Source organism: Anabaena subtropica FACHB-260, assembly GCF_014697105.1.
Lineage (GTDB): Bacteria > Cyanobacteriota > Cyanobacteriia > Cyanobacteriales > Nostocaceae > Trichormus > Trichormus subtropicus.
On record NZ_JACJRF010000013.1, the window covers coordinates 57,672 to 115,342 of the forward strand.

50 protein-coding genes and 1 tRNA gene (2 of these 51 cut by a window edge) are annotated in these 57,671 nt (G+C 40.9%); 26 read left to right on the forward strand and 25 right to left on the reverse strand.

Annotated features, from left to right (window positions below):
• Positions 1-1,253, forward strand: partial view of a ferrous iron transporter B gene (gene feoB / locus H6G18_RS09985; RefSeq protein ID WP_190406944.1) — the 3' portion only. The gene continues 757 nt to the left of window position 1, outside the view; 1,253 of the gene's 2,010 nt are visible here — the last part of the coding sequence; its start codon lies off the left edge, out of view; its stop codon occupies positions 1,251-1,253.
• A 158-nt stretch (positions 1,254-1,411) separates the two neighbouring features.
• Here the strand turns inward: feoB and H6G18_RS09990 are convergent, their stop codons facing one another.
• The 10 genes from H6G18_RS09990 to H6G18_RS10035 form a co-directional block, all read right to left on the reverse strand.
• Positions 1,412-2,146 carry a carbonic anhydrase gene (locus H6G18_RS09990; RefSeq protein ID WP_190406945.1) on the reverse strand — a complete coding sequence of 245 codons (735 nt, stop codon included), beginning with the start codon at positions 2,144-2,146 and terminating at the stop codon, positions 1,412-1,414.
• 602 nt (positions 2,147-2,748) lie between these two features.
• Positions 2,749-3,480: a carbonic anhydrase gene (locus tag H6G18_RS09995; protein ID WP_190406946.1), complete on the reverse strand. Its 732-nt coding sequence runs from the start codon at positions 3,478-3,480 to the stop codon at positions 2,749-2,751.
• 134 nt (positions 3,481-3,614) lie between these two features.
• Complete coding sequence (locus H6G18_RS10000) at positions 3,615-4,355, reverse strand: ABC transporter ATP-binding protein (protein ID WP_190406947.1); 741 nt, start codon at positions 4,353-4,355, stop codon at positions 3,615-3,617.
• Between the two features lie 81 nt (positions 4,356-4,436).
• Positions 4,437-5,222: a PEP-CTERM sorting domain-containing protein gene (locus H6G18_RS10005; protein WP_190406948.1), complete on the reverse strand. Its 786-nt coding sequence runs from the start codon at positions 5,220-5,222 to the stop codon at positions 4,437-4,439.
• A gap of 243 nt (positions 5,223-5,465) precedes the next feature.
• Positions 5,466-5,690, reverse strand: a complete 225-nt coding sequence (locus H6G18_RS10010) for an indolepyruvate ferredoxin oxidoreductase subunit alpha (protein ID WP_190406949.1) — start codon at positions 5,688-5,690, stop codon at positions 5,466-5,468.
• A gap of 78 nt (positions 5,691-5,768) precedes the next feature.
• Entirely contained in the window at positions 5,769-6,983 is a 1,215-nt protein-coding gene (locus H6G18_RS10015; RefSeq protein WP_190406950.1) for an ATP phosphoribosyltransferase regulatory subunit, read from the reverse strand.
• A complete protein-coding gene (locus H6G18_RS10020) occupies positions 6,983-7,933 on the reverse strand; it encodes a J domain-containing protein (RefSeq protein WP_190406951.1) in 951 nt (316 codons plus the stop codon). Before H6G18_RS10020 ends, H6G18_RS10015 begins: the two co-directional genes overlap by 1 nt.
• A gap of 241 nt (positions 7,934-8,174) precedes the next feature.
• On the reverse strand, positions 8,175-8,987 hold the full coding sequence (locus H6G18_RS10025) for an inositol monophosphatase family protein (protein WP_190406952.1): 813 nt from the start codon (positions 8,985-8,987) through the stop codon (positions 8,175-8,177).
• 81 nt (positions 8,988-9,068) lie between these two features.
• Positions 9,069-9,650 (reverse strand): thermonuclease family protein, encoded by a 582-nt coding sequence (locus tag H6G18_RS10030; protein ID WP_242040260.1) that lies wholly within the window; start codon positions 9,648-9,650, stop codon positions 9,069-9,071.
• A 25-nt stretch (positions 9,651-9,675) separates the two neighbouring features.
• Positions 9,676-10,044 carry a 2Fe-2S iron-sulfur cluster-binding protein gene (locus H6G18_RS10035; RefSeq protein WP_190406953.1) on the reverse strand — a complete coding sequence of 123 codons (369 nt, stop codon included), beginning with the start codon at positions 10,042-10,044 and terminating at the stop codon, positions 9,676-9,678.
• A gap of 106 nt (positions 10,045-10,150) precedes the next feature.
• On the opposite strand from H6G18_RS10035, the gene H6G18_RS10040 reads away from it, so the two are divergent.
• From H6G18_RS10040 to H6G18_RS10050, 3 genes are all read left to right on the forward strand, one after another.
• Positions 10,151-10,237 (forward strand) — tRNA-Ser (locus H6G18_RS10040).
• A 764-nt stretch (positions 10,238-11,001) separates the two neighbouring features.
• Complete coding sequence (miaE, locus tag H6G18_RS10045; protein WP_190406954.1) at positions 11,002-11,589, forward strand: tRNA-(ms[2]io[6]A)-hydroxylase; 588 nt, start codon at positions 11,002-11,004, stop codon at positions 11,587-11,589.
• A 17-nt stretch (positions 11,590-11,606) separates the two neighbouring features.
• Positions 11,607-12,014 carry a VOC family protein gene (locus H6G18_RS10050; RefSeq protein ID WP_190406955.1) on the forward strand — a complete coding sequence of 136 codons (408 nt, stop codon included), beginning with the start codon at positions 11,607-11,609 and terminating at the stop codon, positions 12,012-12,014.
• Positions 12,015-12,098: 84 nt separating this feature from the next.
• On the opposite strand, the gene H6G18_RS10055 is transcribed toward H6G18_RS10050, so the two are convergent.
• From H6G18_RS10055 to H6G18_RS10065, 3 genes are all read right to left on the reverse strand, one after another.
• Positions 12,099-14,972, reverse strand: coding sequence for a M16 family metallopeptidase (locus H6G18_RS10055; protein WP_190406956.1), 2,874 nt, complete (start codon positions 14,970-14,972; stop codon positions 12,099-12,101).
• A 116-nt stretch (positions 14,973-15,088) separates the two neighbouring features.
• Positions 15,089-15,517 (reverse strand): VOC family protein, encoded by a 429-nt coding sequence (locus H6G18_RS10060; RefSeq protein WP_190406957.1) that lies wholly within the window; start codon positions 15,515-15,517, stop codon positions 15,089-15,091.
• Positions 15,518-15,597: 80 nt separating this feature from the next.
• The gene (locus tag H6G18_RS10065; protein WP_449224088.1) at positions 15,598-16,107 is read right to left on the reverse strand and encodes a TIGR02652 family protein; all 510 of its coding nucleotides are present in this window, start codon (positions 16,105-16,107) and stop codon (positions 15,598-15,600) included.
• Between the two features lie 241 nt (positions 16,108-16,348).
• Here H6G18_RS10065 and H6G18_RS10070 point away from each other — a divergent pair, with 241 nt between their 5' ends.
• The 3 genes from H6G18_RS10070 to H6G18_RS10080 all read left to right on the forward strand — a co-directional run bounded on the left by H6G18_RS10070 (position 16,349) and on the right by H6G18_RS10080 (position 18,906).
• The gene (locus H6G18_RS10070; protein WP_190406959.1) at positions 16,349-16,879 is read left to right on the forward strand and encodes a gamma carbonic anhydrase family protein; all 531 of its coding nucleotides are present in this window, start codon (positions 16,349-16,351) and stop codon (positions 16,877-16,879) included.
• A gap of 330 nt (positions 16,880-17,209) precedes the next feature.
• Entirely contained in the window at positions 17,210-17,338 is a 129-nt protein-coding gene (locus tag H6G18_RS10075) for a photosystem II protein Y (protein WP_190406960.1), read from the forward strand.
• Between the two features lie 314 nt (positions 17,339-17,652).
• The gene (locus tag H6G18_RS10080; RefSeq protein WP_190406961.1) at positions 17,653-18,906 is read left to right on the forward strand and encodes a bifunctional folylpolyglutamate synthase/dihydrofolate synthase; all 1,254 of its coding nucleotides are present in this window, start codon (positions 17,653-17,655) and stop codon (positions 18,904-18,906) included.
• Positions 18,907-18,970: 64 nt separating this feature from the next.
• Here H6G18_RS10080 and H6G18_RS10085 read toward each other — a convergent pair whose 3' ends face one another.
• A complete protein-coding gene (locus H6G18_RS10085) occupies positions 18,971-20,269 on the reverse strand; it encodes an ABC transporter substrate-binding protein (RefSeq protein WP_190406962.1) in 1,299 nt (432 codons plus the stop codon).
• A 228-nt stretch (positions 20,270-20,497) separates the two neighbouring features.
• Between H6G18_RS10085 and pilM the strand changes: the two genes are divergently transcribed.
• The 4 genes from pilM (at position 20,498) to H6G18_RS10105 (ending at position 25,949) form a co-directional block, all read left to right on the forward strand.
• Positions 20,498-21,604, forward strand: a complete 1,107-nt coding sequence (gene pilM, locus H6G18_RS10090) for a type IV pilus assembly protein PilM (protein ID WP_190406963.1) — start codon at positions 20,498-20,500, stop codon at positions 21,602-21,604.
• A 132-nt stretch (positions 21,605-21,736) separates the two neighbouring features.
• On the forward strand, positions 21,737-22,498 hold the full coding sequence (locus H6G18_RS10095) for a PilN domain-containing protein (protein WP_190406964.1): 762 nt from the start codon (positions 21,737-21,739) through the stop codon (positions 22,496-22,498).
• A complete protein-coding gene (locus H6G18_RS10100; RefSeq protein WP_190406965.1) occupies positions 22,495-23,256 on the forward strand; it encodes a pilus assembly protein PilO in 762 nt (253 codons plus the stop codon). Before H6G18_RS10095 ends, H6G18_RS10100 begins: the two co-directional genes overlap by 4 nt.
• A gap of 218 nt (positions 23,257-23,474) precedes the next feature.
• The gene (locus H6G18_RS10105) at positions 23,475-25,949 is read left to right on the forward strand and encodes an AMIN domain-containing protein (RefSeq protein WP_190406966.1); all 2,475 of its coding nucleotides are present in this window, start codon (positions 23,475-23,477) and stop codon (positions 25,947-25,949) included.
• Between the two features lie 392 nt (positions 25,950-26,341).
• Here the strand turns inward: H6G18_RS10105 and H6G18_RS10110 are convergent, their stop codons facing one another.
• The gene (locus tag H6G18_RS10110; RefSeq protein WP_190406967.1) at positions 26,342-26,938 is read right to left on the reverse strand and encodes a glyoxalase-like domain protein; all 597 of its coding nucleotides are present in this window, start codon (positions 26,936-26,938) and stop codon (positions 26,342-26,344) included.
• Between the two features lie 198 nt (positions 26,939-27,136).
• On the opposite strand from H6G18_RS10110, the gene H6G18_RS10115 reads away from it, so the two are divergent.
• On the forward strand, positions 27,137-27,766 hold the full coding sequence (locus tag H6G18_RS10115; protein ID WP_190406968.1) for a sigma-70 family RNA polymerase sigma factor: 630 nt from the start codon (positions 27,137-27,139) through the stop codon (positions 27,764-27,766).
• 185 nt (positions 27,767-27,951) lie between these two features.
• The gene (locus H6G18_RS10120) at positions 27,952-29,025 is read left to right on the forward strand and encodes a tetratricopeptide repeat protein (RefSeq protein WP_190406969.1); all 1,074 of its coding nucleotides are present in this window, start codon (positions 27,952-27,954) and stop codon (positions 29,023-29,025) included.
• Positions 29,026-29,029: 4 nt separating this feature from the next.
• Here H6G18_RS10120 and H6G18_RS10125 read toward each other — a convergent pair whose 3' ends face one another.
• From H6G18_RS10125 to H6G18_RS10135, 3 genes are all read right to left on the reverse strand, one after another.
• Positions 29,030-29,863, reverse strand: a complete 834-nt coding sequence (locus H6G18_RS10125; RefSeq protein ID WP_190406970.1) for a hypothetical protein — start codon at positions 29,861-29,863, stop codon at positions 29,030-29,032.
• Between the two features lie 401 nt (positions 29,864-30,264).
• A complete protein-coding gene (locus H6G18_RS10130) occupies positions 30,265-30,744 on the reverse strand; it encodes a DUF2267 domain-containing protein (protein WP_190406971.1) in 480 nt (159 codons plus the stop codon).
• Between the two features lie 173 nt (positions 30,745-30,917).
• The gene (locus tag H6G18_RS10135; RefSeq protein WP_190406972.1) at positions 30,918-32,345 is read right to left on the reverse strand and encodes a sensor histidine kinase; all 1,428 of its coding nucleotides are present in this window, start codon (positions 32,343-32,345) and stop codon (positions 30,918-30,920) included.
• Between the two features lie 539 nt (positions 32,346-32,884).
• Here H6G18_RS10135 and H6G18_RS10140 point away from each other — a divergent pair.
• The 7 genes from H6G18_RS10140 (at position 32,885) to H6G18_RS10170 (ending at position 43,644) form a co-directional block, all read left to right on the forward strand.
• A complete protein-coding gene (locus H6G18_RS10140) occupies positions 32,885-34,456 on the forward strand; it encodes a calcium-binding protein (protein ID WP_190406973.1) in 1,572 nt (523 codons plus the stop codon).
• Positions 34,457-35,152: 696 nt separating this feature from the next.
• Positions 35,153-35,743, forward strand: coding sequence for a hypothetical protein (locus tag H6G18_RS10145; protein WP_190406974.1), 591 nt, complete (start codon positions 35,153-35,155; stop codon positions 35,741-35,743).
• Between the two features lie 291 nt (positions 35,744-36,034).
• On the forward strand, positions 36,035-36,580 hold the full coding sequence (locus tag H6G18_RS10150) for a hypothetical protein (RefSeq protein ID WP_190406975.1): 546 nt from the start codon (positions 36,035-36,037) through the stop codon (positions 36,578-36,580).
• 80 nt (positions 36,581-36,660) lie between these two features.
• Entirely contained in the window at positions 36,661-37,575 is a 915-nt protein-coding gene (locus tag H6G18_RS10155) for a fimbrial biogenesis chaperone (protein ID WP_242040261.1), read from the forward strand.
• 117 nt (positions 37,576-37,692) lie between these two features.
• Positions 37,693-40,638: a carboxypeptidase regulatory-like domain-containing protein gene (locus H6G18_RS10160; protein ID WP_190406977.1), complete on the forward strand. Its 2,946-nt coding sequence runs from the start codon at positions 37,693-37,695 to the stop codon at positions 40,636-40,638.
• Positions 40,639-40,863: 225 nt separating this feature from the next.
• Positions 40,864-43,074 carry a polyphosphate kinase 1 gene (gene ppk1, locus H6G18_RS10165; protein WP_190406978.1) on the forward strand — a complete coding sequence of 737 codons (2,211 nt, stop codon included), beginning with the start codon at positions 40,864-40,866 and terminating at the stop codon, positions 43,072-43,074.
• A 153-nt stretch (positions 43,075-43,227) separates the two neighbouring features.
• Positions 43,228-43,644, forward strand: a complete 417-nt coding sequence (locus H6G18_RS10170; protein ID WP_190406979.1) for a response regulator — start codon at positions 43,228-43,230, stop codon at positions 43,642-43,644.
• Positions 43,645-43,783: 139 nt separating this feature from the next.
• Here H6G18_RS10170 and H6G18_RS10175 read toward each other — a convergent pair whose 3' ends face one another.
• Complete coding sequence (locus H6G18_RS10175; protein WP_190406980.1) at positions 43,784-43,966, reverse strand: hypothetical protein; 183 nt, start codon at positions 43,964-43,966, stop codon at positions 43,784-43,786.
• 390 nt (positions 43,967-44,356) lie between these two features.
• On the opposite strand from H6G18_RS10175, the gene H6G18_RS10180 reads away from it, so the two are divergent.
• A complete protein-coding gene (locus H6G18_RS10180; RefSeq protein WP_190406981.1) occupies positions 44,357-44,926 on the forward strand; it encodes a DUF2854 domain-containing protein in 570 nt (189 codons plus the stop codon).
• A 35-nt stretch (positions 44,927-44,961) separates the two neighbouring features.
• Here the strand turns inward: H6G18_RS10180 and H6G18_RS10185 are convergent, their stop codons facing one another.
• Positions 44,962-45,222 (reverse strand): chlororespiratory reduction protein 7, encoded by a 261-nt coding sequence (locus tag H6G18_RS10185; RefSeq protein WP_190406982.1) that lies wholly within the window; start codon positions 45,220-45,222, stop codon positions 44,962-44,964.
• Positions 45,223-46,206: 984 nt separating this feature from the next.
• On the opposite strand from H6G18_RS10185, the gene H6G18_RS10190 reads away from it, so the two are divergent.
• On the forward strand, positions 46,207-47,238 hold the full coding sequence (locus H6G18_RS10190; RefSeq protein WP_190406983.1) for a response regulator: 1,032 nt from the start codon (positions 46,207-46,209) through the stop codon (positions 47,236-47,238).
• Positions 47,239-47,301: 63 nt separating this feature from the next.
• Here H6G18_RS10190 and H6G18_RS10195 read toward each other — a convergent pair whose 3' ends face one another.
• On the reverse strand, positions 47,302-48,507 hold the full coding sequence (locus tag H6G18_RS10195) for a histidine kinase (protein WP_190406984.1): 1,206 nt from the start codon (positions 48,505-48,507) through the stop codon (positions 47,302-47,304).
• 124 nt (positions 48,508-48,631) lie between these two features.
• On the opposite strand from H6G18_RS10195, the gene H6G18_RS10200 reads away from it, so the two are divergent.
• The 3 genes from H6G18_RS10200 to H6G18_RS10210 all read left to right on the forward strand — a co-directional run bounded on the left by H6G18_RS10200 (position 48,632) and on the right by H6G18_RS10210 (position 52,450).
• Complete coding sequence (locus H6G18_RS10200) at positions 48,632-50,155, forward strand: hypothetical protein (protein ID WP_190406985.1); 1,524 nt, start codon at positions 48,632-48,634, stop codon at positions 50,153-50,155.
• A gap of 8 nt (positions 50,156-50,163) precedes the next feature.
• Positions 50,164-51,012 carry an LPS biosynthesis glycosyltransferase gene (locus tag H6G18_RS10205; protein ID WP_190406986.1) on the forward strand — a complete coding sequence of 283 codons (849 nt, stop codon included), beginning with the start codon at positions 50,164-50,166 and terminating at the stop codon, positions 51,010-51,012.
• 106 nt (positions 51,013-51,118) lie between these two features.
• The gene (locus H6G18_RS10210) at positions 51,119-52,450 is read left to right on the forward strand and encodes an S-layer homology domain-containing protein (protein ID WP_190406987.1); all 1,332 of its coding nucleotides are present in this window, start codon (positions 51,119-51,121) and stop codon (positions 52,448-52,450) included.
• Between the two features lie 145 nt (positions 52,451-52,595).
• On the opposite strand, the gene H6G18_RS10215 is transcribed toward H6G18_RS10210, so the two are convergent.
• The 4 genes from H6G18_RS10215 to H6G18_RS10230 all read right to left on the reverse strand — a co-directional run bounded on the left by H6G18_RS10215 (position 52,596) and on the right by H6G18_RS10230 (position 57,347).
• On the reverse strand, positions 52,596-53,414 hold the full coding sequence (locus H6G18_RS10215; RefSeq protein ID WP_190406988.1) for an ABC transporter ATP-binding protein: 819 nt from the start codon (positions 53,412-53,414) through the stop codon (positions 52,596-52,598).
• Positions 53,415-53,432: 18 nt separating this feature from the next.
• Complete coding sequence (locus H6G18_RS10220; protein ID WP_190406989.1) at positions 53,433-54,473, reverse strand: FecCD family ABC transporter permease; 1,041 nt, start codon at positions 54,471-54,473, stop codon at positions 53,433-53,435.
• On the reverse strand, positions 54,470-55,501 hold the full coding sequence (locus tag H6G18_RS10225) for a FecCD family ABC transporter permease (protein ID WP_190406990.1): 1,032 nt from the start codon (positions 55,499-55,501) through the stop codon (positions 54,470-54,472). Before H6G18_RS10225 ends, H6G18_RS10220 begins: the two co-directional genes overlap by 4 nt.
• A gap of 442 nt (positions 55,502-55,943) precedes the next feature.
• Positions 55,944-57,347, reverse strand: a complete 1,404-nt coding sequence (locus H6G18_RS10230; RefSeq protein ID WP_190406991.1) for an amidohydrolase — start codon at positions 57,345-57,347, stop codon at positions 55,944-55,946.
• 82 nt (positions 57,348-57,429) lie between these two features.
• On the opposite strand from H6G18_RS10230, the gene H6G18_RS10235 reads away from it, so the two are divergent.
• Positions 57,430-57,671: the start of a cysteine hydrolase family protein gene (locus H6G18_RS10235; RefSeq protein ID WP_190406992.1), read on the forward strand. It continues 553 nt past the right edge of the window; the window shows 242 of its 795 coding nt (coding positions 1-242); its start codon is at positions 57,430-57,432; the stop codon falls past the right edge of the window.

The following is a 57,671-nucleotide window of genomic DNA, read 5'->3' on the forward strand; positions in this document are numbered from 1 at the left end:
TCGTCTGGCTGATAGGGTTGCCATTACAAGATGTAGCTGATAGCATCACAAGCTGGTTACAGCAAGCGGCTATTGTTCCTCTAACTGCCAATTTACCAGAATTTTGGCGGGGCTTTTTAGTCGATGGGATGTATGGTGGATTAGCTACAGTAGCATCGTTCATTCCTCTGGTGGTGACTTTCTTCTTTATGATGGCGATTGTCGAAGATAGTGGCTATTTTTCCAGAGCAGCCTATATGATGGATGCCTTGATGTATCATTTCGGGCTGGATGGTCGTAGCTTTGTGTTGCTAATTATGGGGTTTGGTTGTAATATACCAGCCATTATGGGAACAAGAGTAATGCGATCGCAGGCTTTACGCTTACTCACTATTTTCATTATTCCCTTTGCTCTGTGTTCCGCACGGTTGACTGTATTTGTATTCATCATTGATGCCCTATTTGACCGCACTTGGGGGCCATTGGTGTTATTCTCGCTATACCTGTTCAGCTTTGTTGTAGCGCTGCTAACAGGATTGCTCATGAAAGGGCAGTTTCAAAACCAAGAACCATTTGTCATTGAACTCCCTCCCTACCGCTTTCCCACACTCAAGCAAGTATTTTTACGGGGATGGGGAGAGTTAAAGCAATTTTTGCAACGTGCCACAGGATTTATTACAGCCGGAGTAGCTGGTGTTTGGCTGTTAAGTAATTTACCTCAAGGTACAGCCAACTCGATTAGTAGTATGGGGGAAATGCTCATCGCTATTCCGATTCTACTGGGTATGGTTACGGGTGCAAATGCAGTCAAAGCTTTTATACAGCGTGCTGGTGGATGGATTGCAATTAGTGTATTAGCTATTTGGTTACTCAACAATTTACCCGGAGGTGACAATGTAAGCTACGCCACACGCATTGGTGAGTTTTTCTCACCTGTGTTGAATGCGGCTGGTATTCCCAAAGAGTTGACCATCGCTTTACTTTTCGGGTTTATTGCCAAGGAGATTTTAGTAGGTTCTCTAGCAAGCATTTACCATCTTGCTGATACCAACGCTGTGCAAGCAACTATCGCTCAGACAATTTCACCAATTCAAGCCTATAGTTTCATGCTGTTTTGCTTGCTCTACACTCCTTGTTTAGCTACAGTTGCAACTATCCGCAGCGAATCAAAAAGTATCAAGTTTACTTTGATATCTGTTGCTTATGGATTAACGTTGGCATGGGTTGTAAGTGTTTTGTTTTATCAGGGAGCAAGGTTATTAGGGCTGAGTTAGGAGCCTGAGAACTGCCAATATTTGCAGATTGGGAAATTTCATGCAACACGTTTGGAATACTACACAAACAGCGATTTTTGCTCATTTAGTTTAGAAATATTAATAAGGTGGAGATATTTACCTTGTTAATATTTCTAATTAAAAAAAACATTTTTAATTTAAGCCAAGAAACTCACCTCACCACTAGCTAAATCATAATTACCACCAGCGATTTTTAGTTTACCTTCTTTGAGCAAACCTCTTAAAATAGTCGAACTTTCTGCCAATTGTTCTGCCTGATACTGCACATTAGCAATAACAGAATTTGCTTCTAAATTACCAGTTTTATTTCTTACCCTTTCTACCGCCGGTTTGATTTCTTCCACAAAAACACCAATTCTTCCAGGTAGAGGATCACCTTTAGCTGCTGCTATAACAGCACCACATCTTGCATGACCTAAAACTACAATTAGTTGGGCGCCTAACACAGATGTAGCAAACTCTAGGCTACCTATAGCAGTTGGACTAGCAACATTACCAGCAACCCTAACAACAAATAAATCCCCAAGTCCTTGATCAAAAACAATTTCCGCAGGTACTCTGGAATCTGCACAACCAAGTATGGCTGCAAATGGATATTGCCCAACAGCAGTTTCTTGTAAACGCAATCTTGTTTGGTTAGGGTTAAGGCGCTTATCATCTACGAACCGCTTATTTCCTTCAGTTAACCTAGCTAAAGCAGCTTGTGGATTAACTGGTTGAGGTTTTTCTTTAGTATTTGATGGAGATTGAGCAACAGCAATTTCTTCTTGCCACAGTAAACTACCCACAGCACTAGCGCCAATACCAGCACCACCTATACCTGCTAATTTTAAAAAATTTCGTCGCCCAACAAATCCATTAATTCGACTCATGATATACTAACGCTCCTCAACAAAATTTAACTGAGTTGCCGTGAAAATAACTCATGAAATTAATACCCCAAGGCACTATTGAATTGATTGATAGATACAGGACTCTTAGGGTAGTAAAAAACTTAAAAGGTATTGCAACTTAGTGATATAAATCTTTGTCATTAGTTGGAATATACCAAAATTATGTCTAGCATTGGAATAAATCTATCATTGGATAAAACTATGGTTATACAATATTTTTCTCTATGAATAGCGATCGCTAGTAACCATAAGCTGTAATTGAAGATAAATTACGCCTAATGTGAATTAGGAATAATGACTCACCACTCATCACTCATTACTCATCACTCATCACTCATTACTCATTATTCATTACTCATCACTCACCACTCAATACGGTTCGGTTAACAGAGTTATCTGTTGAGGCGAGCAGGGGGTGCAGGGGGAGAATAGAAGCAGGGGAAGAGAAATTGCTTAATAATAACTCTCTTCCCTCCCCTGCCTCCCCTGCACCCCCTGCTTATCCGAACCGTATTGACTCACCACTCATCACTCATCACTCATTACTCATTACTCATTACTCATTACTCATTACTCATAAATTATGAAATAATAGAAACTTTCCCTGTATCTATATCGTAAGAAGCCCCGACAATTTTGAGTGTACCCTTTTTAATTAACTCCGCCAAAATAGTTGATTTTTGTTGTAGTTTTTCAGCTTGGTATTTAATGTTTGCAATCATTGCTGCCTCATTAATATCTTTAGATGTTGATTGTAGTTTTGCTAAAGCTGGTTTAATGCCTTCCACAACATAGCTAATCCTACCCGGCAGTGGTTCATTTTTTATACTTGCTTCCACAGCACCACATCTTCTATGTCCTAAAACCACAATTAACCGTGTATCGAGTACAGATGTAGCATATTCCAAGCTACCTATCGCCATATCACTAGCAACATTTCCAGCAACTCGCACCACGAATAAATCCCCAAGTCCTTGATCAAAGACAATTTCCGCAGGTACTCTAGAATCTGCACAGCCTAATATAGCTGCAAAAGGATACTGTGCTTTGGCAATTGATTGCAAGCGTTTCTGTGATTGATTAGGATATCTTGGTTTTCTAGTGACAAATCTTTGATTGCCATCTAGTAAAAGTTTTAAAGCTTGTTGTGAATTTACTGGATTCAGCTTGATTGATATATCATCAGCAATAGCTTGTTCTTCTTTACTTACAGTCACACTACCAACACAAGAAGTAACTGCAACAGCCAAGCTTCCCGCGCCTGCTAACCCTAAGAAATTACGACGGCCAATAAATCCATTGATTCGACTCATTAATCTACCTAACAACAGTTTTGCCGTTGCCAGAAAGATACCAAACTTAACAAAGGCAAAAGAGTACCTCTGCACACCCTTTAAGAGTTATTTAATTATTAGTCAATAGTCATTAAGTTCTCTTCTCCCCTTCCCTAATGTTTCCCTGCGCCTAAGTACAGTTCGGCTACTTTGGGGTCATGTAATAACTCTTGTCCAGGGCCAGATATGGCATCACGTCCCGATTCTAGTACATAACCACGGTCTGCCATTTCTAAAGCTTTGCGGGCATTTTGTTCGACTAGGACAATGGCTGTCCCCCCTTGGTTGACTTGTTTAATCTGCTCAAATACTTGTGTTACCAAGATTGGGGATAAGGCGGCTGAAGGTTCATCTAACACCAGCAAACTGGGTTCTAACATTAAGGCTTTCCCCATCGCCAGCATTTGGCGTTCTCCACCGGAGAGAGTACCGGCGCGTTGACGACGGCGATCGCTTAATCTAGGAAACATGGCAAATATTTTGTCTTTCAATGGTTGGATGGCATCATTGCGGATAAATGCCCCCATTTCTAAATTTTCTTCCACACTCAGGGAAGGAAAGACGTTAGCAATTTGCGGCACGTAACACATTCCCAGGCGGACGATTTGATTTGATTTGAGTCCAGCAATATTCTTGTTTTTGAAAGTAATTGAGCCTGTGTGGGGTGTCAAAAGTCCAAAAATGGTTTTTGCTAATGTAGACTTACCCGCGCCATTGGGGCCAATTACTGTCACCAATTCTCCTGGCTCAACTCGAAAATTGACCCCTTGCAAGATATCAACATCTTTAATGTATCCTGCATGGACGTTTTGAGCTTCTAGTAGAGGAGCAAAATTTTCTGCTGAACCTGACATAAAATCCTTAATTCTAAAAACTATAAAACATAGGTATTTAACCTATGTTTCTGAAAAAACTCAATTATAATTTATCCGAAATTATGTGATTTTATTCTTTTTCTTAATACGTGTTGTTAAATAGAGTCCCATTAAAGACAAAGCACCTAAGCTAGTAGGTTCTGGAACAGTAGTTGCGCTACCGATCGCAACCACCCTACCTCTTGCTTGTTCACCATTATTACCTACTTCTCCAATGTAAATATATAATGGGCTGGCTGTTGAGACTCTTTCGGTAAGTTTAAATATAATTTCACCACCATCACCTAAACTCAGAAAGCCTTTAGCTTCTTCATTAGTTATGGCATTGGCATCAAAACTACCCAGTGTAGCAATATCGTTATCAACGATACCATCTTTACTACCAAATAAATCGTCGCCTACAAAATAGTGGGCGTAGTCCACGAAAATTGAATCACCAGGATCACGCTTGCTTCCTGCCAAGAAAATAGTTCCTTCTGCGGTAAAATCAAATACATTCAACCCAGGAATTGTTTTCACATCTTCGGCATTTATAATCAACCTATCACTGATTTTGATTGCATCTAAATCAAAACCACTAAACTTACCCGGAGCGCCTCCTCTGAGACCAATGATGTCACTGACACTAATTGCAGTAATATCAAAGCCAACGCCTGAGAGATTAGCTCTATAGATAGCAGTTCCGGCGTTATTTAATAGATTTTTATTAATTATTCCTTCTAAAGGTGTAAAAGAAAGCTCGAAGGTGGCAGCTGTGGCACTTTGTGGTGATAGCAAGCTAATAGCTGCACAAGACAAACTTAATATGCAGAATTGAACATTAGGTAAGATACTTAGCCTTTTCATGAGTTCTGTTATCATTATATTGTTATGTACGGATTTATACTACTTTTGTTTAAAAAGTAGTCTAGTTAATACTTACTCTTGAGTGACTAGATAGTTTTTAATTTTCACAATAAATTTAGCAATATTTTATATTTTTTTGGTATCTAATTTAGAATTCTGTACATTTACATAAAAAAACAGGCAATCTACAACTTTGTTAGATGCCTGTTTGCTTAAGTATGTTCCCTGAGTACGTAATTGAAATTACGGAGTTTTCTGCAAATCGGGTCTTTCTTCCGGTATTATCGCCTTTTCTACTGGGCATACTTGTAGACAGATGCCACAATCAATACAAGTGGAAAAATCAATCCAGTACCAATCTGTTCCTTTGACATTTTTACCAGGGCCTTCATGAATACAAGCCACTGGACAAGCATCTACGCAGTCGGCAACGCCTTCACAGACATCAGTAACAATAGTGTGTGGCATATTCTCGATTCCCTCTCTTTTTGGACATTGGATATTGGTCAATAGTCATTAGTTTGATTGTGACTATGGACTCTGAACTTACTGACCCACCTTTTCAATTATTGGTGATCCGTCGGCTTTGATCCAAGCGATTTGGGCAATATTGCGATCGCGGGCATATTGTTTAATAGCTGCTGCATCTTGGTTACCCAAGTCTATTTCTACTCTAACTAAAGCAGCAGATTCACGTAGTTTCTGAGCATAGGCAAAAGCTGCGCCATTAGCTGTTGGCTTTTCTGGTACAACTAACCAATCACTGGCTGGGGTTTCCTGTGGTAATTGCTGAGTGGACAAAAGAACTTGATATAAGTCTTCGATATTCAGAACAAACCCAATCCCCGGAATATTTTCTCCTTGGGGATGATATAGCCCTAAAAGCTGGTCGTAGCGACCGCCACGCCCTAATACTCTAGCTTGTGACTGACTACGGCTGACAATTTCAAAGACAATGCCAGTGTAGTAGTCTATGGTTTGAATTAAGCTAAGGTCGAGAACTATGGGAAATTTACCCTCAGATTCTAATAGTTCTACTAAGGATTTGAGGTTATTTACTGCCTCTTGCTGTTCCGCATCTAAACCTAAGCTACTGACTTTCTGCAAAACATCGGCGCTGTTTCCTCGCAAATCCAGCATGATTCTGGCACGTTCGCGCAGTTCGTCAGTTAAGGGGAGAGTATCTATTGTAATGCGGTCAAGATGAGCGATCGCACTACGAACTTTAGCACGTAAATTTACCGGGAAAGCATTTAAAAGCGATCGCGTGATTCCTGCTTCGCCTAAAATTAAATGCCAATCCTGTAAACCTAGTGCAGCCAAGCAATTGCCCACCAATAGCAATACTTCTGCATTCGCCAATAGTCCACCGACACCCAACAACTCAACGCCAGCTTGATAAAACTCTTGCTGGCGATTATGTCTATTTTCCCAAATACGACGAAAGACGTTGGCATTGTAATACAGGCGTTGCGGGTAACGCAGATTTTCCATGCGCGTAACAACAGCACGAGCAATAGAAGCTGTCAACTCTGGACGCAACCCTAATTCTTCATCTTCGGAATTTTGCAGTTGAATCACCATTTGACGTTGAATTGCTTCACCCGCCATCAACGCATCCATGCGTTCCAGGGTTGAGGTGATAATTCTGTGATAACCCCAACGGTGAAACACTTGTTGTAACTTATCTTCAATCCAGCGTTTTTGAGCCACATCTAAGGGCAATAAATCTCTGGCTCCCGCTGCTGGTTGATACACCATTATTTTTTCTTCCCACCAAACAAACCACCAAATAGACCACCTCCAGATTTATCTGGCTGTTTATTGCCAGTGCTGGAAGGTGAATTGGCATTAGGACTACTAGATTGTTGACCTAAGGCCTTATCTATTTTAGGTTTCCATGTCAACGCTGTTTGATCTTTGGGGTCTAATTTTAGTGCATTATCAAAATGAATTTTGGCCATTTTCAGCTTATTTTGCTTCAAATAGACAAAAGCCAGCGAACTATGACCACGGCTACTCTTTGGTGCTATCTTCAGCGCGTCTTTTAACTCTACTTCAGCTGAGGCAAATTGATTTTTGTCAATCAAACTTTGAGCGCGACGGAGATAATTTTCTACATTTGCATCTTCTTTGGGTGGTTCTGGTGAGGGTGGTGCAGATGTGGCGTTTGGGGGTGGGGGTGTGGAGTTAACTATAGGTTTAGCTGCTGGTGGCGGTGCAGCTAAAGCTTTACCAGCAGTCCGCATGAGGTACACTAAATTCAACTCACTGATTTGGGAAATGGCGGGAATCACCTCTTTGAGAGAGTTGTATTGAGTTTCGGCAATTTTAGCGATCGCACTTTTATAAAGATGATCAATATTTGGAGCTGATGCTAGCTGTTTGGCTAAATCAGTATTCAGTTCTATGGAAGCTGATTCTTGCACCAGACGCTTACCCATTTGCGACAAAACTATCATGTACTCTGAGCGAGTTCTTTCGGCTGATAGTGTCTCATAAGCTGGATTAACCAATTTAGATAATAATTCGCTAGCTAGTTTTTTCTCTGACTCGGTAGTAATAGCACTGCTATCAGGATGTAAATGACGAGCAATTTTCAGATATCGTTTGCGGATTTCTTTTACATCCGCGTCAACAGACACACACAAGATTGCGTGATGGTCTATGAAATCATATTTAAATAATCCACGATCTATTCTTAAAGACATATAGCGGTTTTGCACCAAGGGAGCAGTAAGATTTTTTCTAGTTTACTGCGCTTACTCGGATAAACGTCAGTATTCTAGAGAGATTATTTGCTACTCTTTGGCGAATCTTTAATTTATCAACAAAACCACAAGGTATATGGCAGAGGTGAAAAGACAAAAAATCATAATTAACTTCTCAGTAATTACTCTGAGAAAGTACGTAAATTTAACCCTTGCTACACACTATTACGAATTACTTAGCTTATTGCCAAGCTGACAGTGGTGGTACTTGCATTAATGCCTGACTCAAGTTGTCGTGAAGATAACCATTGGTTGCGAGAATTCTCCCAGATTCAATTTTTAAGGGAGAACCATCGTAGGCAGTAACTTTACCACCTGCTTCTTGCAACAAAATTACCCCAGCAATTATATCCCAAGGTGCTATACCTCTCTCCCAGTAACCGTCAACACGACCACAAGCAACATGAGCTAAATCCAAAGCTGCCGAACCGCTACGCCTCACGCCTTGGGTAAGATGGGTGAGGTGACAAAATTCCGCATAGTTATTATCTGATGTTTCCCGGCGATCGTAGGCGAATCCTGTCACCAATAAGCTTTTACTCAATTCCGATGTTTTAGAAACCTGGATAGGACGACGGTTACGTGTTGCACCTAAACCAGCCGCCGCACGAAATAACTCATCATGCCAAGGGTCGTAAATCACGCCGACCTGAGGCACACCATTAATTAACAGCCCAATAGACACACAAAAAGCTGGGTATTGGTGAGCGTAATTAGTCGTCCCATCTAAGGGGTCTATTGCCCACAAATACTCATTATCTTGATTCCCCAGTTTTCCCGACTCTTCAGCCAGAATGGAGTGTTGAGGAAAGTGGCGACGCAAAACTTCTAAAACCACTGCTTCTGAGGCTTTATCGGCGGCGGTGACTAAATCACCAGGACGACCTTTTTCTGTAATCGCATCTTCCACTTTGCCCAAGTAACCCTGTAAAACCGCACCCGCAGCCAGGGCCGCTTCTGTCGCAATATCCAGAAAATTTTGTAGGTTAGTCATTTGTTCAGTTGTCAGTTGCCAGTTGTCAGTGGTCAGTCGTCATTAGTTATTCTCTCCCCTGCCCCTTTTGCCCCCTGCCTCCTAACGATTAAGACGGCGAAATTCAGCAGATGTCTGACGCATCGGTCTATCTGGGTTCCAAATACCTTGACCCATGATTCTGGCCCATTGCTGGGCGCGTTCTAGACGTTGATCATATTTGTGGTTAGGCGATCGCTCTACAAACAAAGCATACCCTTGTTTGACTACTTGTTCATTCAACAATTTGCCATCTTTCCACACATAAGCCAAAGTCCTGCCAATTGTGTCTTTTGCTTCTAGATCAAATTCCAGCATGACTGGTTTGTCTAAATCGCCTATGGATTCTTCTAAAAATTCCTTAGACTGGATTCCCCAAGGACGTTGGCGTAAATCTGGTGCATCTACACCAATTAACCGGACTTGAGAAATTAAATTTGGTTGTTCAGCCATTCCCACCACTTCCAAAGTCTGTCCACTCACTACCCGCGCTACCTTGACTTGAGTTTGGGTTGTGGCGGGATTATTGGCTTGACAACTCACCAGCAGTAATAAGCAGGTGAGAATGAGGAATGTTTGTATCCCGTTAAGAATGTGGGGAGTGTGGGGAGAAATGCAGAAAAAATTCTTCCTCTTCTTCCTCATCTTCCTCATCCCCCTCATCTCGCTATTAATCTTCATCTAACGGTAAACCCGCTTTCACTCTTCCCCTAGCAAAATAGCGCCCAAACTGAAGTTCGTAAACTTCATCTTCGTCTTGTGTTTCTACTTCTAAGTCAGAACGGGCATAACTGACGCATAACAAAGCATAACCTTGACGACGCAACTCTAGGGATAATCCCACCGCCTCCGGTTGATAAATTTCCCCGGAAAATACCTTGACAGCACAAGTGGTGCAAGCCCCATTCCGACAAGAAAATGGCAGTTCTACCCCTTGCTGTTCAGCCGTGTGCAGAATGTAGCGGTCTTCTGGTACTTGTAGGGTGTATTCTTTGCCAGTGGCGCGATCGTGTACTCTAATTGTGTGTATCTCGGACATCTTAATTCGGGATTTTGATTTGGACTTTCAGATTCATCTAAAAAATATCTCTCTTTATCATTGCATTTTCTGGAAATCCATAGTACAGTTGTAAATCGTGGCACCTGGAGAGGTGGCCGAGTGGTTGAAGGCGCAGACCTGGAAAGTCTGTTTGGGGGAAACTTCAACGAGGGTTCGAATCCCTCCCTCTCCGTTATTCACTCTAGTTTCAATATATAGTTTGAACCCAACTTCTACAAATAGTTGGGTTCATTATTTTTATTGGTATCTAAGTATTAACGTGAGTCTCCAAGGGAGGCGCACGTTAAATATTAGGCGATCGCCAAGTAATTTATTAGTGATAAAATATTGAAAATTATTTATTTTTCAATGTATACATTAATATTTGTAATTTTTAGCTACAAAAGATAAAAATGTTTTTACTTCCTAAATTTTATTGCTTCATATTATTGATTGATTACATAAACATCTTATTATCTGCAAGCCTTAATACAAGGGGGAAATACTTCTGGGAAACTGCAAAAACATCATAAAATTGTGTGTCTTGATACAATAGTTTTTAAATGGTTGTTATATGCTTTCTAAGCCCTTTACTTTTACCCTAATTGCGGAAATTTCCGCTTAATCAACACCAGAGTGTTGGGAATTATGGCTAACTGAATGCAATTTAAGCTAATCAACAGCAATGATTGTGACGTGAGCTAGGCTGTTTCCTCCGCCCTGGTGATTTATTTGTTTAATTAGTTCAAACAATTATTATTTTTTTCAATTAGGTAAGAAGTCAAAGAGTAGAGAGTTTTATTTTTCTAATTAATAGAAAAGTCACTTTTCCTTATCATCATTCCCTGTTTATTAATTCAAATAAACAAAAAAATAGCTACTCACATTACAATCAAATTGCTGGGATACTCAGCAAAGTTAAAATTTTTATATTTTTGTCGCCCTACGCTTACCTCTGTGTTACCAACTATCAATGCACTAAAGCACCCCACCAGTGAGGCTTGGATAGAACAAGCGATCGCTAACTTAGACATCATATTGCTTGATCACTCACACTGCGAACGCAAAGCTGCTGGTGTGGCGTTAAATTTTATGTTTCGCTACCCATCCAATACCAAAATGGTGAGAGAATTGACAGCGATCGCCCGTGAAGAATTAGAACATTTTGAATTGGTAAATCAGTGGCTAGAACGCCGCAATATACCTCTAGCACCCCTACCCCCGCCTCCTTACGGCGCGGGTTTAAAAGCCTCTGTGCGTCCTCAGGAACCGGAACGCTTTTTAGATTCCTTACTTGTTACCGGATTAATTGAAGCACGGAGTCATGAACGCTTGGGATTATTAGCTACACACTGTCCTGAACCAGAATTAGCCAAGTTCTATAAAGGTTTGATGGCATCTGAGGCGCGACACTTTGGTATGTATTGGGTTTTAGCAGATACTTATTTTGATCGGGAAATAGTTAGTCAACGACTCGATGAATTAGCTATTGTTGAAAGTGAGTTACTAGAAAATTTACACCCAGAACCTAGAATTCATAGTTAGTAGAATCACCAATAAATATGCTGCTACAGTTAACACATATCAGGTTGCTTGTCTCCAACTACAAAGATTGTTTTCTATTCTATCGGGATGCGCTGGGATTTATGATCGATTGGGGTGATGAAAATAGCGGTTATGCCGAGTTACATACCGGAGATTACATCAAGTTGGCTTTGTTCAGAAAAGAACTGATGGCGGAAGCCGTCCCCAGCGCCTATCAACCATCAGGGATTGAATGTCACAACAAAGTAGCCCTGGTTTTCGCGGTAGATAATGTAGATGAGTTGTATTATCACCTAAAAGACCATAACGCCATCATTGTAACTCAACCTCTAGATCGTCCAGAATGGGGACTGCGGACTGCTCATGTCCGTGATCCTGATGGTAATTTGATTGAAATCTTCAGCAATATGAGCAACGCAAATTAGCTTTTTGCTGCCTGCAATCACAATACCTCAACAAGCAGAAAATTCAGATAATTAAACCGTTATACTCAGAGATTTTCAAGTCTGTCACCTGTCCCCTGCTACAACTGTAATTTCTTCGGCTGGAACTTCTAAGTGCAAAGCAACAGAAGGCCCAGCCGTTACCACTACTACTTGATTGGGGTAGAGTAACTCACGAGCAGCTTGATTAACTTCAGCAAGGGTGACTTGCTGTATTTTTTGATTATAAGAATGCAATTCCCTGGGATCTAAGCCATGAACTTGATTCATCAAGATTTTATGGGTTAACTCCTCTGGATCTGCCAAAGAAACGTTATAGTTACCAATCAAAGTCTGTTTAGCTGTCTCTACTTCCGATGCAGTTACGCCTTGCTGATGAATTTGCTCAAGGACTTGCTGGGTACTAGCGATCGCTTTATTCGTGTCTTCAGGACTGGTTTGCATTTCAATCCAGAACGTTCCAAAATCTTTTTCGGCTTGGAAGTCGCTGTAGATACCATAAGTTAAACCTTGGCGATCGCGTACTTCCTCCCCTAATCTACTAGATAAGGTATCCCCTCCCAAAATTTGGTTTAACACTAGCGCTGCGTAAAACCTGGGATCTTGACGCTTAATTCCTGTATAACCTATGTAAGTAATAGCTTGAGTCTTACCGGGTAGAATGGGATTTACTCGTATGATATTTTTTGGTAGTGATACCTGGGGATAATTTATATTTGGGGGATTCCCACTAGCTTGCCAATCACCAAATTCTGCTTGAATGAGCGATCGCATTTGAGCTGGTTCAAAATTTCCCATCAGCACCAGCACTGTAGTATCTGGACGATAATATTTTTTGTTAAAAGCAATCACATCTTGACGGCGAATCTTACGTAGACTCTGCACTGTCGGAAAGGTATGTAAGGGATGTTTTTTCGGGTATATCGATTGCAAAAAAATTTTTCTAGCAACTTCTGCGGGATCGTCTAATTCCATTTTTAGTGAAGTTAAAGCCTGTTGCAGATTTAGATCGAGTTCTTTTTGGGGAAATTTACTATTCTTCAGCCCATCGGCTAATGTCTGAATCAAAACGGGAAAATCTTCAGCTAAACTATCGCCTTGAATACGCATACCGTTGCGATATGCGGCAAAATCTAAAGTAGCCCCTCTGTCATCTAAAGTTTTAGCCAGAGTCAAAGCATTTTTAGTTTTAGTACCACTCATCAAGCTATCTGCAACTAAAGAAGCCAACCCAGCTTGTCCATCTGGATCGAATTCTGTACCTGCTTTGATGTAACCACTCAAGGTGACAGTAGGTGTACTCTTATCAGCCAGTAAAAATACCTCTAAACCATTAGCTAAGGTAAACTGCTGTGGTAAGCGTGCTTGATGGTTCTGTTGAAGAGTATCTGTTGTTTCATCTAGAGAGGGTAAATACTTCATCACCTCCGATGATGTCACAGATGAGTCGCTATTGAGATTTTCTTGAGTATGCTTTGCTGGCTTTTTGCTACCAATTTCTTTCTGTTGGGTCAATTTTGGCACAAACAATCCCACTTTCCCATAAGATTTTGGCAAATATTTGTTGATTACCCGCACCACATCTGCTGATGTTACTTGCTCAATAGCTGCTAAGTAGTGGTCTGTAAAGCGATAATCACCAGTAGTTGTTTCATCATTGCCTAACTGGGTCGCCTGATCAGTGATAGTACGGTTACTCAAAATAATAGCAGCTTCTAACTGTCTTTTGGCTCTAGCTAATTCCTCTGCTTTGACACCAGTACGAGACAGATTAGCGATCGCTTTATTCAATACGGATTCAATTTTACCTAAATCTTGGTCTGGATCTGCCGTCACCAACAACTCATACCAACTAGCCTGTTGCAAGCCACCGACTGAAGCTGCTACTTCACTTGCTAAACCTGATTCTACCAACGCTTGATAAAGTCGAGAATTTCGTCCCTCCGTCAAGATATAATCTACAACCTCCAAAGCCGGTATATCTGGGTGATTCACCTCTGGTAGCGGATAAATCACTTGTAACAGCCCCGCAGCCCCTGGTTCTCGTAAAACTATGGGGCTGCTGAATGCTGAATGCTGAGTGGGGATGTTGACTGTTGACTGTTGACTGTTGACCGATGACTGTTGACTCTTCGGTATGTTTCCAAATATTTCTTTTACCGTTGCCAAGGTTTTTTCAACTTGGCAATCGCCGACAATTATCAAGACTGCATTATCAGGACTGTAAAAGTTCTGATAGTATTTTTGTACTTGCTCAACTTGGAATTTTTCTACATCTGCTTTAGTACCACCTACAGGTAAGCCATAGGGATGATGAGGAAACACGGCTTGCATAACGGCGCGATTGAGGCGGTATTCTGGGCTATTTTCGTAACCCTGTAATTCGGAAATGACTACCCGCTTTTCACTGGCTAATTTCTCAGTATCAATTAGCGCGTTTTGCATTCTATCTGCTTCCAAAACTAGCAGCGCTTTCAGTTTATCTCGTTCTACCGTGCCGTAATATGCTGTTTGGTCATAGCTAGTGAAGGCATTTGAGTCACTACCTAAAGCACTAAACAACCGCCCAAATTGAATGGGACGGCTTTCTGTGCCTTTAAACATCATGTGTTCTAATTGATGGGCAATACCGTTGACTCCCGGTTCTTCGTGACGTGAACCAAACTTGTACCAAACCTGTACACTCACAATCGGTACAGTAGGTACTTCCTTGATTAATACTGTTAAACCATTGTCCAACACTGTCTTGTGGACGTTTTCAGTTACTTTAAATTGATGGGGATTTTTCGCCACTAATGTTGCTTGGGAATTAACTCGGTTCAACGTAGTTCTGTATTGACTTTCAGCAGGTTTACTACTGAAAAATAATACCGTAACTAAAGAAATACTCAACAATAACACATAAAAACGGTAACGACACCAGATAGACAATGCAGACATTTATTTGGTAGATATGCTGAGTTTATTGATTTTTTATTAACAAGACCAGTTTAATCCTTATTATGTGTGTGTTACATAAATAACACTATTTTTGTATATAAAAATACAATATAAACTTAGTTAAGTTTAGCTAAAACTCTAATAAATTCTAATGGTAAGCCATCAGTGTCAGCAATAAAAGCCACTTCAAAAATGCGATCGCCTATTTGTTGCTGTGTCGGTTCTAAAAGTATCTTTAACGGTGAAAGTTCTTCAACTTGTGACACACGTTCTTGTAAATTTGTCAACCACTTAGGTAAATCTGGCGTAGTCTCCGTGAGATCAAATGATAGATGATAATAGCCCACATAATGCTCGTCTGCAAAAGCATCTGGGGCTGGTTTTGGTTCAGGAATTTGGATCAGTTCAATTCTGCCGTTCAAGCCCTCCATCCAGCAAGCCAGGGTATAGCCTGTAGTGAAGCGTTCACAAACCGTAAACCCTAGTGTTTCATAAAAGGCGATCGCTCGATGGATATTCGCAGTCCGAATAGAGGCGTGGTGCATAATTTTGTTAGTTGTTCGTGGTCAGTGGTCAGTGGTCAGTTGCTGATAACCACTGACTACTAACTACTGACCACTGACTCTTATTCAAATAATCGAAAATAAGGGTAGCGCACAGGAACACCCGGTTCTTTATCCAAATCAAAATTAATCACTTCCCAACAAGGGTCATCTGTCGAGTCGGGACTAAATTCTACAGGTAAGCCGTATAGTCTCGCCGATGAGGTTTCTGGCTGTCCAGAACGCCAAGGTGTGCTGCGTTCTAAATAACCACTCATCAATTCCTGATAACGCTTGGCAATGACTACCCTTGTAGCTCGGTAGCCTTGGGTATATAGCTTATCTAGTGCTTCGTGGATTTCAAACCGAATGCCATCGGGATGAGTATGCTGTCGATACCATTCATTGTTCCATCTGCGCCAATGACGACCAGACTGTAGATGAACTAGCTCTCCCGTTTTGGGATTAGCTTCAAAAGCGCCATGACGAGGACACAAATAGGTATCAGTCAGTGTCAGCGCCGGAATCGTTTGGCGACAATGGGGACACTGAATATCAGGGCCAAATATAGGGTACTGCAAGCCTGGATTCATCATGAAGTGCGTACAAACATAGTTTCGTATTCACCAGCACCAGTGGGTTAGATTTTACACTTCGGCTCCACCATTCTGGGGGACTTGTCTTTGCTACACAGATACAGTGTTACAGCAAAAACAATTTTCACCGTTGTCTTCCTCAAATTAGAGGTTAGAGACTGTGATATTCTGGTTTTGCAACCAGCCTCCAAGGATGGAGTTATTCCAGTGTTCCTGGGTACCATATTCATATTCTATCGTGTCTACCACTTCTTACTGGCCTTCTCCCGATTTTTCTCACGCCGCCTTCATTGCTGCCAATGCTGTTGTCATGGGTTCAGTAAAAATAGCAGCAGGAGCAAGCATTTGGTACGGAGCAGTAGTTAGGGGAGACGTGGAAAGCATTGACATTGGTGAATGCACGAATATTCAAGATGGAGCCATTTTACACGGTGATCCTGGTTTGCCAACAGTGTTGGAAGATCATGTAACTGTAGGACACCGGGCTGTAATCCATTCTGCCCATATTGAGCGCGGCTGTTTAATTGGCATTGGCGCAGTAATTTTAGATGGAGTTCGCGTAGGCGCTAGTAGCATCATAGGGGCTGGATCGATAGTAACAAAGAATATACCCCCCTTATCCCTAGTTGTGGGTGTTCCCGGCAAAGTTTTACGTCCCATCACCCCAGAAGAAGCCGCAGACCTGATTGAACACGCCGAACGTTACAAAAAGTTAGCATTAGTTCACGCTGGCAAGGGTAGCGATATTGGATTTTATCCGAAGGAGTGAAGCAGGGGGAGCAGGGGAGCAGGGGAAGCAGGGGAAGCAGGGGAAGCAGGGGAAGCAGGGGAAGCAGGGGAAGCAGGGGGAGCAGGGGAAGCACAGAATAACTACAGAATAACTATGGACTAATGACAACTAACCCTCCGGGTTCGCCAGTTACTCATGGGGGAAACCCCCAAGACCGTACTGGCTCACAACTGACAACTGACAACTGACAACTGACAACTTTAACCTTTCTTTACAAATTTATGTAGAAAAATTGCCCACTTCAGCTAAAAATAAAAATGGGAACAGTTGACAAAAATTTAATTTCTACGTGATAGAGGGGTTCTAGATATGGATAATATAGATTTTCGTGTAGCGATCGTTTTAGCGCCAATTGTAGTTGCTGCGAGCTGGGCTGCTTTTAACATTGGTGCTGCTGCTATAAGACAAGTGCAAAACTTTTTGAACAGAGAAGCTTAAATCTCGGTTAACAATCTTAACTCTGAACCGACTGTTCTCTTTACCGAGACAGTCGGTTTTAATCTGATTACTGAAAAGAGCCAGGAGACAAGGAGAAAATAAAAGGTAATGATTTTTTACTCCTCACTCCCAATACGGTTCGGATAAGCAGGGGGTGCAGGGGAGGCAGGGGAGGGAAGAGAGTTATTATTAAGCGATTTCTCTTCCCCTGCTTCTATTCTCCCCCTGCATCCCCTGCTCGCCTCAACAGATAACTCTGTTAACCGAACCGTATTGTCCCCACTCCCCACTTCCCATTCCCCATTCCTCATTCCGTGAATATCGATTTCCTACTGCAAGCATTCCACCATTTTGGCGTTAATCTCGGACTTTCGCGCATTGTCAAATTGTTAGCCAATCTGGGAAATCCTCATCAGCGAGTTCCCATAATTCATGTTGCTGGTACAAATGGCAAAGGTTCTGTTTGTGCTTACCTTTCCTCTGTGCTGACGGAGGCTGGTTATCGTACAGGGCGCTATACTTCTCCTCATTTAGTCGATTGGACAGAACGTATTTGCCTGAATGAACAGCAAATTGCTCATGATGAATTTTGTAAATTAATACTAGAAGTTCAAGCGGCTATTAGCCTTGATGATGAATACCCGACTCAATTTGAAGTTATTACAGCAGCAGCTTGGTTATATTTTGCCCAACAGCAAGTTGATGTCGCAGTGATAGAAGTAGGATTGGGTGGACGGTTGGATGCTACGAATGTCATTTCTAATCCTCTGGTGACAGTAATCACTTCTATTAGCCGAGAACATTGGCAACAATTGGGGCCGACTGTGGCTGATATTGCTGGGGAAAAAGCGGGGATTCTCAAGCCTGGCTGTCCATCTGTAGTTGGGATGTTACCGCCAGATGCAGAAAAAGTAGTGCGATCGCGCGCTCAAGAATTACAATGTCCCTTAATTACGCCTCAACCTGCTCGTCAAATCTCTCCCAAATTAGCAGAATATCAAAGTATTCAAGATTCAAACTTAATTAAATATTCTCTACCTTTAGAGGGACAAATCCAACTAACTAATTCCGCTTTGGCGTTAGCAGCTTTAGAAATTCTGCAACAACAAGGTTGGCACATTTCCCAGGAAGCCATTATTAACGGTATGGCAAAAACTAAATGGCCAGGGCGAATGCAATGGATTAATTGGAAGAACCATAAACTGTTAATTGATGGCGCACATAATCCGGCGGCGGCTCAAATATTACGTGATTATGTAGATACTGTGAATACTCAAAATATAACTTGGGTAATGGGAATGTTATCTACTAAAGATCATGCCGATATTTTTCAAGCTTTATTAAGACCAAATGACCAATTATATCTAGTACCAGTACCTGATAATAATTCAGCAAATCCAGAAGTTTTAGCCAAGCTAGCTGATGCTATTTGCCCACAATTAAATGCTTGTCAAAGTTACTCAAATTTATCATTAGCCCTAGAAGCCGCTTTTAACTCAACAAATAACTTAGTAGTTTTATGTGGTTCCCTTTATTTAATCGGTCACTTTTTAGGGACTAGAAGTTAGAGATCCCAGGTGAAAAATTAGAGACTAGGGAATAGGTAATTCGTAATTTCCTATTCCCTATTTCCTAACGATTATTCCATTCTTGCGCTGCATCTTCTACAGCTTTGTCTACCGTTTTTTCTCCTAACATGGCTGCTTGTAGATTTTCATAAATTGCCTTTTGCAGTTTCTTAATGTCCTTTAAAGCAGGAGTTAAAACTTCTGCTTGTTGTAGTTGTTGTGCGCTGACAACTCGTGCTTTCTCCACAGTTGAAGCATCAGCAGAAACATCTTTGAAGTAACTATCAGCCAGTGCTTTAGTTGTCGATGGTAAAACATTTGCAGCTTTAGCAAAAGCTAATTGATTTTCATCATTGGTGACAAATAGAGCAAATTTCACAGCCGCATCAGGTTGTTTGGTGTCACGGGGAACAACGATATTCATCACAGCCACATTTTTCTTACCCGTGTCGCCAGTGAGTTGGGGGGAAATCGCCGAAACTTGAGCAATTTTTGGGGCGTTAGTGGCGATCGTTTTCAGGAATTCTGGGCCAGAAGCGAGGAAGGCTGTTTCACCAGATTGATATAAATCAATTGCATGACGATGACCTTGAGTCAGTGCTTCTCTAGGTAATAAGCCTTTTTTATAAAGGTCTACCCAATACTGAAATGCGGCTTTACCTGCTGGTGAATTAAATGCTGCTTTACCCTCAGTGTCTACTAGGGTGGCTCCCATCTGCACAAAAGACTGTAAAACTTCACCGGAATCTTGCGGTACAAAAGTAACAAAAAAGGCGTATTTCCCAGTCTTATCTTTAATTTGTTGCGCCGCTTGTGCTAATTCTGCGTAAGTAGCAGGTGGTTTACTGATACCTGCCTGTTTTAATAAATCGGTGTTATAAATGGTTAACCTCGTTGTGAGGTACCAAGGAACGCCAAAACTTTTGCCATTCAGAGTGCTGGCTTTCCAGATGTTCGGAAGATAGGAGGAACGGGCTTCTTGTGGGACTTTTGTATCCAAATCTAACCAAGCATTTCGTCCTGCTAGTTGAGAAGCAAAATCTGGATTGAGGTTAACAACATCAGGTGGCGTTTTTGCGGAGACAGCTGTTAAAATTTTGTTCTCCATTGCCGCCCAAGGTACATCTACCCAGTTCACCTTTACACCTGGATTTTGCGTTTCAAAATTCGCAATCAGACTTTGGAAGTAGTTAGTAAATTGAGGTTGGAGTTGCATAGTCCAAAACTCAATACTGGCTGTTCCCGAAGTAGTTTGTTGTGTGTTTGTATTAACGGTTCCTGTGCTGCAACTGACTATCCAACTGGTTATTAAACCAAGCATTGCACAAGCAACAAATTTTTGAAATTTTTGCAATTGAATCATCTTCCCAGTATTTTTACGCTTGCTTAGAGACAAAAGCTTATGCAGAATTGTCGAGATTATAGGCTAAATCAAATCGCTTTGTAGAGTCATTAGTTCTTAGTCATTAGTTCTTAGTCCATAGTCATTAGTCCGTAGAGACGTTGCATTCAACGTATATTAATCGGTAGCCACTAGTGACTACTTAAGTAAATTTTAAATTTTCAATTTAGCAGTTTGGTGGTCATAGCTGTGGTGAAAAGTTTCAGTAGTCTGTTTGGTAAATCTCATAGAGGGGTGGGTGTAGAAATTGCACCAGAACGGGTGAATGTAGTTCAACTACGCAAGCAGCGCCAAGGCTTGAAACTCGAATCTTTAACATCAGTACCAGTTCCCGAAGGGATTGTCTCTGATGGTCAAATCAACGACCCCCCAGCAATGGCTCAATTAATTCAGCAGGCGCTGGCTGAAAGCAAAATCAAAGTATCTCGTGTAGCAACTGGTGTACCAGGAAGAGATTCTATTGTCCGCATCATCCCTGTACCAGCAGAGTTAGATGATAAAGAATTACGGGATATGGTGTTAAATCACGAAGCAGGGTTGTATTTACCCTATCCTCGAGAGGAAGCTGATGTAGATTATCAAAAACTTGGGTACTTTGTAGATGAGGATGGCATAGAAAAAGTACAGGTACTGTTAGTTGCTACCCGTAAGGAGGTGACAGATACATATATTAGTACTTTTGAGCAGGCAGGCTTACAAATTAGCGTTTTAGAAATCAATAGTTTTGCCTTAATTCGGACAATTCGTGATCAACTACGACAATTTGGGCCACAAGAAGCATCGGTACTAGTTGACATAGAGTTCGACAGTACAGAAATTGCCATCATCATTAACGGAGTACCACAATTTTCTCGTACAGTCCCCATTGGCACTTATCAAATGCAAATGGCATTTGCTAGGGCAATGAGCCTACCTACATCACGAGACATGGAAATGTTACAGGGAATGGTAATTCCTGTAAATTCTGGAGATAGTGATAAAACCGGGATGACAGAAACTGATCCTGGCATGGCTGGCGTATTGCGAATCTTGGGAGAACTTACAGATGAGCTACGCCGTTCTATCGATTTTTACTTAAATCAAAGTGAAAACTTAGAGATAGCACAAATTTTATTAGGTGGGCCTGGCGGTGGGCTAGAACAACTAAATGAGTTTTTTACTCAACGCTTAAGTATTCCTACTAATCAAATAGATCCTATCGGGTCTTTGTCCTTGGAAGTTGATGCAGAAAAGTATCCCTCTGCACAACGATCTGGTTTAGGAATAATCCTCGGTTTAGGGATGCGGGAGGTGTGATAGCAATTCAAAATTCACTCATAGCCTGCGGCTAGGCTTCCGCCAACAAAATTCAAAATTAGGAAAGTCAGATTTTATTTGGGTTTCCGATTTTAAATCTATTTCCCTCTTTTGGAGAATTGGTATCAGAGAATGTATGGATTAGATATTAACTTTCTCAAAGACCGCCCAGCTTATCAGCCTAAAGCTGAGAAAAAATCGGGTGCAAAACTGCCGGCCGGGAATTTATTACCTGTGTATCTGGGAGTCGGCGTAGGTCTTTGTCTGCCATTGTTTGTAGGTGGTGGTTTGTGGTTTTTGCAAGCGAAAACTGGTGAATTAGAGCAGGCGATCGCACTACTTGATGAAGAAAATAAAAAGTTAGATGCAGAAATCGTCAGTATTAACAAAATCAAGGAACAGGTTAACGCCGTCAAAGCTGAAACTCAAAGTTTAGTCACAGTCTTTGACCAAATTCGCCCTTGGTCAGCCATGTTAGAAGATTTGCGCGATCGCATCCCTGCAACTGTGCAAATTGAAAACGTAAGACAAACAGCACCTACTCCCCCAACAGCAGGACAACCTCCTGGTAATCCTGCTGGTGGTATAGAAATTACAGGCTTGGCTCGTTCCTTTAACGATGTCAACGACTTCTTATTAGTCCTGCAACAGTCTCGCTTCTTAAAGTCTACCGACAGCAAAATTATCACAGCCTCTCTAGTAGACGCACCATTACCGCCTAGTAGAGGTAATGGTGTCCAAATCAAACCACCCCAAGTAGTCAAATACACTATCCAATCCAGTCTCAGTGATGTTCCAGCTTCTGAATTAATTCGGGAGTTAGAGCAGAAAGGCACTGTAGGACTAGTGACACGGATTCGCGCCATGCAACAAACAGGAGTCATTACAAGATGACGCTGAGTGAAGATTTAAATTTTGCCGAACACGCTGCTGATTTAGAAGCAGGTGCATCAACTTACCCCGTTGTCTTTGGTATTAGTTTCACACCTAAAATCATCGGCATTATCGTAGGTGTACTGGGTCTGACAGGAGCTTTGTATATGTTGCTCAATATGGTAATGCCAGCTTGGGAAAACTATCAGCAGAAGCAAGCCCAAAGCAGTGAGTTAGAAGGTCAAATATTACAAAAAAAGGCCACTGTTAAACAGAAAGATAAAGTAACAGAAGAACTAGCCCAAGCCAAACAGCAAAAAATACAGGTTTTAGCTTTATTTGCTGATGAGAGAACCTTAGATACTATGCTGTTGGATCTCAATCGTTTAGTAGAAGCTGGTAATGCTCAAGCTCCTCTCAATGGAGTGAGAGCTAAATTACAGAAATTTGTGCCAGCCATACAAAGACCAGAACCTATCACTGATGGTTCATTGGGAACAGCCGTTGACGGCAAGCTAAAACGTACTAGCGTTAACATCGAAATCATCGGCACTTATGAACAAACCCAATCAATTATTCGTAATATAGAGCGTCTACAGCCTTTATTAATAGTTAAAGACTATCAATCAACGTTAGCGTCTGTACAGGCTACCGATAGGACAGGCAAACCCATCCGCAGGGTAGGGCCAGCACCAATCACTACGTCCTTTCAATTACAAGCATTAATGCCCCTCAGTGCTGAGGAAATAGCTACTGCTCAAGCTGCTTCTAAGAAGTAATTCATGATTACTGAATTGAGATTGAATCTGAGTTTCTGGGGTTTAAAAGCAAAAGTAACAGAGGGCAGAAATTAAGTTTGTAGTAAGGATTTAAATCCTCTGTTTGAGACGCTACGCGAACAAAAAAAGGACTAAAGTCCTTACTACAAACAAAAATTGAAATTTTTAATTACTTCAGAGATTTTTGGTTACAGACTTTATTAGGTGAGGAATGAACTGTGAAACACGTTCACGGTAATAGTTTAGTTTTAGGTGCTGCCGCTTTTGTCTTTTTGGCAGCACAACCAGCGTGGGCGCAAACAACTCAAATTACAGAAGTTAAGCTAAATCCCAGTGATGGTGGACTTAGTGTGGTTTTAAAAACTTCTGCCGGTTCTCGTCCACAAGTTTTTACAACAAAAAGAGGTAAGGCTTTAGTTGCAGATATTATTAACACACAACTACGACTTCGGCAAGGTAATAACTTCCGTCAAGATAAGCCTGCGCCGGGAATTGCTTCTGTTGAGGTGGTGCAATTAGATGCTAATAGTATTCGGGTGATAGTTACTGGTGACAATGATGCACCAATCAGCCAACCTGTAGCGCGTCAACAAGATGGAATCACTCTCAGCGTCACACCATCCACCGGTACGACAGCATCAGCGCCAATCACCCCCAGACCGCCAGTATCTACAACGCCACCTGCATCTACACCATCTCAACCAGGTGCAGTCCCCAATGTGCTTGTACCTAACCCAGAAGTGACCATTGATGGCAGACCAGCCCAGCCAGCAGGCCCCGGACAGCCTGTAAGCCAAGCACCACCGTTTTTACCTAGAGCTGTTGCCCCTCCTGTTGGGGATATTGCCATTTCGGCTACAGATGCCTCTCCTAGTACCATTGATTTAGGTACACAGGAACGTGTGCCTCGTCTGGTGTTGCGCGATGCACCAGTTAGGGAAGTTTTATCATTGTTGGCTCGTGCAGCTAATCTTAACTTGGCTTATATAGGCGATGGGGCTGGTGGGACACCTGCACCTGGTGAAGGACAAGGTATATCGCAAACCATTTCCCTAGATATCGAAAATGAGCCTGTGCAAGATGTGTTTAACTACGTCTTGCGTCTGAGTGGTTTAGAAGCTAACCGCAGCAACAGGACGATTTTTGTCGGGCCGAAATTACCTAACTCCACTCGTGATGTGGTGATGCGTAACCTGCGACTCAATCAGGTAAACGTGGGAGTTGCTTTAAACTTTTTAGTTGGTTTAGGGGCTGAAACTGCTGTTAGCCGCGAACGTCAAGTTACCAATGTCAATGCTGTTCCTGTAGGGACTGGAGTTGCTCCTATCACCCAAACGCAGACAACTACAGAAACTAGAGTGGAAACTCAAAGGATTGATTTTAAAGACTCTAATCCATTATTGAGGGGTTTACAGGCATTAGGAGACGAGAGGACAAATTCTCTTACTTTAATTGGGCCTCCGAGATTAGTTGAGATGGCAATGACTCAACTAACTCAACTTGATATCCGCCGTCGTCAAGTGGTAGTTAACGTCAAAATTATTGATGTCAATCTTAGTAATACCCAAGATAATAATTCTAGTTTTTCCTTTGGTATTGGTAACAACTACTTCAGTAGCGATGGAGGCGCAGCATCATTAAATCTTGGTGGAATTAATCCACCAGGTGCTGACAGTGTGCGTAATAGTCTCAATCCAAGGGTGACAGGTAATCCTTACAGTGGTGCTAATACTTTCTTGGATCTAACCCAAACTGTTGGCCCGGTTCCTACTACTGGAGTAGGCACAAGAAGAGTGACTATTAACAATCCTGGTGGAGGAACTATTACTGAAACACCAGGTCAGGATCTAAACTTTTTACAAAGAAGAGCAGGAGTTTCAGGAGACCCATTTAATACTGGAATTACAGAAGTCACTGAAGGAACACCAAACATTATCAGAAGAACTACTACTACCGATCCAACAACAGGAGTAGTAACTGAAACTACAGATATTACTGAAGGAACTCGTGGAACTATAACTGCCGCCTTACCTAGTTTATTTCAATATCCTAGACGACTCCTTGCTAATTTGCAGGCTCAAGTGACCAATGGTAACGCCAAGATATTGACTGACCCAACCTTAATCGTGCAAGAAGGTCAAACAGCTAATGTTAAACTCACGCAAGAAGTTGTAGGAAACATAACTAGCGAAACAACTCGTGGTGATGGCACTTCTACACAAACGGTTACAGCTGAAAAAACAGATGTAGGTTTAACTTTAGCCGTTAAAATTGATCGGATTGATGACAATGGTTTTGTTTCTTTATCAGTGGCTCCTGTTGTCAAAGCTCCTCAATCTTCAGCTGTACTTAATGTGTCAGGGAATAATCAAACTATCTTTTTGGTGTCTGAACGCTCTCTTAATTCAGGCATGATTCGTTTAAGAGATGGTCAGACACTAATTCTGTCAGGTATTATCCAAGATCAAGACAGAACCAGTGTTTCTAAGATTCCCATCTTGGGAGATATTCCGCTAATTGGTTCACTGTTTAGAAGCACTAACAGATCCAATGAACGTAGAGAAGTAATCGTACTTCTGACACCTCAGGTTATGGATGATTCTGAAAATTCTTCTTATGGCTATAACTATTCGCCTAGCCCACAAGTGCGGCAAATGCTTGAGCGTCGTGGCTTGAATACACCCAGAAGGTAATTTGCGATTTCAGATGTTATCTGGGTTTTTGGCGGAATATGTCTGTGTCAAATAAATAAGGTGCGTTATGGTTTTGCCAAACGCACCTTATTCTCATGATTAATTAGCAATAACTAACTTAACGGTGAGTTCGACGAATTTTAAAAACCCCTCTCCAAACCTCTCCCCTGCAAGGAGAGAGGCTTCAAAACCTTCATTTTTCGTTGATATTTAAAGATATTTAAGCCCCTCTCCGCGTCGGAGAGGGGTTTGGGGAGAGGTCATCGAACTGACGTTAACTTAATGGTGAGTCTGATGAGATGGAAGTGAATTTTGTTTGTAGTAAGCACTTTAGTGCTTAGAAGATTAAGGACTGAAGTCCTTACTACGAACTTGTTTACAGACCACCTGTGTTAATTTGCTACTTCTGCTATTTCAATAACCCGCCCTTCATAATCTTTAACTAGAAAATTTAGGGGCTTCTGGTTACGAATCTTGAACTTTAAACCGCGTGTTTCTACTCGCATTAAAATCATTTCTAAGCAATCACGGTCAAAGCAAACGTGACGTTGCTGATTTTTGACACCCAAGCTTGCACCCTTAATAACGTGCAGTTGAGTGTTTTTCTTGAGTTGATACCACATTCCATCACTGGCATTATTTATTGTCTTACCTGACCAGCTGGGACTAGTGGACATATATAGCGGATCTATGCCTGCTGCGCCTATAGTTTGTTCGTAGTTGTAGTAGTAGTGCAACGGCACTTCTGCGGCTGGTAAATCTAATAACCCTTCATATAATTGTCGGGCAATCTCCAGATCAGACACCATCACAGTATGGACTTTAGGGGCGCTGGTGAGGAATAGCCACATAGCTCCAGCATAGGCTGCTAAAAGCATCACCATGATGCCTTGAGTAGAAAACAGACTATCTAGAGGTAATGAGGGCAAAAAGGAGCCTAAAGTCAAAGGGGCGAACCGAAACGATATGACACTAGCTGCTATAACCATGAACAAATTAAAAATTATATAAAGGAGCCGCTTTTATTTTTGTCAATAAAGACTTCAGTTATGAGGTCTTTGTTCTAGTGTATCAAGACTAAACTAGTCTGAGCCTTTGTTTTCAACAGACCTACATCAAGATATTATACGGCTGACTCAAAAATCTTATTGGCAACTTTATTTTAACCAGTATCCAACTCCCGACTTATGCAAATTCCCCATTTTCCTGAAGCTAATCATCCGTTGGTAAAGTCCCTGTTTCATCACAATGACCAAGAACTGTTGGAGCTGTTTCAGCATTATCCCGATGCTGGTAAGTACTTTACGGTGATTTTCTGCCGTTATAGTCCGATAGTGTACACCTTAATTCAACATTCGGCGCGATCGCCTGTACAAGCAGACTATCTTTTTGCTCTGACTTGGCGACATATCTATTATGAACTCGGTGGACTGGATTTAAAAAATCCTCCTCCAGGTCAGGACGCTTTAACTTTGCAAAATTGGCTAATCAATATCACAGCTTTTTGTATCAACGAAATTCAATTACCTCCAACAGAAGCGATTCACTATTCTCTCACCGCCACTTCCCCACCACTCTGGTGCTATGTCGAACAAGCTTTAGACCAATTACCCCCAGTATTACGATTAATGGTCTTGATGGCTCAAACTTTCCACTGGAGCGAAACTCGGATTGCAGCTTATCTACAAGCGGAAGGAGAAAAGGTGACACCTGCCGAGGTAGCCGATTTTCTCCAGGAAGGCTATCGTATGCTAGAGGACAAATTACCAGCAGACCTTCGTGTCATATATTTGGGCGAAGATTTAGTCCAATTATAGCTTAAGTATATACGCTGAGGTTGTGAGTCTTCACACTGACAAGATAAAACTTTTTTACCAGCTTATACTTAAATCCAAAATTTCATGGTTAACACCATTTTAGATTTTGGATGGAAAACTCCTTTCTGTATCTGGGTTTGATGATTCCATCTGTCGCACTCATTTTTTGAATTGGTGTAAGTTTTATGACACAACGGCATTTATTCTCTAGCGCTAAAGCCAAAAGCTATGGAGTTTTTGGTTTTTACCTGTTGATGTTGACTTCGTTACTACATCCTGTAGCAGCAGGTGCGGCTGATATTACTCAACAACTCCATCGTCCTTTAAATCGTTCCGTTGGCAGACAATCTAGAGACGAAGCAGATTCATTATTACGGGTGGCTGAACAACAATACGCTTCTGGATATGCAGAGAAAGCGGTTGACTCTGGTTTGCAGGCGTTAGATATTTACCACTTAATTGGCGACCTGAAGGCAAAAAGTCTAACTTATAATTTATTAGCAAAGGCTTATATTGAACTGGGGCGTTTTAAAGAAGGTGAAGACGCATTACGCCGGAGGTTAGCGATCGCTCGTGATACGAAAGACTTTCAATCTCAAATTTTTGCCCTAAATAATCTTGGCACGTTGCTACTACAAGCAGGTGAACCAACCGCAGCCGGAAACACAATTCAAGAAGCGTTCACTATCGCCAACAATGTGAAAAATATCGAAGGTGAGGGTTTATCCTTGAGTAATTTAGGTCTTGTAGCGGCTAGGCTGGGAGATTACAACAAAGCAATTAAGCTTTATGAAACAGCTTTAGCTTTCCGCCGACGAACTAGGGATGCTCAAGGCGAAATAAATACTTTAAATAACTTAGGCGATGCTTACCTAGCGGCTGGCAATTATGCAGATACGATTGGTACTTATGGTGCAGCGATGAGAATTGCTAAAACTCTAGGCGATCGCCGTAACCAATTACGAGCAATTGATGGTTTAGTCACAGCTCACACCGCAGTCGAACGTTATGAACGCGCCTTTGACTTACTACAACAACGTTTAATCATCGCTCAAGAATTACAAAATCTCCGAGAAGAATTAAATTCTTTTGAATCCTACGCAAAATTATACGAGCAGCTAGGTAATTACCCAACTGCCCGTAATTTTTACGAGAGAGCAATTACGCTCTCACAAACTCTAGAAGACAACAAACAGGAAATATTTCTGCGCGATCGCATGACTCAAATGTTGCGGAGTCAAAAACCCATCATCAAATAACTGACTAATTGAGAAACACTGAGCCATTATTTTCAATTCTCAAGGCGGTTCTATCTTGACCAACGTCAGTGGTTTCTCTCAATCTCAGTTCCAAAACTCCTGATTGGGTTGAAGGCTGAGGAGTTGCTTCCAACAATCCTCCGTCTTCGCGTTGGAATGTGACTGTGACTGGCGCAGTTAAACCTTGGAGTGTGACATCGGATCTACCTTGGAGCGATCGCGGTGCTGTGTCACCGATTACCTGATAGGTGACATTAGCGCCACTATCGTTAATTAACCTAACGCTTACTCTACCACTAGCAACAGCAATGCGAGTGCTAGGGCTTTGTTGTTGACTTGGTAGGGGTAGGGGACTAACGGGGACTGTGGATTGTCCTACACCGGGTGCTATGCTCTGTTGTGATGGTTGAACGCCTGGTTGGTAAAAGCCTTCGGTTTGCAATCCTCGTTGGGAACGACCGTAAGGAGCTTCACGAAAAATTCTGGGGTTAGGATTTAGTGGTGAATCTGTCTCACCACCAACACCCAATCTAATTTGGTCTGCGGTTGGGGTCGCAGGAACGCTGCTTTGAGGAAGTAGTCCTTGCTCTATTAATCTTTGAGTGAAAGCATTGGGAGGACAACCTTGAGGTACTGCAACCCGATTATTGTGCGGTTGTTCGTAAAAAATTCTGGGACAAGGATTCACCTGAGAACTAGGTTGAACAGTTGGTTGCTGATAAACTGGCTGTTGTGCTGATACCGACTGAGGAATGGCTGATATACCTATCAGTAATCCTCCACAAACAGCGCTAAATAATTCAGTAGACTTGCGAAGTTTTGAAAAGTTTGTATTCATTGTCTCCTCCTGGGTGAATTAAAATCTAATATTTTTGATAATTAAATTAATGTGTTTAAAATTCCAACATCTTTAACCTAACATTTGTTTTTGGTTTATTTCTCTAACCTTAGGCATGAAAGTAAGAAAATAAATTATATAAATATATGTAAGTCGCCAGGAATAAATCCAACTATATTAGGCAATAAATAATTATTGTCATTAATTTTGTAATAGAAGAATTCTCTCTTTTTTGATAACAAAAACCTGACTCGTCCTACTTAGTTGTGTCTTTACCACTACCAATATTCAAAACCCCTGTTTTAAGCTCAATAATCAGGGGTTCCTGTTTGTGCCTTTGTGTCTTTGTGGGTCAATATTTTTTACCACTAAAACACAAAGACAATTTTAATCACAACTATTTAAGCTTCATCCCAAAGTTGACGAACTTTATCGGGCAACCAGCTAGCTATTTCTACAATCCGTTCTGCTGATAATTCATCTTTGGTAGCAGAAAAGACGGCTTTAACTACTTGTTCTCGTTCTACATTTGGCGGCATTCCCCCTTCATTTGCTACCCGGAATAAGAAGCGATCGCTATCGATTTTAAAAATGCCAGGGCCTTGCCAAGGTGGACGAACCCGACTCAAGAAACTGACAAGAGGATTGGTATCATGCCACAAATCAGCAATTTCCATTTGCAGAGACTTATCCTCACTTTCTTCCGCAGGTTCATGTAATTCTGCTTCAACTCTGTCCGCAGCTTCCGTAGTCATTAAATCACGCATGACGCGAAAGACTACTTCAGTTATATCTCTGGCATCATAAATATCAGCAAGACCACTTTCTGCCTTAACTTTTTCTAAAAAAGGTATACTCTTTTCTGGGATAGAAGTTGTCATCAAGCCCTCCAATATTTTTTGATGACTGCATTATTCAAACATAAATTTAGCAATCTAACTAACTGAAAATTCATGCAAAAATTATGCTTAAAAATGCAACATTTATATAGATAAATTAGTATGTAGAGTTAAATATATTCATCTATCACAGGAAACAAATATCAATTATCAAATTAAGACTCTAGAGTTATTGGTAAAGTGATGATGAAAGTAGTACCTTTACCTAGAGTGCTTTCGACTTGAATATTACCTTGGTGATGTTCGACAATTGCTTGAGCGATCGCTAGTCCTAATCCTGAGCCTGTAGTACTGTCTTTACCTACATTTTCACTCTTATGAGTGCGTGCTGGATCAACTCGATAAAAGCGATCAAATAACCGTGGTAACGCCTCGGAAGGAATACCAATACCAGTATCGCTCACCTTAATTTGTAATTCACTAGTACCATAGCGAGCTTTATCTATCCGCGCCAATTCCACATTCACCGCACCACCAGCTAATGTGTAATATAGAGCGTTACCAATCAAATTGGTAAATAATCGCACCAGTTGATCCCAATTACCCAGCAGTGTGAACCAATTGTCTAATAATTCAGGGCTAGTTTCTGAATCTGGAGGATCAATTAAGTGCAGATTAAGAGTAACTGCTTTTTCTGTAGCTAACAATTGTTGTTCTTCCACCACGTCCATCAATAAAGCATCAAGCGGACAAGATGAAAAGCCATCTCTACTCACACCACCATCCTGACGTGCTAAAAACAATAAGTCATTGACTAACTTACCCAAACGCTTGGTTAGTCGTTCCACCACCTTTAATTGTTGGCGATAATTAGAAGATGTAGCAGCTTCAGATTCAGTCAAATCCAAGTCAGCCAAAGCAACTTGGACATTAGTTTGAATCAACGTGATAGGACTTCTGAGTTCATGGGAAGCATCCGCCGTAAATTGCTTGAGACGCTGGTAAGATTCACCAACCGGTTCCATTGCTTTACCAGACAAAAACCATCCACTAGCAGCGACAGAAAGCACCATTAACCCCGTACCCAGCGCCAAATCAAAAATTAACTGGCGACTCGGTTTAGTCACCTCAAACCAAGGATGACTCACACGCAGATATCCCAAAACCTGTCGTCCAACTTCTACTCGTTGTGTAACTTGTCGTAGTAATAGTCCTGAATCTTGAGTATTGAGTTGAGAGTTAGGAGTTTTTTCGTTTGTCCATCTGTCCTGTTTAAAGACGTGAACGGTTTCACCAGTGCGGTTACTGTGAATGGAAATATTCAGGGGTTCAGAAAAAGTTGACCAGATTAACTCACCAGTAGGACTAAACCACTCTAGATCAATATGGTCGTCTTCTACAGTATTAGCATTGTTGCGAAAACTTGCTTCTACATTAATGCGTAGTTGCTCAGGTTCACCGTTAACTGGTTCAATAACAAGCGATCGCTCCACAATCTCCACCACATGATTGAGCGTATCGTCAATCCGTTCCACCAATGTACTACGGACATATAAATACACACCACTAGCAAACAGCAGTAACAAGACGGCAGTTACAGCAGTGTACCAAATAGCCAGACGGCGACGAGTAGCTTGGAACATTTGTCTATGCAGAGTAAGTTTGTTGTTATCAAAGTAAATCTTTTTGGATTAACTTTGGCAATATTCTGCGTCCCTCTGTACTTACTCAGTATTACTCCGGATTAAAAAATACTAATTAATTACTTAAGTAGATACGCTGAAGACGGTGACTAATAGCTAAGAATATAGTAAATGAGCTAAATATAAAATGAAAGTATTTTTTCTTATTCAATGTTTGCTGAACTTCATCGGCTGAATTGCCAACTAAAACTTATATTTAGAGCTATTTACAGTTATTTTACTGTTTATTTATTCCAATTTTATCAAAGCATTATCTAACGGCTCAATTTATCTGTTGTACATGGGTAAATTAACCTTGTTAGTTGCAATATTTAGATTGTGGTTGTGAGTTTTATTCAATAATTCTTGATAATTCAAAAGCTCAAACCAATACTCTCATAATAGATTAATTTATCTATGTATGAATTTAGATAGTAGGTAAACGAGAGTTCCTATAAATAAATTGACTAACCAAAAACAACAATATCCCAGGTTTTATTATGTCAGCAATCCAACTTTCTAGCATTCTCAATAATAACGTTTATACTGAAAACTTTAATACCTTACGCACTTCAGGTGCTGCAACTTGGGTTAATGACAGTACTCTGAATGGATGGTATACAGCTCGTACTGGTACTGGAACCCAGATTTCTACAACTAATGGCAGCACTAGTACTGGAAATTTATACAGTTTTGGTACTGTAGCTAGTAGCGATCGCGCTTTAGGTTCCATAGGTTCAAGTGGCTCCAGCGCTGGCAGTTTTTTCTGGGGTGTGCGCTTTGTTAATAATACAGACATCACCCTCGACTTTCTGAACATTAACTATATAGGTGAACAATGGCGTAATAGCGGCGCAGGCGCTCAAACAGTAGATTTTCAGTATCAAGTCGGTGCTACTAGTATCACTGGCGGTACTTGGATAGATGCTAATAACCTTGACTTTACCAGTCCTGTAACTGGTGGTACTGCAACGGCTCTAGATGGTAATGCAGCAGCTAACCGTACCTCCGTATCTGGTAAAATCAGTGGTCTGAATCTAGCACCAGGCCAAGAAATCTGGCTACGTTGGCGCGACATCGACCATACAGGTAGTGATCACGGTCTAGCCATTGATGACTTTTCTTTATCATTTGGTACTTTTGGTACAAACGGCAACGATACTCTACAAGGCGATGATTTTGAAGACTATATAGATGGTTTAGCAGGTAACGACATCATCACAGGATTAAAGGGAGATGACATCCTCATCGGTGGAGGTGGTAATGATCAGTTCATAATTAATGCAGGAGACGGAACAGACACCATCACCGATTTTGGTGGCGCAGGTAATCGCTCCAATCCATCTTCCAGTATACGAGCAGAAATGGATCTCTTGAAATTTCAAGGCACTGGTATGACTGCTCAAAATATGCTGCTCACCCAAAATGGTACTAACTTAGAAATTACTTTCGAGGGTGTGGCTGATACCAAAGTCATTTTGCAAAATTTTCAGATGCAAAATCTGAATAACTTCCGGGAAGCACTCCTCAGTCAGCCGAAAATAGGCAATATCCTATTTGAAGGAGATGGTAACACTATTCAAGATGTCTACGATGTTTACACTGCTACCCAAACCGACAGAACAAACTATAAGAATAATGCTGTCACTTTCCTGAATAACCTTGATAACTACTATGTTGGTCTTAATGGTTCTAACGATGTCATTAATGGTCAAGGTGGTAACGACACAATTTATGGTTTAAGTGGTAATGACATCCTCCGGGGTGGAGATGGTAACGATATTCTCGTCGGTGGATTGGGTAATGATATTTTAGTTGGTGGAAGTGGTAATGACCTATTTGTTCTACAAGCAAAGGGTGGAACAGATATAATCAGAGACTTTGTAGATGGTCAAGACTTGATTGGTTTAGCAGGTGGTTTGACCTTTGGACAATTAACCATTACCCAAGGTACGGGTGTAAACATTAACAACACTTTAATTACAATCACTAGTACAAGTGAATTAATAGGTATATTGAATGGAGTCGTCAGCAATAATATTACTGACAGTGATTTTACTGCTTTTACCTGAATTTATATTATTCACTCAGTGTTCCAATAGAATAGCCTTCTATGTATAGCAATACTATTTGATTTCTGAAGGTTGAGAGGCTCAGATCCCCGACTTCTTAAAGAAGTCGGGGATCTTTTGGTTGACAAATGATTTATGACTGCTATACAGGAATCCGATTATCTCAATATGTGTAGTGTGTGTTGCACTATGCGACATAACACACACTACAGAAAATTTATATTTCTTCATATACATTGAATTTTTCTCACCGACTTACTTAACGAGGTGTGCAACTTTATCTCGAACCTAACCCCCAACCCCTTCCTTACAAAGGAAGGGGAGCAAGAATTAAAGCCTCTACGCCACTTGCTACAACGCGGGGAACCCGCGCAACGCAGTGGCTCCTCCTTGTAGGGAGAGGTACCCTGCGGGAAGCAAGCTATGGAGAGGGGTTTCAAGGATAAGTTGCACATCGCGTCACTTATATAAGTTCTACATCTAACGACGAAAAACGTCTTATCTCAACCTGTGCTGTTTTAACCGTAAATAGACTGAGTATTATAAAAAGAAAGCGTAATGCTACTTACGATAAATATAGTAAATTTAAATACTTTCAGTAAAATTTCTGATGTTGCTTAAATATACAAGGGGCTACATTGTTTTTGCGCTTGTTCAGGCGTAGCACAAAACCACACAAGTTATACCTACACGACCATGAAAAAGATATATTCTCTAGCATCTTTAACATTGGGTACAGTAGCTTTAGTTAGCAATTTCTTTTCCGCACCTGCTAAGGCAGTCACCGCCGATGTAGAAATCCAAGCCAACGTTCCAGAAATTATCTTTTTGGAAACCTATGAGACCCTTACCTATAACGTACTACCCGCAGACTTAGCACCTGGATACACAAATGGAGTTATTCAGACTGGAAATATTGGCACTTTTGGCACTGATGGCACAGTTGACAATGCACTCAACGGTGGTGCAAGTGCCACCGTTGCTGGCGGCATTGTAACAATTACTAACCCCGTTACCCTATACAAGACTTGGGGTATTACCAGCACTGGTGAAATCAAACATGGGATTGGCGCCGCTGATGGCGCTGTTATTTCCTTAGATTCAACTAGCGGCAACAGTGTAGTTTCTTTTACACCTACTCTAGCGGAAGCTACTAATCCTGCTCCTGGTTTAGATTACGGTAACGCTCTGACAGGAGACGTAAGCTTTGAGTTCGACTTTTCTGCCACCACCGAATCTGGTTTGCACACAGGCGGTACTATTACTGTCACAGCTACAGCTAACTAAGATATCTGCATTTAATTTCCCAGAATAGAGTCGGTAATGGCAATTGATATCGGCTCAGAGCAAAATTCTTGTGTTAGGTAAATAGTTTTCAAGTGTATCTACACCCTAACCCATAGAGCTGACAGTCCGCAGATCACATAAACAAGCTCAGTCTATCTAGGACACTTGTAGATTCATGCACTCAGATTTAGCAACCCTAATCTAAGCCATGATTTATAAAGTTTAATTACTTCTGCTCTGTCCGTAATCAATTGCCATATTTTTTAGTTCTCTGATTGAAATAATTGCTGAATGAATAATTTGATGCAGCGCCAATATTTTCTCAGCATCACAACGATTTTGCTGGCTCTCTATCAAATCTGTACTATGGGTATAGCATCTGCTAATCCAACTTGTACAAGTACCAATAACGGCTGTATTGTCATTGAAAATGAGTTACTAGAAATTAGCCAAGAAGATATTGTGCCAGATGGTCGGACTGTGAATTTAAACGGTAATGGAGTTATAGGTGAAACCTCGTTGAGTACATCTAATCCATTCTTAGGTAATACACAAATTAGCAAGACAATTAATAATCTTTGGCAGTTTCAAATAGATAGCGAAAATCTGAATAATTTGCAGGTACAATACACCCCTTCTCAAGATTTTTTGCTTACACAAGGAAGTTCTGTAATTAGAGTCAATATCGACCCTCTAACCCCTATTGCTATAGGTGAAGGATCAACACCAGATAGGGTGATAATCCAAGGTGGAGCAACTTTTAGTTTAGACTTATCTGAAGTAACAAGGGCTGGTATTCATTCTGGTAGTTTGCAATTAACAGTTACGGAATTTTAAACAATTAATTCTATTTATTATTGATGATGAACAAGCAGATAAAGCTAACTAAAACTCTAAGAAATTTTGGGCTAGGTCTTTTGGCAACAGCAAGTGCAGTTGCTTTAGCTTGTCAGTCTACTTCAGCGATTTCTATTGGAGTTAGTCCACCACGCTTTGAATTAAAGCTTGACCAAAGAAGGTCTAGTACTCAATCTTTTCAAGTAGTAAATAACGGGAAGAAACCATCGACTTTTAGAATCTATACTCAAGATTGGACACTCGACGAAAAAAATAATATTAAAGCCGTACCCAATTCTGAACAATCTTTATCTCCATCAATTGTAGTTAACCCAGTTAGGTTTACTATTCCCCCAGGAAAAGCTCAAAGTGTTAGATTTTCCGTGCGTCCCCGTATACAGCCTAAAGCCGGAGAACATCGAGCTTTTATTTTTATAGAAGAAGTTCCTTCAGACGATAGGGATGCAAGTCCTAAAAGTGTCGCTGATGTGAGAGTTGTTGGACGTTTTGGGGTTGCTGTCTATGGTTATGTTGGTGAAATCAAGAGAGTTGCTTCACTCAATAAAATTACTGTAGATACTAAAACTGGCCCAGTACAAGCAAATTTTGATATTTCTAGTCAAGGTACTGGCTATGTGCGAATGGCTGGTCAATATGCGATTTGGCCTGCTGCTAAATATCCAGGTGCTAATGCTACGAAACAAATTGCCAACCTGGAGAAGAAAACGGTAAAACTACCAGATAATGTGTTGAGCGCTGGTTTTCTACCTAGAAGCCCCATATTACCAGATACTCGTCGTCAAATTCCTCTCCGATTGCCACAAAAACTACCACCTGGTCAATATGTTTTAGATATTAACGGTGAATTGAATGGAATCAAAATTGATCAAGGTGTCCCTTTTACCGTGTCAGTTTTAGCGAATACGCCTCAAAAGCCTGTAACCAACCCGGCTGATTCGTCTCGTCGTAACACCATTCCCAGACGCACCAGATAGTTGTTGTTGATATCATCAACTGCAATTTTTTAATTGATTTAAGTATTTTCTTCCCCAACTAGTTTGCAGTCAAGAAGTTTCTCGACTGCTCATAGGAACATTTGTGTTTAATGAACTATGCTCTACGATCGCCCCCCAACTTCACCACCACCAGTTACACCACCTTCGTTAGTAAGCTCTGTTTCCACTCCACAGGATACGAACGATAGTCAAATATCTGACATATTTAAGTATGCGATCGCTACTCCTAGTGGATTAGAGACGTTTCCTAATGAGTTTTCTACAGGTGTTTCACCAGAAATTTTTACAACAGAACATTTTAGTGAAAAACTCATTGCCCAAAGCATAATCAGCAATGAACCTGCTGAAAATACCACCACTAATAATAATATTACCAATATTCAAGAAAACCCTTCTGCTGAAAATAGTAAACAAGCTCCCAAGACAGAATCTTCTCCACAAAATCTTGGCAAACCAGAAAAAAATACTGATATCACAACACCAGTAACTATTCCAGACACAACTACTTTTACTGAAACCGCTAATTCTGGTATAGAAACTTTACTACTAGGGGTAATTATTAATAAAAGGGAAGTTGGTAGTTTAGATGTTATACGTCGAGGAAACACTTTACTAGTACCTTTAGAGAATTTTGCCCAACTTACAGGTTTAACCGTTGAAACTACGAGCGATACAACAGAAATTAAAACCCCATTGGGTACAGTAAAACTAGCTGCTAGTGAACTAGAAATCATTCAAGGAATTACCCACATTAGCGATTCTTTATTACAAGAAAAACTAAATACCACAATTGAATTGAGGTCTTTAGAAGCAGCTTTAATTGTTGGTTTACCTTGGTTATCAGGTAGTAGAGAAGCGCGAAATGCAGCAATTGATCTAGAACCAGAAGTTAAAGCACCGCTAAGTGGATTGTCTAGTTTTAGACAGGAACTTAATGTTGTTAATGATTCTAGTGGTACTCGATTCCAGAGTTATAGTCTGTTGGGTGGGAGACTCGCCGGTGGGACTTGGCGTGTACGGTTAAATAATAATTTTGAAAATTCTCCCAACTTAGCTGAATACTTTTTCTATCAACGTAATGGTAGATTTCTTTATCAATTAGGTCGTCAACAAATAAGTGTACATCCCCTATTAAATGGGCAGATTTTAACAGGCGCACAATTTGGTTATACTAATTTACCCGCAGATCGTTATAGACAAAGTTATAGTGCTAATCAGTTAATACCAAGAAGTTCTCGTTCTGTACAAACATTTCGGGGTGAAGTTCCTCCAGCCAGTTTTGTGCAACTGCGAGTTGGTAGTAGAATAATTGCCCAACAGCAGGTAGGATTTGATGGCATATACGAATTTTTTGATGTGAATTTGCCTGCGGGTCAAAATAATTTAATTGAAGTTTTGGTTTACGACCGCAACAATTTCAGTGTACCTATTGAAATTCGCTCTGTGAGACTCAATACTTCAGATTTACTATTACCTTCAGGTGGTAATGTACAGTTATTAGGTTTAGGTTTTAGTGGTAACTTAGCTCAAAATACATTTTTTGACGATTACAATACCTCTGATTCTGGTAGCCTTGTGGGCTTTTATCAATTTAGGCAAGGTCTATCAGATAATTTTACTGTTGAAGCTGGATTACAAGCAATTCCTAATACTTTCCAAACTCAAGTAGGTGCAATTTGGCGTATAGCCAATCCTGTGATTTTATCGGGTAGTGTGGGTACATCTTTTGGTAAGCTTGCTTATAATGCAGATTTAGATGTTCAATTAGGTGGGTTAGATATAAATGCTAACTCCCAGCTATTCCCCGAAGGTTATAGAAGTGATAATGGCTCAAGAGAAAGATATAATCATAGCTTAGAAGTAGGTTATCGCTTCAATAGTAATTTGAGGTTGGGAGTTTTAGCACGTAGTCGCAAATCTGATTCAAACTCAACTGAATACATTGCACCTACTTTCTATTTCCGTCCCTCCAATAGTTTATATTTTACAGGTAGACCTGATACTGAAGGGCAATATCTGTTTTATTCGGCATATCAACCTAATGCTTTAACTCGATTATCATTTAGTAGCTTTGGTGATAACTATGCTACGGATTTCAGTTATAAATTAAACAATAATTATCAGTTATCTTTGGGTAGTGATTTCGGTGGTAATCTACCAGCTCGCTACCTTGCTACAGTAAATTATTATCCCAGAAATATTAGAGGATTTAGTTGGAGGTTAGGGCTTGCTTATCGGGATGGTGATGTGGGGCCAATTATTGGTGCTAGCACCCAATTGATACCGGGTCTATTTGCTAGAGTCGAATATCAAGCTATACCTTCCAGAGCTAGAAGCAGTTTTGGTGGTTGGGGTGACGATCGCCTGACAATTTCTCTAGTATCCGATTTATCATTCTCTGATGGTAGAATCTCCCCAAGTAACTTTAACTCTTTTGGTAAAGATAAAGGAGCGATCGCTGGACGTATTTTTGTCGAAGGAAGTAAAGAAAGCTTTGATTTAGGCGAGTCTAGTGTCCGAGTGATAGACAAATACGGTAAAATTATCGGTGGTGCGAGAACCGATGCTCAAGGTAACTTCTTTGTCGGTAATTTGCCAGAGGGTGTCCATATAGTTGAAATTCTTCCCAAAGACTTACCCATAGAACTGACCCCAGTTAAAACTAGTACAATCGCTGAAGTTGCTGGTTCGGCGGTGACTAAGTTGAGTTTCCCTGTGAGGGTAGAATATGGCGTTGCTGGACGCATTACAGACAGCGCAGGTCAGCCTGTATCGGGTTTAGCGGTAGAACTTGTCAATGCTGAAGGTAAAAAAGTCGGAACAGGTGCAACTGACCAATTTGGTCTTTATCGTGTAGATGGTCTTCCTGCTGGTCAATACACATTGCAGGTTCCCAAACAAAACGACATCAATCGTAGCGATAGTTTACCCAAGCGAGCTATAACTATTGAGAATGATTTCGCCTACGAACAAAATCTGCAATTACCAATTTCCGCAGCTACCAAGGACGCACAGGAAGCACCAAAGTCATCTAATCCTTAAATTGGGGTGTTTTTGAATCAGTGTATAAATGAGGAAAAGTACAGAGAAAAATTAAGATTTTTCTGAAGAGTTTAATTATATTTCCTACAACAACGCCTAATTTTAAATATTTAGGTATGGTGATTATATTGATTAGCCAGCTACTTCACCTTGATGCCCCATTTCATCTACGATATGAATTGTTCTCCAGCTAAATCGGCTGCATCAGGTTAGTCTGCGATCGCTATGCCTAAATCAAAGAAAAGCTCTAATTCTATCAATTTAAACGATTCTCAATACTATCTTAACCGAGAGTTAAGCTGGTTAGAATTCAATCACCGAGTTTTACATGAAGCTTGCGACTCGCGTACACCCTTATTAGAAAGACTCAAATTTTTAGGAATTTTTAGTTCTAACTTGGATGAGTTTTTCATGGTGCGGGTTGCAGCATTAAAACAACAAGTAGAAGCAAAGGTTAGCCAATTAACCCCCGATGGACGGACACCCCAACAACAGCTAAATGATATTCGGCTGAATCTGATACCCCAAGTTACAAAACAACATCAACATTTTGAACAAGTAATTCGCCCGTTGTTAGCTAGTCACGGTATCCATATTTTGGATTATATTAACCTGACACAAAAACAACGTACTTATCTAGATAACTACTTTGAAGACCAGATTTTTCCGGTTCTGACACCCCTAGCTGTTGACCCCAGCCATCCATTTCCCTACATTTCTAATCTCAGCTTGAATTTGGCTGTAGTAGTCAAAAACCCCGACACAGAAGAAGAATTTTTTGCCAGAGTTAAAGTTCCTAGCGTCCTCCCCCGATTTTTGCCCCTACCACCAGAGTTAGCATTTCAGGAAAACGGACAAGCAGCTAACTGGATAGGTGTACCATTAGAGCAAGCGATCGCTCATAATCTCGATTCCCTATTTCCAGGGATGAATATCCAAGAATATCACCCTTTCCGCATTACCCGCGATGCTGACCTAACTCTGGAAGAAGATGAAGCTGATGATTTGTTATTAGCGATAGAACAAGAATTGCGAAAACGCCGCATGGGGGGTTCTCCTGTCAGAATCGAAATTCAATCCCAAACTCCAGAACTGATTCGCACCAGGTTACTGCAAGACCTAGACCTGACAGAACAAGATGTTTACGAGGTAGATGGTCTATTAGGACTGCGTGATTTGATGTCATTCATGGCTTTACCATTAGCGGAACTCAAAGACCCACCACGTCAATCTGTAGTACCTATACGCCTACAACGGTTGCGAGAACCAAGTGTAGACCCAGATGTTTTGGAATTAGAAGAGGGTAAAGACTTTTTTTCTGTAATTAGAGAAAAAGATTTATTTGTACACCATCCCTATCAATCTTTTTCTGCTACAGTCGTACGCTTTATTACCCATGCAGCCCATGATCCAAATGTTTTAGCAATTAAAATGACCTTGTACCGGACTTCGGGAGATTCACCTATAGTTAATGCCTTAATTGCGGCGGCTGAAAATGGCAAACAAGTATCCGTACTGGTAGAACTAAAAGCGAGGTTTGATGAAGAAAATAATATTTATTGGGCAAGAAGACTAGAAAGAGTTGGTGTCCACGTCGTCTATGGTTTAGTAGGTCTAAAAACCCATTGCAAAACTGTGATGGTAGTAAGGCGAGAAAAAGACAGGATGCGTCGCTATGTACATATTGGGACTGGCAACTATAATCCAAAAACAGCAAGACTATATACAGATTTAGGTTTATTTAGTTGTCGTGAAGAATTAGGTGCTGATATTACAGATTTATTTAATTTTTTGACAGGTTATTCCCGACAAAAGTCTTATCGAGAATTGCTGGTTGCGCCTGTAAATATGCGCGATCGCTTTTTGGAGTTAATTCGCCGGGAAATCACCAACGTACAGAATGGATTTTCTGGACGCATTGTGGCCAAAATGAATTCTCTTGTTGATCCACAAATTATTGCCACCTTGTATGAAGCCTCCCGTGCTGGAGTACAAATAGATTTAATCATTCGGGGTATTTGCTGTTTGCGTCCAGGGATCAAAGACATTAGTGAAAATATTCGTGTTATCAGCATAATAGGCCGCTTTTTAGAACACTCCCGCATCTATTACTTTCATAACAATAGTCAAGAAGAAATTTACATTGGTAGCGCTGATTGGATGAGCCGTAATTTAGATAGGCGAGTAGAAGTCATTACCCCTATAAAAGACCCTGATATTGCTAAAGATTTGCAAGAAATTCTGGGAATACTGCTAGCAGATAATCGTCAAGCTTGGGATTTACAAGCCGATGGTAGTTACATTCAACGTCATCCTGGAGAAGATTGTCCAGAAACTAACTCACAAAAAACTCTCATGAATATGGCATTACGTTCAACTGGAATAGTTACAAATCTGATCGATTCACCCAAAAGTTCTGCATATACAGACAATTAAATCAACCCCATTTCCCGGCAAATTTTAATTTTTTTAAAATTACTCTAATCAATCTTTATGGTTGTGTACAAATTATTCAACCATAGGATAGAGTAATTGTTGGTACTTGTTCCCATAAACTATAAAAAATATCGTATTGAGTTGTTCTTGGGAATGTTAATGTTCTCCTGTGAGTCCTCTACCTTAAAGGTTCTAGTGGTTGACGATCATGAACTGACTCGTTTAACCTTACAATTAGCTTTTTCTGCTCAGGAAAATATTCAAGTAGTGGGTCTGGCCAGTAATGGTCAAGAAGCTATAGAAATGGTAAGAGACTGTAATCCTGATGTCATTGTTCTAGACCTACAAATGCCAGTCATGGATGGTTGGAGTGCTTCTTGTCATATTAAAGCCATTTCTCCCAACACGCAAATACTAGCTTATTCGTCAGTAGAAGATACAAGTCTTCTGAACACGCATACAACACCCAACTTTGATGATGTTTGTAAAAAAGATGTGTCTACCAAAGAACTTATTGCTTTGGTAAGACAATTGGGACGACGTGCAGGGGATGGTTCCAATTCAAAATAACTAAAGCTGGTTACGTCGCTTAACTAAATTGGTATAGCTTAAAAATGGGGACTTGGGAAATTATTATCATTCAAGAGCGTCGGTAAAACCGTTTTTAGACGGTAGCACCGACGCAATTTTTATTAGTTTCTAATTCAGCTTAATTATTTCCTGTTTCTGGAATAGTTCGTCTATATTCTTCAATCAATTCATCCAGTTCTTCCAAAGCTTGATTCACATCAACTCTTAAAATTCCCAGGTTGGGTTGCTCTAAAAGGCTCAGTAAGTACTCACGTTTACTTTGAACTGCTGTAATTCTTTCTTTGAGAGTTGATAAATCCATTATTTTTCATCCTGAAAGTAGTTTCAAATTTAAAGTTAACTCAAAAAAGGTGCATCAATCCCTTTTTTACGAGACGGTATGCGAAGAAATTTTTTTCTCTATCTATAAACTTATCGTAAATTCAAGGGTTTAAGACCCTTGTATCTACAAGTAGTATTAGTTAAGAAGGAGTGGAAACCGCTTAATTTAACTGTTTTTAACTTTGAATTTTGTAGCGCTTGTGCTTTCTGTAGGATATTTTGAATTATTGAGTGATTGTATCCTTTTTTCGGTCATGTAGCTGAATTCAATGAGAAACTCAAGGCTCAGAGCAGCTACTCTTTCCTAAGTTGTCACTCATAACCGATGATAATAAAACTAATGTGTTAAGAATTTATCCTATCTCATCTCATGTTACGCCAAATCTCTTTGGGAACACTTGGTTTAAGCATCGGCAGCATATTAACCATTGTTGGCTTTGTTGCTTATGCTGCAAATAACGCCACACTAAACTTGGTCGGATTTTTTTATGGGTTTCCTCTACTACTGGGAGGACTAGCGCTCAAAGCTAATGAACTCAAGCCCATAGCTTTTAGTCAACCGACAATACAATCCGTGTTACTCTTGCGCCAGCAGCAAGCAACGGTCACTCAAAATAAAATCCGTAAAGATATCACTCGATATTGTTACGGGCAAGATGCTCATTTAGACGGAGCGCTGTCTTACTTGGGATTAAGTCCTACAGATGATGAAAGACCAATAGTTACAGGTCTACGAGAAACAGAAACTAGTGGAGCCTATACCCTAATTTTAGAATTTGACTCACCGGAAATATCAATGAGCGATTGGCAACAAAAGCAAGAAAAAATGACCAAGTACTTTGGCCCAGGAGTAGAAGTGAAAATTACTCAAGTAGATGAAGACAAAATTGAATTAGCATTGATTACCCTCATTCAAGAGTCGACAGTCAATAGTCAATAGTTCAATAATTTATAGAGACGTTGTATATAACGTCTCTACTTTTCCAACCGCACTGCGTACCACTGCAAATATTTTCCTGCGCCTACGTCCAACTCGCAACTGGTATCGATTAAGTGTTGCGCTTGAACCTGCAAAGAATCAAATTGTTGTAGCTCCAGGGGTAAATCTGAAAAATCAATTTTTTGTAATTCCCCCTTGAGTTTTTCTAATAATTCGGCGCTGGTGAGGAATTGTTCTGGTTGGTTGGTTTCTAGGACAACAAAGTTATCCAGTTGATACATTAAGGGATCTGGCATTGCAAAGATGCTATGAATTGTGTACATAGATTTTATTAAGATAAATTAGTTTTTTAGAAAAATCCATACAAATTTTGTAGCTATAAATGTATGTAAAAATTATTAAACAACTGGTAACTAATTTTAAGTTTTGTACCGTATTGTGAGCTATCACAACCCAGATATACCCAAATATGCTAGTCAATGACCACTGTAAATTCTTTGAGTGGATGACTTGTCTACGTATATTTCCAAAATAAACCAAGAATTTTATTTCAGATGGATGTGGTAGATTACCCTTGCTTTGAGTCTCTAGCTTCTGCTCTCTCTAAAAAATCACCATAAATCATGGGGCAATTCTGTAGTTAGGTTGCCAATCAATGTCAGAAAAATCAAATTATGTTAATAGCTTGATAATAAGCTTATAAAGTCTAAGTAATTTTCTCATACACTGATTATTTTCAGGTTTTTCAACTGTGTTCAATTGGTTCAATTCCAGTGATAGAAACGTGTATTTTCCTCTGTATTTCTTTTGTAGTTCGATGATTCATATACTTTTTAAGTTTTTAAAGTTTCTATATAAAAGAACTTTTGTAGTTAAAAATTAGCTTTCACATTTAAATTTTTGCTTAATACTGTAATTATGCTGTATCAAACGGGAAACATAAAAGTAATATTTCTTATCATAATCATAAGGATATGGGTAATGAAAAATTACCTTTGTTATCTCTATTAAATGTGTACTCAACCTTGTATTACTCCAGATTCTGATCTGCAAATTATGGGGCGGTCTATAGCTAAAACAGATATAGGACTGCTATCTATTTCAGTATTTCTCAGCATTGTTAAATGCCGTATAGACTTTTGTCTACACACTCACAAAAAATTTGCTGAAGTTATAACTAACCCTAAGAAACGATCGCTCATAAGTAATTTAGCTATGAGGGTGAAGCTTTTCCCAGTTTTTCAGTCCTCAGAACTCTGATTTTCTATGGAACGCAACTCATGTCAGGCATAAGCCCATATTCTCTTTCTAAAAAACCTCCTGTGATTTTGGTGGCTGATGATGACAAGACCATCAGAATGCTGTTGCGTGAAGCTATGGAAAGAGAGGGCTATCGAGTAGTAGAAGTAACAGATGGTAAACAGTGCTTAGACGCTTATGAGACTGTTAAACCAGATATAGTGTTGCTAGATGCTATGATGCCTGTAATGGATGGTTTCACTTGCTGTAAGCAACTACTGCATATTGCCAGAAATAACCTGATTTCCGCCTTGGCAAATTTAGATACAGACTCTGGCTTAGGTAGCACCATCATCTCAAAATTGTGGGAACGTACTCCTATTTTGATGATTACAAGTTTAAATGATGCAGAATCTGTGGATCGTGCTTTTGAAGCTGGGGCAACTGATTATATTACTAAGCCTATTCACTGGGCTGTGTTGCGTCAACGCTTACGAAGATTGCTACAGCAAGCACAAGTTTATAAACAGTTAGAGGCAGCTAACTTAGCTTTACAGCACTTAGCCAATGTGGATGGCTTAACTGGATTAGCAAATCGTCGTCGCTTTGATAATTACTTAAACACGCAATGGATTAACCTAGTCCAGGAGAACGCTCCTCTATCGCTGATTTTGTGTGATATCGATTTTTTTAAATTTTACAATGACCAGTATGGTCATCCAGCCGGGGACATCTGTTTACAAAAAGTAGGGGCTGTTTTAAGCTACAAAGCTCAGAAGCATCGAGACTTGGTAGCCCGTTATGGTGGTGAAGAATTTGCGGTGATTATGCCATATACTCACGCAGCAGGAGCAATTTATGTTGCCCAAACTATACAAGCTAGTGTCAGGAATCTGCAAATAGTCCATGATAAATCTGCCGTGAGTCAACATATTACTCTCAGTATGGGTGTAGCAACCATAATCCCCACGTGGGAATCTTCGCCCTGTGATTTAATTGCGGCGGCAGATAAAGCTCTTTATCAGGCGAAGGAAGCAGGACGGAATCGTGTTTGTCAGTGGGAGGAAAGTTAATATTCAATGGTCATTGGTCATTAGTTCATAGTCAATATTTATCCTCCCCGGCTCCTCTGCACCCTAAGATGGGTATACGGGTAGTGTGAAGTGAAACCATGCTCCACCGTAAGGGTTAGAGTCTACCCAAATTTGACCATAGTGGGCGCGGATGATCCTTTGGCACAAGGAAAGACCGATGCCGTAGCCTTCTTTTGCTTCGTCTCGTTCTAGGCGATAGTGGTTTTCAAATATACGTTCTCGATTCTCTATGGGAATACCGGGGCCGGTGTCACCAATGCTAAATTGTACTTTTTGAGTAGTACGGTGTAATCCGGCGATGTTAATTGTGCCACCTTCTGGGGTGTATTTGATGGCATTATCTAGTAAATTTATCAGTACTTGCCGGATGCGTTCGGGGTCAGCGTAGACACGAGGTAAATCTTGGGGAATGTCTGTTTCGACCTTTTGCGCTTTGGTGGTGTAGCGATCGCGCAGTTCTTCTAGAACATCTAAGCAAAGTGAGCCTATTTCGATTTTATGTGGTATAATGTGGAACTCTGTATCATTACCCCGACCCACCTGCAAAAGATCCGCAATCATTTTATCAATTGTTTTAGTTTGAGTGCGGGCTTGTCTTAATAAATTGACTACCAATGCTGGTTTTAAGCGTTGAAATTGGGCATTGTCTGGGTTGTAGTTAGATTGTAGAGTTTCGATGGCGATCGCTGCTGCGGTTAAGGGATTACGGAGGTCATGAACTAACATGGCAATTACTCTGTCTTTAAACTGTAACTGCTCTAGTAGTTTTTCTTTTTCTTGTTTCAGATGAAAAATTTCGTCTGAAAGCTTGAGAAGTTCGGCAGAAACAGCGACGGAAGTGATAGTTGATTTAGGTTGGGCTACCCGACCATTATCATCTACACGTTCTTGTAACTCTTCCTGTAATTTGACATAAGCATCTGCGGCTGCTTGCCAACGGGGCCACCAGTTTTTTAGTTGAGTAATAATGTTACTGCCGGCTAAAATCTGTCTGGGTTCCGGGTGAATTTTAATTAAAGCTGGCGTGGCGACTAACTTAAAGTGTTCTGCTAAGTATGGTTGTTGCCCGACATCAATAATTTGAAGTTCAAAGTTATACTCAGCCTGCAAGTGTTTTAAGTAAGCACGGATACGCTGCACCTGCTGTTTGGACTTGGGTCGTCCATCAACGAACAGCAACAGCTGGAGTGGAGCCTCAGAATAAATAGGCTGATCCTGGGAAACTTGCATGTAATCGTGTTTCAGCACTGGTAACAACCCGGCGACGCTTTGCGGAAATTAGAATAGACTGACAGTTGTCGGTGGTCGTTCTTTTTTCAATTTAATATCTATTTTAGATTCTTACTACACCTATCCACACAGGGTTTTTGAGATGAGATACATATTTTTTCCCATTTTGTTACCTTTTTTGGTGACTGGCTTTGCGGGAAACGCTTTTGCCCTACAATATCAGTCTGTGTCTAATAATCATACTCTGGCTGTTGAGTCAACTGATGAAAATTTTTATACTGAAGCCAGTCGTCTGCTTCAGCAACAGCTAGATTTGATTGTACGCATTGAACAAGCCCTGGTTTCTCCAGATGCTAATCGGATGCGTGCTGTCCGGGGACAATTAAATGTACAAACTAAAACGGTAGAAGGGTTTCTCAAACGGCTGCACCGTAGCCGTCATAATTTGTGTAACCTGACAAATGCTTCCCCTCTATCTGACCAGTTGAGCGAATCACAAACAAAGGTTTATTGCGCTTTGTCTGCTTCTAGCCAGGAATTATTAAAACTTGCGCCGATGTTAGATAAACTCTTGTCTCGCCGTGGTGAATTAGGCTTAGTCAGACGCTTACCTTTAGTCAGTGGTGAACGTAATTCAGATCCAATACTAACTATTGCACCAGTACAACATCCGAATCTGGGAAAGCCAGCAACGCCTTTATCAACCAGAGAACCAAATCTAGCACCAACTAATCAACAAGCATCGCCACAGTTTACCACAGTTATCGCCCCATCTGCACTACCAATTATCGGTAGAGTTGGTAAAACAGCCATAGCCAATTATGTACCACCGATGCAACCTGCGATCGCACCACCAGACGCAGCATTAAATATACTGGCAAAGGCCAAGCAGTTGTTGACAGCCGCGCAGATAGTATTTCCCCCGGAAACAAAGTTTAGAGATGCACAGGAAACGGTGACAGCACTTGATCGTTTTGCTTACGGACTTGACCCACAAGAACCGGAAACCTATGCTCAGTTTTTACGATTACCACGTACTGGGATTTTTCGGGTTTTGCCTGCTTCAGCTTACCAGCGTCCACTCAATACATTGTCGAACCGATTACAGTCTAGGGTGAGCGATCGCTATTCTTTTCCGACTTTGGATAACACTCAGGGGGAGCTTAATCCCAGCTTAACACTTCATCTTGTAGATGATCGCTTCCAACTCCAGCATGAGGGAGTAAATTACAGCTTTATGGTAGATATGGGCGATGTGCCGCTAGAAAAATTGGATAATAGCCTGAAAGCTGTACCTACTTCAACACGAGAGTTTTTCCTCAACTACCAACCTCCCAAACAATTAGAAGCCTTACAAGTAGACAGAAGGCGGTTTGTGACTGGTAAAGACCAGAATTGGCAGCACAATCAGGTAATTCTTGCCAGTGCCACCGCTAAATTGAATCATACTTATTTAGTGCGATCGCTGCAATTCCAATTACCAGAGATTATTCTCAATGGTCAAATTTCTAATTTAGAAAAGAGCAGCTACATAAACCAGTTAAATCAGATTCGTAGTAGTGATATGATTATTGCTTTCCGACCAGTACGTAAACGCTCTGATGGTAGTTATACTATCCTTTGGCGAGTATTAAATGAGTTGCCTGCACCCCAACTTGAAGATTAATTAAAACTATGAACCAACAAGACCTGGTTAATAATTATCTAATTAATTACATTGACAGAGTTTTGATTATTGCTCATAAGGAATCAACTGATAAATTAGAAGCAACACTAACTAAAGAAGGATTTCATTATGAAGTCCTCCGCCAAGAAAGCAAACCGGAATTTCAAAACTTTTCTCGCAGTTATTTGTGTTTACTAAATCATCGCCATGCTTGGGAAAAAGCAGCCCAAACAGATAAACCAACTCTGATTATTGAAGCGGATTTTGTGCCAGTGGTTGGCTTTGGTAAGTTGCCTTTACCTTTTAATCCTAAGCAAAGTGATGTTGGTATTAGCTGGCTTTACACTTGTGCGCCGCAAGTTTATCATGTTTCACCGGAAGGCTATGCTCAAGGTTTCTCAACTTCCGCAGTTGCTTATATTGTCAATTCACAAAGTGCCATCTATCTATTAGAACTGGCTAATGAAGTTACAGAAAAAATAGGAGCCACTCAATACTCAACTTGGGATTCTGATATTGATAAATTCCTCCTCAACCGCAAGCTGAAAAACTATATCCCTTGGCGTAACTATGGAGAACATGGAGGTTTGCCAAATCCAGAACATCAGCAGAATAATTTAAGTAAAGTTCATCGCGCCGATGTTTTATACGGTAAACTTGCCTTTACACCTTTGTATGCCGTCGGCGAACAGGGTGGAACATGGAAATTTCTGACAGTAAGATTGCAAGCTCGTCTCAAGGGAATTGCCCGTTTGGCTGTGGGTCGTTTTTTACGTCCGCCAGTTATTCAAGGTTCTACAACTCCGGTAAGAATGATCAAGTTTGCTTTGTTGCGACAATTTTCATTAAGACTTTAGTCCATAGTCCACAGTCCACAGAATAATGACAGATTTTTTTTCAACTTTAGCGTTAGGGTCATAGTCTGCGCTAGGGTAGAAATTGACACGCATTTTGTGATTTCCTGTGCTTCCTTGTAAACGACCAGCTTTAGTCTTGAGTTTGGCTGTTTTATTGACTTCTTTGACAGCCTGTGCTAGTACTCCAACTGCCAAAAATCTGGAACAGTCTTTGGCAGCAGATCCGAGATTGCAAAGTAATCAAGTGATATTTGGGGAAGCTAAGGAGGGTGAAGCCCAACCACCGGAGCAAAATCAACCCTCAATTCAATTACCGGCTGGTTTTCCTCCAGATATACCTTTATATAACAACGCTCAACTACAGCAAGTCACCCCTGCTAGTGGTTCAGAAAACCGAGTATCAACTCGTTGGTTGAGTTCAGATCCCAGCAATTTTATTACTAGTTTTTATCGTAACCAGTTTCAGACAAACAATTGGCAGATTTTGCAACAGCCAACCGATGATGTAGAAGGTACATTTGAGGCACGGCGTGACGATTTACTAGTAAAGGTGTCGGTTCAACCAAAATCGGTGACTAACGCCGCAGCAAATCAACCCCAAACATCTACAGCAATACAAATTGAGTACGTCCGTAATAGCACAGCTACAGCGCCATCTAATAATCCTCCGACTGGAGAGACTCAGTTGATAGGCCCGGTTCCACCTGCAAATTGGACAACAGATAATTCAACCACTGCTACAGCCACATCGGAAATTAGCGATCTAAATAAAGCACCACAACAACTGCGACAATATATCCAAGATTTAGCTGCATTGGGTGTTTTTGGTGCAAAATCTTCTGCGACTAAGAATAACAATACCGCAAGCAACCAATTTGAACCCGGTAAAATTGTTACTCGCCGAGAATATGCTCGTTGGTTAGTGGCTGCTAATAATGCCATGTATGCTAATAATTCAGCAAAGCAAATTCGTTTAGCTGTGGAAAGTACACAAGCGGCTTTTACTGATGTGTCGTCTCAAGATCCTGATTTTCCAGTTATTCAAGGGTTAGCCGAAGCTGGTTTAATTCCTAGCCCTTTGTCGGGAGAGGCGACAGCAGTTTTATTCCGTCCTGATGCACCCCTGACAAGGGAACAGTTGATTTTGTGGAAATTACCCCTAGATACTCGTCAAGCTCTACCTATTGCTAACTTGGATGCAGTTAAGGAAACTTGGGGTTTCCAAGATGCGGGGAAAATCGACCCCAAGGCTTTGAGAGCTGTTTTAGCTGATTTTCAAAATGGTGAACAATCAAATATTCGGCGAGTATTTGGTTATACAACACTTTTTCAACCGAAAAAACCTGTAACTCGTGCTGAGGCGGCTGGTGCTTTGTGGTATTTTGGCACACAGGGTGAGGGTATATCGGCTGTGGAAGCGCTGAAGTTACAGCCCTAAAAGTTTGTAGTAAGGACTTTAGTCCTATAAAAAATTAATATCCTTACTACGAAATTAGGTGTTAAGCGAGGCGCAGAATTAATGTTTTTGAACGCAGAGGGGCGCGGAGTTAAACGCGGAGGGGCGCGGAGATTTTTTCATCAGATTAATTGCTGGAATATTTGGTTTGTAATTTACTCTCTCCTTTGCGGCCGATGGGAACACACATCGGTGTGCCGACAACTGGGTCAGTAACAACGCGACATTCTAGGCTAAAAACCTCCTGTACCATCTCTTCCGTCATGACCTGCTTGGGTTCTCCAGCCGTGAAAATCCGACCATCTTTCACCGCAACTAGGTAATCAGCATAACGACAAGCTTGATTTAAATCGTGCAGTACCATGACGATAGTCCGTCCCTGATGCTGGTTCAAGTCATACAATAAATCCAAAACTTCTATTTGGTGGGCTAAATCCAAAAAAGTAGTCGGTTCATCTAAGAGTAAAATATCTGTATCTTGCGCTAGTGCCATCGCAATCCAAGCTCTTTGACGTTGACCACCAGATAAGGTATCTAATGCTCTATCTGCCAACTCTAATAAGTCTGTAATTTCTAGTGCCTGTTTGACTATTCTTTCATCTTTGGCTGACCACTGTTGTAACCAATTTTGATAAGGGTAGCGTCCTTGTGCAACCAAATCTCTGACTGTTAATCCTTCTGGTGCAACTGGACTTTGGGGCAAAATTCCCAATCTTTGCGCTACTTCTTTGGTGGAAAGATTAACAATGGAAGTGCCATCAAGATATACTATGCCACCGTGAGGTTTGAGTAACCTGGCCAGACCTCTTAACAGAGTTGATTTCCCGCAACCATTCGCACCAACTAAAGCACTAATTTGTCCGGTAGGTATAACTAAATTGAGGTCACGAATAATTGACACGCCATCGTAAGCTAAAGACAGACCTTTGGTTGATAGTCCTTTCATAATTGATATTTTCCTGGTTTATTTTTTACGATTACGAATTAACAAATAAAGAAAATAAGGAGCGCCAATAGCAGCCGTTACTACTCCACAAGGAATCTCGATAGGTGCAAATAAGGTTCTACCTAATAAATCTGCCGCTACGACAATTACTCCCCCCAACAATGCTGAGGTAGGAATTAAGCCTTGATGATTTGTACCGACCAACTGTCTGCCTAAATGGGGTGCAATTAAACCCACAAAGCCAATCATTCCCGCCGTTGCTACTCCTGCACCTGCCAAGGCTACACCTACAAGCACGAGTAAAGCACGTTGCCGTTCCACCCGACTACCTAAACCTCTGGCAATATCATCTCCTAAATTTAAAGCGTTCAAATGTCTGGCTTGTGTCAAGGCGATGGGGACGAAAATAATTAACCAAGGTAAGAAAGAAAAAACTTGCTCCCAGGTGCGTCCGTAGACACTACCAGCTAACCAAACAAGAGCATCGCTGACGCTGTAAATTTCGCCAAAGGTAATCAGTAGGCTGGTAAAGGCAGAGGCGATCGCTGATAAGCCCACACCCATTAAAATTAGTAAAATGGGGGAACTACCTTGATTCCAAGCTAGGGAGTAAATTAAAGCAGCCATCACCAAAGCACCAGCAAAAGCTGAAAGTGGTAATGCGTAAATTGGTGCTGAGGGAAAAAGTACAATTACTGTGACTGCTGCTAGACTTGCCCCAGCATTGATGCCGATAATACCAGGATCAGCTAGGGGATTGCGTGTCAACCCTTGGAAAATTGTGCCAGAAATAGCAAACGCCACTCCCACCATAAAAGCCACAAGGGTACGGGGTAAACGTAGGTTGTGAATTACGAAGGCATGGTCTGGATTGCCTGTATTTACACCCAAGACGGTTTTGATGATATCTAATGGGGCGATGGGATACTCACCGCGCCCTAGATTTATCACCATCACCAATACAATAATTACCGTCAAACACAACAGCATTGGTGGTACACGTCGGTCAATCCGCAAAGATACCGCCGAAGAACGGATGACTAGCCAATCTACTTTCATTTTTTCACCTTTGACTTAGCCAAGTACACAAAGAAGGGAGCGCCAACCAATGCTGTCATTACACCCACGGGTAATTCCTGGGGTCTGAGTAAGACACGGGCAGCGATATCTGCAACCAAGAGTAAAGTTGCACCTAAGACTGCGGAGTAGGGCAAAATCCAACGATAATCAGCTTTAATGAAAAATCTCACGATGTGGGGAACAACTAAGCCAATAAAGCCAATTGGCCCGGCGAGGGATACGGAACTTCCTGCCAGCAAAACTACGCTGATAGCAGTCATAATTTTTACCCATGCTGTCTTTTGACCCAAGCCTTTGGCTATATCTTCACCAAGACTCATCGTGGTAATTTGTCTACCAAGGGTAAAGGCGAGTGCTAAACCAATAACAACGAAAGGTAATGCTTGCAAAAGGATATTGAGATCCCTTCCAGCTAGGGAACCAGCTAACCAAAAGCGAATTTCTTCTAAGGTTCTTTGACTGACGATCAAAATAGCCGTGGTGAGAGAAGAAATCAGAGCCGTGAGCGCTGCGCCTGCTACGGTGAGATTTAAGGGTGTAGCTCCTCCTCGTCCCAGAGAACCCAGGAAGTAGACTAAGATTGCCGTGGCTCCTGCGCCCAGAAAGGCGACAATGGTTAAAATGCTCAAAGACGAGCTGCCAAAAACAAAAATTGTGGCAACAACTGCCAGTGCGGCTCCTGACTCAATACCCAAAATCCCTGGATCTGCTAGGGGGTTGCGCGTCAAACCTTGCATTAAGGCTCCCGATACAGCTAAGGCCGCACCTACAAGAATAGCAACGAGCGATCGCGGTAATCTGACAGTCTGAATCACTAAGTGTTCATAGGAACCATCAAAGGTGACAAAGGATGCCAAAATCTTCTCCAGAGGTATTTCTGCTGCACCCAGCGTCACACTGTAAATCAAACAAATTAGTAGAATCATTAGTCCCAAAACTAGACCTACTAAAGGTGATATTGGGGGTGTTTTCCAGCCTCTAGGTAATGCTGTGGTTGCTTTTGTCATGCTTTTGCTGTTACTGGCAGAAGATTTTCTGTTTTGGGGTCTAGTTTTTGTCTCTTTATCATTTACACTCTCAACAGTCAACTATTTTGCAAATGCCTTAGTTGATAATATTTTTAGTAAGTTATGAATATCAAATCATCATAATTTTCAGGTTTTACTAAATCTATATGCTTGTACAACCGTGATTTATTTAGATAATACTTTAAACTTATTGCTATCTTTTTTCAACTACTCTACCAAAATATCTTATATTTTCTTGCTATAATTTTCTATTAGGTTGATTTTACAAAGTCCGATGCAAATTAGTATAATTAAATACAATATATGCCGTGAGCGATCGCTATAGGTGTTTTTATTTTTATAAAAAAATGTAGAAACAAGATTAATCTCGTCTCTACATTCATTTTCCGTATAGTTGCCAATAATTAAACCTGTGCAATTTTCATTCTGACAAACCCATAACTGTACGGTAATGCAACTCAAATTGTGCGACAGTTTCAGATGGACGTTTAGTCACCCATTCGCTGAGATTAAATAATTCTTCTCGCAATTTATCAACATTAATCGTAGTTACTTGACCATTAGCAATAATTTGTTTGCCATTGACCCAAGCACTATCAACAACATTAGTAGGACGACCTAAAACCAATAAAGCAATAGGGTCTGTACGGGGAATTAATGATAAATTAGTCAGGTCATAAAGTACTAAATCGGCTTGTTTACCAATACCAATTGAACCAAGTTTATCTGCTAAGTTGAGTCCTTTGGCAGCGCCTAAAGATGCCATTTCTATTGCTTGTCTGGGTGAAATCCAGTATCGATAATCGAAGTCTGTAACGTTATGCAAAATAGAACCAATCTTAATAGCTTCTAACAAATCTTGGGAGTCATTACTAGAAGCACCATCACAACCAAAAGTTACATTTACCCCAGCTTGGCGATATTTTAAAATGGGGGCAATACCACTACCTAAACGTAAATTACTTAAGGGGTTGTGAACTACTGTAGATTGAGTTTCTGCGAGAATGGTAATATCAGCATCATTTAACCAAACACAATGAGCTAAAGAAGTGCGATCGCTTAAAAAACCAATCCGTTGCAGATGGGTAACAGCAGTACAACCGTATTTTTCTTGAGCAAGTTTTTCTTGGGCTTTAGTTTCCAATAAGTGAGAGTGACGACAAAGATTGTAGCGATCGCTTAACTCAATACATCCCTCAAATAACGCATCTGTACACAACTGAATCCCCGTTGGTGCAACTAAAATACTGATACCTTCATCTGGACGATGAAACCGTCTTACCGCCTCCTCGACCAGTTCTAATGTGTCAGATGTGGAACGGAAAAAAGGCTCATGGGTTTGGGTAGATTCCCCGGAAGGTAGCCCAGCCGTAAGGGATTCATCTTGAATTAAAGGGGCGATAAAAGCCCGAATCCCCACCTCTTTGTAAGCGCGGACTGCACTAGCGATCGTTTCTAACTCCTCCCCAGGAATTAGTACCAAGTGATCTACTACACTAGTTCCCCCAGAGAGTAAAGTTTCTACAGCTGTCCCCAAAGCACTCAGATAAACCTTTTCTATATCAACGGGTGCAGAATCATATAACTCTGCTAACCATAACTCTAAGGGAAAAACCGAGATTCCCCCTCTTTGCCACATTTCTGATGAGTGGGTGTGAGCATTGACGAAACCCGGCAGTAACAGCTTATGTTTACCATCAATGGTAGTACCCACAACATCTAAATTTGGAGCAATGGCGGCGATTTTACCGTCCACAATCTGCACGTCAGTGGTGATGTAATCATCATCAGTAGCAATCAAAACATTTTGGATAGTGAAAGTCACGGTTTTAACCTTAATTAAGTAATTAAACGCTCAAGATGATTTCAAGGTACAAAATAGTAATTATCTTGGCTAATACAATTTTATGGATCAGTCTTTACGCACATTGGGAGTAGCACCAAACGCTTGGGTAGTGAATCAAACGATCGCAGATATCACTCGTCCGCCAAAGACCCCACAACCCGTTATCTTATCAACAGAAACCAAAACTCTACGCCTAGACTTAGCCAAAACCGCCATTCTCGTCATTGATATGCAAAATGACTTTTGTCACCCTGATGGCTGGTTAGCGCATATCGGCGTAGACGTGACACCAGCCAGTAAACC

Excerpts from the sequence above, each read along its gene's own strand:
- H6G18_RS10060 (WP_190406957.1), bottom strand. The coding sequence starts at position 15,517 with ATGCACCACGCCTCTATTCGGACTGCGAATATCCATCGAGCGATCGCC.
- H6G18_RS10015 (WP_190406950.1), bottom strand. The coding sequence starts at position 6,983 with ATGGTGTATCAACCAGCAGCGGGAGCCAGAGATTTATTGCCCTTAGAT.
- H6G18_RS10185 (WP_190406982.1), bottom strand. The coding sequence starts at position 45,222 with ATGCCAGATCCCTTAATGTATCAACTGGATAACTTTGTTGTCCTAGAA.
- H6G18_RS10125 (WP_190406970.1), bottom strand. The coding sequence starts at position 29,863 with ATGAATACAAACTTTTCAAAACTTCGCAAGTCTACTGAATTATTTAGC.
- H6G18_RS10065 (WP_449224088.1), bottom strand. The coding sequence starts at position 16,107 with ATGAATCCAGGCTTGCAGTACCCTATATTTGGCCCTGATATTCAGTGT.
- H6G18_RS10145 (WP_190406974.1), top strand. The coding sequence starts at position 35,153 with ATGAAAAAGATATATTCTCTAGCATCTTTAACATTGGGTACAGTAGCT.
- H6G18_RS10205 (WP_190406986.1), top strand. The coding sequence starts at position 50,164 with ATGAACCAACAAGACCTGGTTAATAATTATCTAATTAATTACATTGAC.
- H6G18_RS10055 (WP_190406956.1), bottom strand. The coding sequence starts at position 14,972 with ATGTCTGCATTGTCTATCTGGTGTCGTTACCGTTTTTATGTGTTATTG.
- H6G18_RS10000 (WP_190406947.1), bottom strand. The coding sequence starts at position 4,355 with ATGTCAGGTTCAGCAGAAAATTTTGCTCCTCTACTAGAAGCTCAAAAC.
- H6G18_RS10100 (WP_190406965.1), top strand. The coding sequence starts at position 22,495 with ATGACGCTGAGTGAAGATTTAAATTTTGCCGAACACGCTGCTGATTTA.
- H6G18_RS10220 (WP_190406989.1), bottom strand. The coding sequence starts at position 54,473 with ATGAAAGTAGATTGGCTAGTCATCCGTTCTTCGGCGGTATCTTTGCGG.
- H6G18_RS10135 (WP_190406972.1), bottom strand. The coding sequence starts at position 32,345 with ATGTTCCAAGCTACTCGTCGCCGTCTGGCTATTTGGTACACTGCTGTA.
- H6G18_RS10175 (WP_190406980.1), bottom strand. The coding sequence starts at position 43,966 with ATGGATTTATCAACTCTCAAAGAAAGAATTACAGCAGTTCAAAGTAAA.
- H6G18_RS10030 (WP_242040260.1), bottom strand. The coding sequence starts at position 9,650 with ATGAGGAAGAAGAGGAAGAATTTTTTCTGCATTTCTCCCCACACTCCC.
- H6G18_RS10020 (WP_190406951.1), bottom strand. The coding sequence starts at position 7,933 with ATGTCTTTAAGAATAGATCGTGGATTATTTAAATATGATTTCATAGAC.
- H6G18_RS10075 (WP_190406960.1), top strand. The coding sequence starts at position 17,210 with ATGGATAATATAGATTTTCGTGTAGCGATCGTTTTAGCGCCAATTGTA.
- H6G18_RS10005 (WP_190406948.1), bottom strand. The coding sequence starts at position 5,222 with ATGAAAAGGCTAAGTATCTTACCTAATGTTCAATTCTGCATATTAAGT.
- H6G18_RS10110 (WP_190406967.1), bottom strand. The coding sequence starts at position 26,938 with ATGGTTATAGCAGCTAGTGTCATATCGTTTCGGTTCGCCCCTTTGACT.
- H6G18_RS10085 (WP_190406962.1), bottom strand. The coding sequence starts at position 20,269 with ATGATTCAATTGCAAAAATTTCAAAAATTTGTTGCTTGTGCAATGCTT.
- H6G18_RS10120 (WP_190406969.1), top strand. The coding sequence starts at position 27,952 with ATGACACAACGGCATTTATTCTCTAGCGCTAAAGCCAAAAGCTATGGA.
- H6G18_RS10170 (WP_190406979.1), top strand. The coding sequence starts at position 43,228 with ATGTTAATGTTCTCCTGTGAGTCCTCTACCTTAAAGGTTCTAGTGGTT.
- H6G18_RS10010 (WP_190406949.1), bottom strand. The coding sequence starts at position 5,690 with ATGCCACACACTATTGTTACTGATGTCTGTGAAGGCGTTGCCGACTGC.
- H6G18_RS10115 (WP_190406968.1), top strand. The coding sequence starts at position 27,137 with ATGCAAATTCCCCATTTTCCTGAAGCTAATCATCCGTTGGTAAAGTCC.
- H6G18_RS10225 (WP_190406990.1), bottom strand. The coding sequence starts at position 55,501 with ATGACAAAAGCAACCACAGCATTACCTAGAGGCTGGAAAACACCCCCA.
- H6G18_RS10130 (WP_190406971.1), bottom strand. The coding sequence starts at position 30,744 with ATGACAACTTCTATCCCAGAAAAGAGTATACCTTTTTTAGAAAAAGTT.
- H6G18_RS10150 (WP_190406975.1), top strand. The coding sequence starts at position 36,035 with ATGAATAATTTGATGCAGCGCCAATATTTTCTCAGCATCACAACGATT.
- H6G18_RS09995 (WP_190406946.1), bottom strand. The coding sequence starts at position 3,480 with ATGAGTCGAATCAATGGATTTATTGGCCGTCGTAATTTCTTAGGGTTA.
- H6G18_RS10050 (WP_190406955.1), top strand. The coding sequence starts at position 11,607 with ATGCTGCTACAGTTAACACATATCAGGTTGCTTGTCTCCAACTACAAA.
- H6G18_RS10200 (WP_190406985.1), top strand. The coding sequence starts at position 48,632 with ATGAGATACATATTTTTTCCCATTTTGTTACCTTTTTTGGTGACTGGC.
- H6G18_RS10160 (WP_190406977.1), top strand. The coding sequence starts at position 37,693 with ATGCTCTACGATCGCCCCCCAACTTCACCACCACCAGTTACACCACCT.
- H6G18_RS10095 (WP_190406964.1), top strand. The coding sequence starts at position 21,737 with ATGTATGGATTAGATATTAACTTTCTCAAAGACCGCCCAGCTTATCAG.
- H6G18_RS10180 (WP_190406981.1), top strand. The coding sequence starts at position 44,357 with ATGTTACGCCAAATCTCTTTGGGAACACTTGGTTTAAGCATCGGCAGC.
- H6G18_RS10190 (WP_190406983.1), top strand. The coding sequence starts at position 46,207 with ATGTCAGGCATAAGCCCATATTCTCTTTCTAAAAAACCTCCTGTGATT.
- ppk1 (WP_190406978.1), top strand. The coding sequence starts at position 40,864 with ATGCCTAAATCAAAGAAAAGCTCTAATTCTATCAATTTAAACGATTCT.
- H6G18_RS10140 (WP_190406973.1), top strand. The coding sequence starts at position 32,885 with ATGTCAGCAATCCAACTTTCTAGCATTCTCAATAATAACGTTTATACT.
- H6G18_RS10215 (WP_190406988.1), bottom strand. The coding sequence starts at position 53,414 with ATGAAAGGACTATCAACCAAAGGTCTGTCTTTAGCTTACGATGGCGTG.
- H6G18_RS10035 (WP_190406953.1), bottom strand. The coding sequence starts at position 10,044 with ATGTCCGAGATACACACAATTAGAGTACACGATCGCGCCACTGGCAAA.
- H6G18_RS10025 (WP_190406952.1), bottom strand. The coding sequence starts at position 8,987 with ATGACTAACCTACAAAATTTTCTGGATATTGCGACAGAAGCGGCCCTG.
- H6G18_RS09990 (WP_190406945.1), bottom strand. The coding sequence starts at position 2,146 with ATGAGTCGAATTAATGGATTTGTTGGGCGACGAAATTTTTTAAAATTA.